Below are 57,671 nucleotides of genomic sequence, written 5' to 3' on the forward strand. Positions count from 1 at the left end.
AGCTATTTTCGATTTTTAATTTAGATATATTTTCCCCAAATTTGTTGCCCTTCAATGGTGAAGCGGAGCATCTATAATTCTTTCTTGTAACCTATTATAAATGAATTCAGAGGCCAAAGCAGTATGGGACGAGTGTTTGCGTATCATCCAAGAACACGTAAACGAACAAAGCTTTTCCACTTGGTTTAAACCCATAAACCCGGTGAGATTGGACGGTTCTGTACTTACCATTCAGGTACCCAGCCAATTTTTCTATGAGTGGCTGGAGGATAATTATGTACAGGTGTTAAAGCTTGCCATCAAAAATATCCTAGGCCCAAATGGCAAGCTGGAATACGCTGTGGTAGTGGACAGGGGAAACTCCCAAAACCAACCTTACGTGGTCAGCTATCCACAAGGCAATATCAATCCTAACAAGAAGAAAAACGAAAAACAGGTAAAGGAAGAGCGGAGAAGTCCTTTTGAAATGCAATCACTGGACGCCCAAGCGCTCCTAAACTCTAACCTTAACCCGAACTACTCCTTCAACTCTTACATCGAAGGAGACTGTAACCGTTTGGCGCGCTCTGCTGGCTATGCCGTAGCCACCAAGCCCGGAGTGACCTCCTTCAACCCGCTAATGATCTATGGCGGTGTCGGACTTGGCAAAACGCATTTGATCCAAGCTATTGGCAACGAAATCAAAAATGGACCCGAGGACAAATTTGTGCTCTATGTCTCTTCTGAAAAGTTCGTCAATCAGTTCATGGATTCCATAAAGGATGGAAATGTAAAGAGCTTTACCAATTTTTACATGCAGGTGGACGTATTGATCATCGATGACATCCAGTTTTTGGCGGGCAAGGACAGGACACAGGAAATGTTCTTCCATATCTTCAACCACCTCCACCAAAGCAAAAAGCAGATCATCATGACTTCAGACTGTCCGCCTAGGGACCTCAAAGGTCTTGAGGAGCGATTGCTTTCCCGTTTTAAATGGGGACTGACAGCGGATCTGCATATGCCGGATTTTGAAACCAGGGTGGCCATTATCAAAAGGAAGATGCAGACAGAGGGCATTTATATCCCTGATGATGTCATCGAATACTTGGCCTACACCGTGGACACCAATATCCGTGAACTGGAAGGCGTATTGATCTCGTTGATTGCCCACGCCTCGCTTAACCGGGTAGAAATTGACTTGGGACTGGCAAAGACGATCATGAAAAACATCGTCAAGGACATTGAAACAGAGGTAGGTATTGACTTTATCCAAAAAACGGTATCGGACTATTACGGCATCAAGCTAGATGACCTAAAAGCCAAAACCCGTAAAAAGGAAATTGTGGTGGCAAGGCAAGTAGCCATGTACTTTTCCAAAGAATTTACCAACCACTCCCTAAAGTCAATTGGCTATCATTTTGGAGGACGGGACCACAGTACGGTCATCCACGCTGTCCAGACGGTCAATGACCTGATGGAAACGGATACTTCCTTTCGAAACGCCATCAATGAGCAGCGTAAAAAATTTAAAATGAGGTCTTACTAATGGGTAAGACCTTTCTTTTTCATGGGCGACCAAACCAGCCCATCCACTTCCTTCAATGGGAAACGTAGCTCGGTCAAGCCCAAGGAGTAAGGGCCTATTTCATAACTATTGTACACCATAACGAATTCATCGCCCTCATACCCCATTGCTACAGGTAAAAAAAACTCCCCATCATCAAGAAAAAACCTACCGTCTTCTTTTAAGCTCACTTGAGCATCCACTTCATGGAATTCCCTGAACGCTATTCTCGCTTTTTCCAGCAGTGCTGATTCATTCAACACCAGATCTTCATTTTTCAGCAGACGAAGTCCTTCAAGGTCAATGTTCATGAACAAAACCGAATAATTGGGATGTGCACCTCCCGTAAAACTGCTATTGGTGAACATCAAGGACATCACTTTGCTGCTTTCAAAAACCACCTCTCCTGCTGTATTCAAAAACCAAGACAGGGATGTTTCTGGAAAATCATGCGCCATTTCTTTATACTCCCCCAAAAACATCTCCGCGGCTACCTCCACACTATCGGTTTGGGGTGAGGCTTCACCCCACTGCAGATACATCAACAACTGCTCTTTCACATGAAGATTAAGCCAAGTTGTCAATTGCTGGTCATCCCCTGAAAACCGCGGGTAGTTTATCTTTACTTCCGCGCAGGCACTGTCCTTACCTACGCATGCTTGGCGTTGGACACTAGCTTGGCTGTAGGCAAGGTCATCCTCTTTATGGCGTCCATTACTTTTGTCATTGCAGCTTACAAGGATCGCTAGTCCGATCATCAGAAAATACTTAACCATATTAACTGCTTTTTGATGATAGTTTCTTAAAGAACTCCTCTACCAATTTCCTTGCCACATTGGCCGGCGAAGCTTCTGCCTGCTTCACTTCAGCTACGGCCTTTGCCATTTGTTCCTTTACCGCTGGATTATGATAAAATTTCTGCTCCAAAATCCGTTGGACATGGGCATAAAACCAATAGGTGCGCTGGTTCAGCCGGTTTTGCTCTAAAAATCCTGATTGCTGAATAGTGGTAAAATAGTCTTCCGTGACTTTCCATATATCACCAAAACCACTTCCCTCCAAACTGGACGCCAACATCACCTTACCCTGGCCATGGATTGCTTCTTGGTGTAAAAGATGAAGGGCACCCTCCAGTTCTTTTTGTGTTTGCTTGGCCTTCTCCAAGTTAGAACGGTCAGCTTTATTGACGACAATGGCATCCACCATTTCCATAATCCCTCTCTTTACTCCTTGAAGCTCATCGCCGGATTCCGGCTGCACCAATAGCATAAAAAAATCCACCATTTCCTTCACCTGCACTTCAGACTGCCCCACGCCAATGGTCTCTACAATGACCACCTCATAGCCAGCCGCTTCGCATAGCAGCATTGCCTCCCTGGTAAAAGCCGAAACCCCTCCTTGATGGCCACTTCCTGGAGAGGGGCGGATAAAGGCCTTTTCAGTTTTGGAAAGCTGCTCCATTCGGGTCTTGTCCCCCAAGATACTTCCTCCTGACTTGGCACTGGAAGGATCCACACTCAATACGGCCAGTCGAAGCCCTTTTTTTATTACCTCTTTGCCAAGCTGCTCTATAAAAGTGCTCTTGCCGACTCCTGGTGCTCCAGTTATCCCAATCCGCTTGGATCTACCTGTATGGGAAATTAGCATGTTGATGACTTGGTCGGCTATTGCTCGATCTGACTCTAACCTGCTTTCTACCAAGGTAATCGCCCTACTGAGCATGGCAAGGTCACCGGACAAGACCCCATCCGCATAATCAACTGCCTTCCACCTATTTCGTTCATTTTTAGACATTACCGCAAACAGCCCTTTTGATTACCTAAATGGATACTTTTTGAAGTACTCCTCTCCCATTGCCTTTTTTTCATACTTTCCAATGCAATCAGGATACCGTGCAGGGTCAAAATAAGGCTCCTCACCGTTGATATCTTCAGGTGCTTGTGTATTTTCCATAAAAAAATACACCTGCGTCTTTCCATATTTAGTGTGGGGCATCAGCTTGCCATACTGCTCCAATTCATGCCAAACCGTATCGGACACCTCCACCGCATAGATTCGCCTAATGGGCCCGGTATTATTCTCATTTCTGTAAGCGGACACTTCCCGAAATGTGGTATGTAAATCCTTGACACCAGGCTGAGTGAACGTATCGTTTACCATCCAAACCAGTAGCACCAGCACCAGTATCCCAATCAAATAATAAAGCTTTTTGGTGTTTTTCATAGTTAACGCTTATTCGTTGTCAAAAATCATTTGACATATCATTTTTTATTAGCCATTCTCTTAAACCCGGAATCAATGCCGTTTAGTTAGTATGTACCTGGAAATATTGGTTCTATTGTTTTTCTGCTAAATTCCAAGATGGTTTTCATCTCTTTACCTTTGTCACTTTTTTGCTTCAGGTAAAAGAAGTGACCAAAAAACCCCGCCGCTACGCCACGGCGCACAGGTGTGCAGCTATTGGCCTAAAATTAAAACCTTCCCTCATGCAGGCAAACTCCTCCTTTTCTAGCAGTCAACATTCTTTTTGGCTAGTATTTCGTCAAACAAGCCTGCCTTCTTGCCCACCCGCTTTTTAATTTCTTAACGCCCAATACCTGCAAGGCGGATCCATTTTGTACATATTTTAAAAGGCCATGGATTAAAATTTAGTTTTCATTATCAAATATTGAAATCGCTAGTCATTTACTAAAGTCCTATTGTGTTTCTCTTTGCTCCAAAATACCCCCACCTAACCTCCCCTAAAACGGGAGGATCAAGTCTCACTTCTCACATTTCAATACTTTTTTACATTCCCCTTTCCACTTCCTTAGTTAACCCTTAATTTAGGGGAAAAATTTGGATATGGGGTTCGAATATCTCAAAGCACTGCATATAATCTTTATAGTCACCTGGTTTGCTGGTTTGTTTTACATTGTAAGGCTTTTCATTTACCAAACCGAGGCGATGGAGAAATCTCCCGAGGAGCAAAAAATCCTCAAACCCCAATTGGACATCATGGCCAAGAGGCTCTGGCTGGGCATCACTTGGCCATCTGCTATTTTAACGTTGATTTTTGGAACCTGGACGCTTACTTATCGTTTGGGTTATTTGGAACTTGGCTTTATGCATGCCAAACTGGGATTCGTAGTTCTGCTGTACATTTATCATTTTATCTGCCATCGCATCTACAAAAACCTCCAAAACGGCATCGTCAAATGGAGCTCTACCAAACTGCGGATATGGAATGAAGTAGCGACAGTATTACTCTTCGCCATTGTCTTCCTGATCGTCCTCAAAAACCTCCTGAACATGCTATGGGGTCTAATAGGACTAATTGGACTGAGTATCCTCCTAATGCTCGCCATCAAATGGTACAAGAAAAAGCGACATCAACAATAAAATAAAGGAATCAACACCATGGTCAAACACAACCTTTTCATATTTATCCTCCTATCCAGTATTCTGACGGTTTGGAACTGCACTTCAAAATCTGATGGCCAAAAAAAACTCCCATATCTGGGTTTCAAACAAGCTGAAGAAAAAACCGTCAATGGCAAAACCGTTACCGACACCCTGTACCACACCATCGCCCCTTTTTCTTTTACGGACCAGGATGGAAATACCATAACCAATAGTGATGTTAAAGGGAAAGTTTACGTGGCTGACTTTTTCTTCACCAGTTGTCCCACCATTTGTCCTATCATGAAAACCCAGATGCTAAGGGTATATGATGCATTCAAGGACAATCCTGACTTCCAGATCTTGAGCCACTCCATAGACCCTACCCATGACACGGTAGCAGTGCTAAAAGACTATTCGGTAAAATTGGGCATAGAAGACGCCTCCACTTGGCACTTTCTTACTGGAGAGCAGGAAAAGATTTTTGAAATTGGCCAGACCAGTTACCTGGCCACGGCAATGGAGGACAAAAATGAACCCGGAGGTTTTCTGCATAGCGGTGCATTTATCCTAATTGATCGTGCGGGCCATATCCGAGGTGTCTATGACGGCACCAAAGAAGACCAAGTCGATGAATTGATGAAGGACATCCCTAAAATACTGCATAATGGTAAGGAACACTCTTAAATGGATCTTGGCTTGGTGTTTTGCCCTCTTCTTCGTGACGGTCGCTTGCAAATCGGATAATAAAAATGATGACGGGCTAATTTCCCTAAATGAAATCGAAGACATCAAAACCCGCCAATACGCCATCGAAGGGCAATTGCTGTACGCCAAATACTGTGCAAACTGCCATCAAAAAGAAGGCAATGGGCTGGGAAAGCTCATTCCCCCTTTAATTAATGCTGACTTCATGCTAAATGACACAGGCAGGACCATCCGACTTATCAAACACGGCATCCAAGGCGAAATCACTGTAAATGGTATCAACTATAACCAACCCATGCCTGGGAATCCCCAGTTGACCAACTTGGAAATTGCTGAAATAGCCACTTATATTTATACGGTCTTTGGAAACCAGGAAAAACGGGTTGAAGTCAGTCAGGTGAAAAAATACTTAAAAGTCGATTGAGGCCTCTACAAATCCTTTTTCCTAACGGAACAACCTACCTGAACCAAATCCTGTCTGATCGATCAGAAGGACCTTGCTTCTTCCAATGCTTCTGTAATATCTTCATTTACTTTGACCACTTTATTTTTCTGGTCCTCAAGGTAAGCAATTACCTGCTCCGTCTCCATCCCTTCAAAATCCACTTTGTACTGCCGCATCCATACAAACATTCCCTCGTAAGCATCCTCTAGCTTTTTGGCCACTTTGCGCATCTCATCGGCCTTAGCTTTGTTTTTAGCCGAATCAGCAGCCATTATCTTTCCTGAGGCTGCCATTAGTCGCTTTTGTTCTTCCTTAATCTTTCCCATGAGCGGCATCACTTCATCATGGATCCCCAAAACTTCTCCCTTAAGTTTATCCACTTCCTTTTGGTGACCATTACACGAGACCAGTATTCCCGTAACAAAAACCAATACAATTATTTTCCAATATATCTTCATAACCTGCATTTGTAGCTTTATAATTTGGCTATTCAAAAATCACACCAACCCATCTTAAAACACAAAAGTCACATTTTTTATTTAAAAACCAACATAAAACCACAAACACTTTCATTGGAATTATGTGCTGTTTCATCTTTTCGGCTTTATACTACTCCTAGATCAATAAATGACTATTCTTAAAAGAATACCTCCTTTAGTAGTAAAAACATAACCGTAACCCTTATTTTTACGGGGCGTGTCCATCGCCATATCCTATGGCCCTATGAACACGACAATTTCAGGAAAAACCATCAATGCTAACAAAGAATTTATGAAGCCATTTTGTTTTGCCGGGGACAATATCGTTGACAGCGAGAAAGCAAGTCTCCACCCACTGGACATTGGACTGATCAGAGGTTATGCGGTTTTTGATTTTTTCAGAACAGTTGATTACGTTCCATTATTTTTGGAAGACTACCTGGATCGCTTTGTCCAATCGGCAGCCAAGGCCCACCTACACCTCCCGTTTGACGAAAACCAATTAAAGCGCATTGTTTTGGAACTGATAGAAAAGAACGACCTCAAGCAGGGGGGGATTAGAATGATCCTGTCCGGAGGTGTGGCTGAAAATCATTTTTCTCCAGACCATGGAAGTCTATTCATATTCTGTGAGGAGCTGCTAATGCCGTCCAATGAAAAATACAGCAAAGGTGTCCATCTTTTGACCGCTGAATATATCCGGCCGATCCCTGAAATCAAAACGACCAATTACGCTCTTCCTGTCTATCTCAGTGCCAACTGGAAAGCCAATGGTGCAGAAGATGTTTTGTACTACGCCAATGGGGTGGTATCCGAAAGTTCCAGAAGCAATGTCTTCATCGTGAAAAAGGATGTTATCAGCACACCCCAGTCCAATATCCTTAAGGGGATCACCCGAAAAAACATCTTGGAACTCGCCCCACACACTCAGATCCGGGACATCACACTGGAGGAGGTCATGGCGGCAGATGAAGTGTTCATGAGTAGTACCACAAAGCGGATTTTACCCATCACCAAAATCGATCACAAACCTATTGGTACCGGAGAGGTGGGTAAGCACACCCTGCGATTAATGGACCTCTTCAAAAATATGGAAAACGAAAAAGCCCTCTGAGAGGGCCTTTTCTTTTACATTACCAACTCGGCATCGGTCAATATGTACATTAATTTTTCCGGGTCTTTGGCATTTAGCTTCAATGTGCCCTTTACTTTGACACGCTTGGAAGTATATTCGATGGGATCCGCCATCATCACCTCCATGACCGTTTCTGGCCCACCTGAACCACAAAAAAAGCACTCGGCCAAAGGCAAAGAGGATAAAATGATGTGCTCAGGCTTAAACATCCCCTCGAATGGTATGATATAACCTTCCGCTGAAACTTCCTCACCTTCCAGCTCCTGAATATCCTCGCTAAAGACGGGAAGGTAAAGCTCCCCATACTCATCTTCCCCAACCTCATAGGTTACTCCTGTCAATGTCTTCCATACATTGTCATCCTGCGCCTTGCTGACTCCGCAAATAGCCATCAGCCCTACTGCAATTACGCTAATTTTTAATCTCATGGTATTGTATTAATCTCTATGTTATTTCGTCAGTTGCTTGGCAATATCCGTATGATACGCGCCCGTGGCGGGTATCAATGAAGCGGCGACCCCAACGGCCACGGCATATACGACGATCCAAACTTCATCCTGTAGGAATACCCAAGCAGAAATATTGCTCAAAGCTCCCTGTTCTTGACCTATAACCAAGAACGACAGAAAAAGGTGCCCTATCAGGATCCCGGTCAAGGCTCCCAAGAATGTCAAAATCACTCCCTCTAGGACAATATGGACAAATAATTGTCCCTTGGAAGCACCGATCGTACGCATGACGGCCAAATCGTACTTCCGCTCTTTCAAGGAATTGTACAGTGCAATAAAGATGCCCAAGCCAGCGATGAAAATAATGATAAAGGCCAAACCTTTGATCAACTTAATCCCAACGCCCAATAATTCAAACAAGCGTGCGATCTCAAACGAGGGGGAAGCAGCCTGCAAAGAACTCCGGCTATTGATAAACCTGGGGAGCTTTACAGCGGCCATTGGACTTCTGTATTGGATCAAAAGAGTCGTCACTTCTCGCTCTTTCTCCGTATCGGGAAAACCATGTTTCGCCACTTTCTTTTCCATGGCAGCATGATCATGCTCCTCTCCTTCATCATGGGTAAACCACACCGACTCCAGAGCGGTAAGGATTAACTTGTCCACCACTTTACCAGATGGGGCCAAAATCCCCTTCACGACATAGTGATGATGGTCATGCTCATGACTGCCGGTTTCGATTCCATGCGAACCCAAAAACTCATCTCCTACTTTCAAGTCAAGTTTTTTGGCTACCTCACTGCCCAATACGACATCAAATGGACGTTCCCATCCCTTCCCATTGGCAAATGCTGTCTGGTACAGTTCCAAGTAATCATAATTGGTCCCTACGATCCTATATCCCTGATAATTATCTCCCAACCCCAGCGGAATTGCATTCTTTATCAGCCGGTTTCGAGAGACTCCCTTGGCTTCTTTTAAATCAATATTGCCCGTAGGAAAATCAATGTGATAGACACTGGACAAAATCAACTGTAACGGACTGCCCTTGGCTCCGACCACCAAGTCAATGCCCTTGGCATCCTTACTCATTTGATTCTCGAACTGGTCCTGCATCAGCAGTAAAACCGTAATAATCGCCAGTCCTAAAGCAAGTAGCAAAACATTAAGTCCTGTATTGAGCGGTTTGGAAACCAGGTATTTCCAGCTTATTTTCAGCATATTCATCGTTTTCCTCCCATCATGATTTGGTTTGGTACATGTTCTTTCACGCGGTGGTCATGTGTCACGATAATCAGTGCCGAATGCATTTTCTTTGCTTGTTCCTTTAATAAATTCACAACTATTTCTGCATTTTCATCGTCCAAACTGGCAGTAGGTTCATCCGCCAATACCACTTTGGGATTGTTTACCAATGCCCGGGCGATGGACACCCGCTGGGCCTCGCCTTCGCTGAGTGCTGTTACTTTTGATCCTGCCTTGTGCGAAATGCCCAGATCCTGCAAGAGCCTATCAATTAGCCCATGATCGTAACTTCCCGAAAAATACTGTGCCAACCGAAGATTTTCCTTGACGCTCAGCGGGGCAAGGATATGGGGCTTTTGAAAGACCATTCCGATATTAGCTCCTCGGAACTTGTCCAAACGGGCTCCTTTCAAGTCGTATATCCGCGTATTGTCGATCTGCACCACCCCGCTGATTGGCCTTAGCAAGCCTCCCAAAATATTAAGCACAGTAGTCTTTCCACTTCCGGACGCCCCTAGCACCAATAGTTCTTCTCCCTCTTGAAGTGTTATATCAGGAATGGGAAGGGTATGTCCCTTTTCATAATAAAACGAAATATCCTTGGCAAGAATCATATCAATTGATTGGAATGTTGACAGTAAATATAGAGCCTTTCCCTGCCTTGCTTTCGACAGTGATCTCTCCTTTTAGTACTTCTACGCATTTCTTTACGATCGATAGCCCTAGGCCAGATCCTTCTGTGATCCCTACATTTTTTGCCCTAAAAAAACGATCGAACAGTTGGGATTGTTCCTTTTCCGGAATCCCAATACCATCATCCTCGATCTTGGCGGTCATAATATCATCTTTAACAGCCACGCTAAACATTACTTTGCCCTTGTTTTTGGAATATTTCACTGCATTGCTAAGCAAGTTTTCAAAGACCTGATAGAGCAAATCGGTATCTGATTTAAGCGTTTTGGGAACATCCGTAAAAGAAGTCTCCATGGTCACATCCTTATCGTTATTGGCCTTGACCACATCGATGACCTCATTAAAGAAAGCTGCTGTAAAAAACCGGGAAGGCTTATAATCGATCTTATTGGCATCAGCCTTACCGAAAAACAGGACTGAAGTAAGCAGATTGTTCAGGTTCCGAACGGAATTTTCGATCTTCCGCGAGTGCTTCATCAGCTTCCCCTTCATCGGATGGTCTTTTTCTGAATATATCTGGAGCAGCTGCGCAGAGCTAAGGATAGAAGTCAAGGGGGTCTTAAATCCATGCGACACATTCTGAACTATCTTTGATTTCAACTCCCCTATTTCACGTTCTTTTTCCAGTGCTTTTTTCAGTTCCTTGTTTGCCTCATTGAGATCAGCAGTGCGCTGGCGTACCTTTTCCTCTAGCTCATTATTAAGTTTTTGGAGTTCTTTTTCCTTTTTATCCTTGAAGATCGCAAGTTCGATCATCATATTGAGCTCCCGGATATTAAAAGGCTTTATTACATAGGCACTGGGATTGGTACCGGCTATTTTCTGGAGGGTATCTTCATCAGAACTGGCCGTAAGGTACACGACGGGGATATCAAATTTCTCATTGATGATTTCCGTGGTTTTGATCCCATCCAGTTCTCCTCCTAGATTAATGTCCATCATCACCAGCTCCACATACACTTCTTCCATGATATCCAATGCCTCCTCACCAGTGGCTGCGATCCCCATGATTTCATGGTGGTTCTTTTCCAGGGCTTTCTTCAGCAACAGGGCAGAAACATTATCATCTTCTACTATCAGGATTTTAAGTGCGAGCATAACTTTCCGTTTGAGTCAAAAAAAGATCACGTATTTTTTTACAATAATAAGCATATTTTAATTGACAGGAAGAATCACCAAGACGGTAGTTCCTGCATTTTTCTTACTCTTTATTTCAATGGATCCACCAAGTAGTCCCACCAAGCTCTTGGTAATGGACAATCCCAGCCCCGTGCCTTCGAACTGACGGTCATATCCCGCACTCTCCTGTTCGAATGGTGCATAAATTTTATGGATAAACTCCTCACTCATCCCGATGCCATTGTCGCTGACCTCAAGGTGGATTTTATCATCTGCTTTTTTCAGTCTCACCTTGATAAGCCCCTCATCAGAGTACTTGATCGCATTCCCGACGATATTGTTGACGATCATTTCAAAATACCGCTTATCCACTTTTGCCACAAACGGCTTGGTCGCAAACCGAGCCGTCAGTAAAAGGTTCTTTTTCATCGCCAACGTCTTCAATGGAATCAACAAATGGGACAGAAAATCATTGATATTGATCTCTTCATAATCCACCTCCATTTTATTGGCTTCGATCTTGGCCATGCTGAGAATACTATTTATCGTGTGCAATAAGCGCTCCCCACTTTCCATAATTATTTCTAATTGCCCGACCAAAGAGTGGTTGTCCTTATTTTGGAATATGATATTCTCCGTGCTGCCCAAAATCCCATTGAGCGGCGTCCTGATCTCATGGCTCATATTGGACAGGAAATTGGTTTTTATCCGGTTGGCTTCCTCTGCACGTTCCTTGGCTTCCTTTAGTCCTTCCTCATAGATTTTCTTATCAGTGACATCCCGAAACACCATCAACACAATATCATCACTTTTTTCAGGGTTTACTTTGGTTACAAAAAGATCAATATTTTTATAACCACTGTGAAAAGGCATATACGCTTCCATAGAACCGCTTACACTTTTGGAAATAAGCTGAAGAATTAAATCCTTGTGCTCATAATAATACTCTGGTTTTTTAAAAAACTCCTTAATATGCCTTCCGGTAAACTGCCTATACGCCTCTACTCCGGCCATTTTGGTCATGGATGGATTTACCGCCAATACATCCCCTTTTAAATTAAGAAGCATGAACCCATCCTGTGAACTCTCCCAAACATTTTTGAACTGGTCCTCTGCCGTTTTGATCTCCTGATTCTTCTCATCGATGCTTTTCTGAAGCACCCCTTGCTCCTTAAACTGCGTAATCAGTACGTTCAGGCCAAAGCCCAGCATTAACAGAAAAAGTATTACGACCCCTATAAACCAAGACTGCAAATAAGTGGGTTTGATGATCGAAAACTGCTCGGAGCTGGCAATACCTGAAGAAAACTGCCCTCCCAGACTGGCCTTCACCTTTAACTGGTAATCCCCCGGGGGCAGGTTATTAAAATGAAGTTTGTTGGTTCTCGGATTTTGAATATACTGCCAGTCATCATGAAATCCTTCCAATTTATAACTGACCGTAAAATTTGCTAATTGCAAGAAACTTATCGCACTAAACTCAAACTCTACATTATTAAGTTCATATGGAATTTTATCTCTTGAGATCTTTCTATCATCCTCCACTCCTAGGATATTGACTTTCCCTACGGCAACCTTAGGTTCAACAAAAAACACCTCATCCTCCTCAGGAATAAACACGGACAACCCATTTTGAGTACCTATATGCACTCTTCCCTGTTCATCCACCGTAAACGCGCCCCTATTTACTTCATTCCCGACCAGGCCACTATGTTCATTAAAGTAGCGAATCGTCCCATTGCCAATGATGGCAACTCCCTCGTCTGTCCCTGCCCAAATATTTTCTTTTTTATCTTCCAGAATGGAATAAACGGGACGATCGACTTTTTGCCCATTTACCATGTAATGTTTTAGGCTATGACCATCATAGTACTTCAATCCGTCGTTCGTCGCCAACAGAAACCCCTGCTCATGGTGCTTCCAATCGAATCCAGAGAAAGCCATGACAGCATCATTATCGTAAACTGTATCTTGAAGTGCTCCCCAGTCTCCTGCCATAACAATGAGCTTACCTGCATTCGTAAAGCCTACTTTGCGGATATCATTTGGAGGCATTCCCAATAGTTCATCAAATAACTCTTGGGAAATCTCATTACTAAAATGATTTCTTCCTTTATTGTGAATAGTGCTGAGATAAACATGCCTTTCTGCTACAATAAACAAACTATCTCCCTTTGGAAGGGCATGCATCACAAAGGATTCTTCTGGCTCCTGAACAAAGCTCAACCGATAAGTGGAAGGATCATACCTTCCCAGTCCCCTGATGGCTGAAGAAATCCAAACGATCCCGTTTTTATCTTGATGGAAGGTTGTAACGCGGTTTTTTGGTTCGCCTGTCCCCCCTTCTGCCTTGGATTCAAAAACCACTTTGCCATCCTTCCAATGCTGAATACCGTTGTTAAAACCATATAAAGTACCTTGCTCATTTAAAGTCAGCACGGCTGAAACCTCATGCTCCAATAAGCCTTTCCATTTGTTATAGTTTTGAAAACGTAAGGTGGGAAGATTTACCACTCCTCGCTCCGTGCCGATCCAAATGATATTTTCACGATCAACAAAACACGTATTGATATAGAAGGATTTAAGCACATCATAGGTAGAAATCTCAATTATCTGCCCATTAGCTAAGTTGTATTTGTACAATTGGGAATTAAAGAAGTAATATACTGCTCCGTCCTTCACTTGCAACCCATACTGCCGCTCTGAGAAGTAATCTATCTGAGAAAATCCTTGATCAATAATGGTATCAATTTTGTATAAACGCTCACCGCTGGCAAGGAAGTCATTTCCCAAAAAATAGTACCGGTTATCGGCATCACTGTACCGCACCGTCCAAACAGGGCTTGGTAGTGACTCCTCATTGAATTCGAAAGGGGCTATTTTTCCTTTTAAAAAGCGGGCAGTCTTTTTCCCAAACAAGAAAAGCACCTCATCAGTGGTGCAGCAAAACACCGATCTCAATTTACCCCACTCATCTTCGTCGTAGTAATGGCCCTTCCAATCATTTGAATCTTCATAAGTGCTTGCCAGCACCCCTTTTTCTGAAAGCACCAATAGTTTGCCATCTTTGCCTCCTGAAACGAAAAAACCCATTTTCTCTCCGCTAAAAAGCGCCTTAACCCTATCCGCTATTTTGTAATTTTTCCACTCTCCTTCTACTAACTTAAACACCTGTGGCTTTCCTCTTTTGGCATACACCCACACTTCTCCGTCCTCGTCAATTTTAAAGGAAGCCGTACCTTCCATACTGGCTGTCAATTCATCTGGCAAACCATAAGTATTGATCCCATCTGAATAGAAAACACCCTTAGTCGTCGCAAACCATATCCTGCCGGATTTGTCCTGGTTTATGGAAGACACAACCTGTGAAGGCAAATCCAATCCCTTGATTTGCTTGTTCATCTGAAAGGACTGAGCCATTACAGCTCCATTCAGAAAAAATAGGAGGTAAAGGAAAATTATATTTTTAGGCATAGTTCGGTTCTAAGATAGAAAAAGAATTGTTTCAGATAAATTAAATTTGACATTGTTTCTTTTTTCTTTTTGTACTAGCCCTTAATCTTTTATTTTTGTATCCAAACTTTAAAAATCGCATCATGAGTGTTTTAGTAAATAAAAATTCTAAAGTAATCGTTCAGGGCTTCACAGGGTCTGAAGGTTCATTCCACGCGCAGCAGATGATTGAATATGGCACCAATGTCGTTGGAGGAGTCACTCCAGGCAAAGGGGGCTCGACTCATCTTGGAAAACCTGTATTCAACTCCGTATCAGAAGCTGTAAAGACCACTGAAGCAGACACTTCCATTATTTTTGTACCACCTGCTTTTGCCGCTGACGCCATCATGGAAGCTGCTGATGCTGGCATTAAAGTGATCATCGCTATTACAGAAGGCATCCCTGTCAAGGATATGATGATAGCCAAGCCATATATCAAGGAGAGAGGTGCTACCCTAATTGGCCCTAACTGCCCAGGTGTCATCACCCCAGGCGAGGCAAAAGTAGGAATCATGCCGGGTTTTGTATTCAAAAAAGGCCGTGTAGGCATCGTCTCTAAGTCAGGAACCCTTACCTATGAAGCTGCTGACCAAATCGCCAAAGCTGGATTGGGAGTTTCTACTGCCATCGGTATCGGCGGCGACCCTATCATTGGAAGCTCTACCAAAGACGCCGTTCAGCTCTTAATGGAAGACAGCGAAACAGATGCCATCGTAATGATCGGTGAAATCGGCGGTAACTATGAAGCAGAAGCTGCCAGATGGATCAATGCTGACGGAAACAAGAAACCTGTTGTAGGCTTTATTGCTGGACAGACAGCTCCTCCAGGCAGAAGAATGGGACACGCAGGTGCCATCATTGGCGGTGCCGATGATACCGCAGAAGCGAAAATGAGAATCATGAAAGAAAACGGCATTCACGTAGCCGAATCCCCTGCCGAAATCGGTGAGGTAATGGCAAAAGCGTTGAATGTAAACGCATAAACCTCCTCCTACGAGGAAAAGGCGTCCATCAAAATGGACGCCTTTTTTTTACCCAAACCTATGCTGTGCTTACTATCATAAAGGACCAAGCAATGTTTTTGGAGGAGATCAATTTCTATATCTATCGCAACAATATAATGCCACCTAGGCATAAAACAATGATAGGTTCCTTTCAGTCCAGGTGACAACATTCACCTGATGCCTTTTGGGTATTGTGACAATTCTTTTTTCTATCCTTTCATCATAAAGAAAACTGTCTGCCCCCAATTTTTACACTTGGCTCGACATAAACCACTACGGTCACTAATACTCAATATCCCTAAACCATCCTGTAATGCTGATCCGCTCTCTTCTGGTCGGCAATACCTCATGGGGAATTTCCCCACTTAAAAACACCACCAGGCGACCTCCTTTGGGGTAAATATCCGTATTGCTCTCTTCGCCATTTTCACCAGGGAAGTACATTCTCACCGCACCGCCGTCTCCTTCATCCCATTCCTCATTCAAATAGAGAATGGCGGTGACTACCCGGTACTTGACATCTTGGAACTGATCCAAATGCCGAAGGTAAAATGACCCGGGAGGATACATCGCGAAATGCGCTTCAAAAGACCTCAGCCCCAAAAAACATCGCTGGTTAATCGCCATGCGCAATTCCTCCATCGCGGCCCAATATTTGGACTGAAGTGGTGTAAGCAGACGATGATCCATCCAACTTACCTTATCGCTACGGATTTCAGGCTTGATTTTAAAGTCATCCCCCTTGCCAATCCCTGCATGCCGAAACTGTCCATGGTCAAGGATTTCCTGCTGCTCTTTCAATAACGCCATTCTGAAATCCTCCCCAATAAAATCATCAACTATGCACCACCCCTGCTCATAAAGTGCATTCGCTATAGCTTCATTTTTCATCCCTTTTGTTTTTAGCCACAAATGTAGATGAATTAATATCAAGAAAACCATAATTTTGCATGGAAATGCGTGACTATTTTATCACCCAATTAGGTAATTCCAAAGAAAATATAACATGTTACTCAAATCTGACGATATAAAGCGAATCGAAGTTGATTTTGACTCGGGAATGATCCCGCCCCCTTTTAGCCATGTATTCAAATTGAAAATAAGTTTTGAAAGAGGTTTTATCAATACACAGTTTACCATCCATTATACTGACAGGGACGAACTGACGGAGGAGGATATTTTTGCAGAAGGGTTTACATCAGAAGACGACTATAACTTTTTCGGCGAGGTCCCCACTGCCTGGGAACAACCTTTCAAGTCTCTCTATGCACAGACCAAATGGTCAAACAAACGCGAGCTTGATGAAAATGGAGGTGTAAAGGTTTTTGCAAAAGACATCCATGGAAAAATATCCAGAAGCATCCCCATCAACCAAGAAGAATGGCATATGCTGGGCCAGGAGTTTATCCAAGCAATCTATGAGGTCAACAAAAAGGAAGCTCCCCTCACAGTTCGCTACAGATCCATTTCAAAAGAAACTGTGGATGAATATACACTAACAGTGAAATTTTCGGTACGAAAAGTAATCGTAGAAAAAAATGGTCAAATCAAAGAATGGAACTGGGATGATAGCCGACAGCTGCTTTCTAACATTTACCTGCCAGACTATGACTATGAAGTAGCCAGTGATAGCACACCTAAAAAACGCGGCCAATATATTGATTGTGGCGACGGGTTTTGGCACAAATTTGGCAAAGGGGTTAATAACCTCGACGAATCGTTTGATGCAATTTCAAAAATTCATGAGGGATTTGAAAAATTAAATCAACTATAAAAACTTTTACAATGAAAACTTTAAAATCAGTACTGGCAATCGTATTGAGTGCAACAGTATTGTTTAGTTGTGCTGACTGGAGTAAAACCGGAAAAGGAGCCGCCATTGGCGCTGGTGCAGGAGGGGCACTCGGTGGACTTATTGGAAACCAAAAAGGCAATACGGCTGCTGGCGCAGTAATCGGAGCTGCTGTAGGTGGGGCCGCAGGTGCAGCAATCGGCAAGTACATGGACAAGCAAGCCAAAGAAATGGAAGAAATCGAAAATGCAGAAGTAGAACGTGTGGGAGAAGGCATCCAAGTCACTTTTGACTCAGGTATTCTATTTGGTTTTGATTCTTATGAACTTACCCCGCAAGCCCAAGAAAACGTCATGGAAATGGCCCGTATCCTCAACGAGTACCCGGACACCAATATCATGATCGATGGACACACGGACAGCAAAGGAAGTGAACAATACAACCAAAAGCTCTCTGAACAACGGGCCGGATCCGTAGCCAACTACCTTAAAATGCAAGGAATAGACAGCTCTAGGCTTACCACCGTCGGGCACGGAGAATCCCTACCGGTTGCCTCTAACGATACCGATGCAGGAAGAGCCGAAAACAGACGAGTAGAAGTAGCCATTACTGCCAATGAAGAACTGGTGGAAAAAGCAGAAAGCGGAGAACTGGACAACATGTAATCCCTTCTCTCATTCCCCTAAACGAAAAAAAACCATCCGCAAATGCGGATGGTTTTTTTTTCGTTTCATCATCATTAACGCCCCACGCGAGATTGCATCTCAGGAATAAACCCTTCATACTTTCGCAATATACGGTCCCACTCCCTGAATGCTTCGTCGGTTTTTACCGAAGTACCTGGATGATTGGTGTATTCACTGACCAGCTTCACCTTATACTCCAATGGACTGGTGTTTCCCAACTTCACAATACAACGAGTCCTCACTACCGAACCGTTAAAGTTTTGTGCTACCCAAGCTGTCCTCAGGTACCCCGTCTCTCGGTCTGTGGTTTCGATCACGTCAAAATATGAGGTCACGATCCTTGACACCAATTGCCAAGCCTCCAACTCATCCTTTGAAGGCTTAAGGCTGATATCTACATTGGCAATATCCGAGCTCGATGAAGCCGTGTAGGCTTCGTCCACTGCCAGCTTTATGTACTCGCTCTTATTCGGCTTTGGTTGGTTTTTTTGGTCACAAAATGTACGCTCTTCCACCACAAACCCTACTTTCTCCACACGCACGTTAATACATGTACGTTTTTCGATTTTCAGCTCTACACTTCCTGTTCCAGCTAACTGACCATCCACATAAATATTGGCATCCGGTTCAGATGCGGATATTTTGACTTTCTTGTCAAAAGCCATGACAATAGAGGAGGTCAAAATAAATAATGTCAGTAAAGTAGATAGTTTCTTCATAATAATTTGATTGATTTTGATAGTAAAATATTTTGTTCGGCCATATCACAACCTTATAAATTGTAATATTAAAACAAGTTGAAGTATAAAACAATACTCTAAAAACAGTATATTTTACTTTTTAAATAAAAAAATATATTTTATTAATATAATTCAATTTGATTTACCTAAAACAGCGGAAAAACAATTTGTATCCAAAAATAAGCAAATTATCTACAATTATAAATCAGTTGCTCCAAATCCTCCCTACCAAAATAAAAAACCGCGATCCATATAAAGTCTTCCAAAAATAGGGTAAACTTTATACAAATCGCGGATTCAAATACTTTCGCACCGAATCAGGTTTTCAAGCTATCACTTAGCGTAGTTGACAGCTCGCATTTCTCTGATCACCGTTACTTTTATTTGCCCAGGATACTGCATTTCCTTTTCGATCTTTTGGGAGATGTCAAAGGAAAGCTTTCCTGCTGTAGTATCATCTACATTTTCAGCATCCACTAACACCCTCAACTCACGCCCTGCTTGCATCGCAAAACACTTGTTCACCCCATCAAAACTCAATGCCAAATCTTCCAAGTCTTTCAAGCGCTTGATATAGCTGTCCATAATTTCCCTTCTGGCACCTGGCCGAGAACCGGAAATAGCATCGGAAGCCTGCACAATAGGAGAGATCATGGAAGTCATCTCGATCTCATCGTGGTGAGCACCAATGGCATTACATACTTCTGGATTTTCCTTGTATTTTTTAGCAAGCTCCATGCCCAAGATGGCGTGAGGAAGCTCGGCCTCTTCTGGATATACCTTCCCAATATCGTGAAGCAACCCTGCTCTTTTGGCAAGTTTGGCATTGAGCCCCATCTCTGCAGCCATAGTAGCACATAGTTTGGCCACTTCCCTGGAGTGCTGCAGTAGATTCTGTCCATATGAAGAGCGGAAACGCATCCTACCGACCATCCTGATCAATTCCGGATGAAGGCCATGCACACCAAGATCGATACAAGTCCGTTCACCGATCTCCACAATCTCTTCCTCGATATTCTTTTCGGTCTTCGCTACGACTTCCTCGATACGGGCAGGGTGGATCCTTCCATCCTGAACAAGCCTATGCAGTGACAACCGCGCAATCTCTCTTCTCACCGGATCAAAACCAGAAATAATGATGGCCTCGGGTGTGTCATCGACTACGATTTCCACGCCAGTGGCCGATTCCAGTGCCCGGATATTCCGTCCCTCTCTACCAATGATTTTTCCTTTGATATCGTCACTTTCGATATTAAAGACAGACACACAGTTTTCGACGGCATGCTCAGTCGCTGTCCGCTGGATCGTGTCCAGAACAATTTTCTTGGCCTGCTTGGTAGCGGAAAGTTTCGCTTGGTCGAGGATATCCTTGATATGCGAGGAAGCCTTGGTATGCGCTTCATCTTTTAGCATCACCACCAACTGATCACGCGCCTCTTCCTTGGTCAATAGTGCCACTTTTTCTAAGTCAGCGATGCGCTGGTTAGTTACCCTATCCAGTTCATCCTTCTTGACCTGTACAGCATGTAGCTGGGCACTGAGATTTTCTTTTTTGCTATCAAGCTCAGCTTCTTTCCGCTTGATCTGTTCCATCTCCTTGGAGAGGATCTGCTCGCGCTGCTTGAGCTTACCTTCATTGGTGATAAGAATGTTCTTCTTCTTATTCACTTCCTCCTCAAAATCTGCTTTGAGCTTAAGGTATTTCTCCTTGGCTTCCAGCATTCGATCCTTTTTGAGGGATTCTGCGTTCAGCTCAGCTTCCCTGAGAATACTTTTCGCTTTCTCTTGCGCATCTTGTTCTACTTTCTGGTTGTTCTTTTTGAGAAAAAAACCAACCACTACTGCCCCTAATGCCAGGCCGACTATGCCGGCAATTATTGTGTATATTACCATAGGTATTTTAGGTTAATAAAAGACCTACCGGTAGCTGAAAAACCTTGTCCGGAGTACGAAGAATAAAATAATTACAATACGGATTTCAGTTGGTTGTTGATACTTGATAGTGCGGCCGTGATCTGTTCACTGTCCTCTGTATTCACCTCATTGACTTCCATGGCCTCTACCATGCAGTCAAAGGCCACCATCGCCAAGAGGTCTTGCCTGTCATCTAAACCAAACTCTTCTCTATATCTTTTTAATTTATCATTAATCAATTTACCTGCACGTCTGATTTTCGCTTCATCTTCCGCCTTCACCTTCATAGGGTATTCCCTATCTCCTATTTTTATTCTTATCGAAAGCGTATCCATAACTATTCAGACAGGTGGGTAATGATCTTATCGATCTCTTTTATATAATTATCTATTCTATTTCGCAATTCAGCAGACGCTATGTTTTCTACCGGTATGTTGTTTACAATTTTACTAATTTTAATTTGATTTTTAAAATGGTCCAATGAAGTCTCCTTTTCCTGCAATTTCTGTTGCAAGTGATCCACTTGTGCTTCCAGTGATTGCTTGTCCAGCTCTAGCTGTTCAAGCTTCTTGGTCACCTTGTTGGTAAGTTGCTGCAGCTGTTGGAGTTCTTCGTGAATCATCTTATCATTTTCTAATCAACGCCCCAATTTCCTTTTCAAAAGACTTCATCAATCGGCCCATGGACTGATCAATGATCTTATCGGTGAGTGTCTTGGTATTATCCTGAAGATAAAAACTCAGCGCATAGGCTTTTTTACCTGCCTCAATTTTATCTCCCTGATAAACATCAAACACCCCTATGTGCTTCAAAAGCTTTCCTCCTGCTTTCTCAGCCACTTTTCTTACCGCATCAAATGACACAGACTTATCAATTACCAATGATAAATCCCTACGGACTTCCGGAAACTTAGAGATCTCCGCATATTGCTTCAGGCCACTTGCTTTCTTCAACAAATAATCCCAACGCAATTCTGCAAAAAGCACTTCTTGCTTTACATCAGCCAATTTGGTGATTTCCGATGACAATAACCCCACTTTGCCAATTTCCTTTTCGCCAATTTTAAGCTTAAGGGCATAATCAAAAGGTGCATCATGGATGATTTCCACCGCTGGCACACGAACATTCAGCTTATCCAATAGCCGCTCCACCACCGTATAAAGATCCGGGAAAGCCACTTCCTTGGAAGGCTCAAGCCAACTTTCCGCAGCTTTTTTGCCCGTCAGAAACATGGACAGGTGTTTTTCTTCACGGTATCCCTCTTGCTCCTTAAAGTAGGCCGTGCCGAATTCGAAGAATTTCAGATCTGTCTGCCGACGGTTGATATTATGTGCCAATACCTCCAGTCCGGTGAACAGCAAACTCTGTCTCATGACACCAAGGTCCTCACTTAGCTTATTGTAGATCTCTACATTCTCCGCTGTATTAAGAAAACCCGATTTCTCTGAATAACCTGGCTTGGTCAGTGAATTGGTCATTATCTCAAAATACCCCATCCCGGTCAGCAATTCAGAAACCCTGTATTGCAATTTATTGGTATCCTTGGCCGGATGTTCGGCCAAGAAGCTGGATTGATAGGTATCCGAAAGCAGGACATTTTCGAAACCATAAATCCTCAGGATCTCTTCAATGATGTCTGCTTCACGTGTCACATCCACACGATAAGGCTTTACAATCGCCGTAAAACCTTTTTCATCAGGATTTGTCACGTCAATATCAAGGCTTTTCAAGATGCTATGCACGTGCTCCTTTGGGATATGCTTTCCTATCAAACGGTCGATATGGGCATACTTTACGCTCACCTCAAAATCCGCGATGGGCGATGGATAAAGATCGGTTATTGCTGAAGTGATCTCCCCTCCTGCAATTTCCTTGATGAGCAATGCGGCTTTCTTAAGCGCAAGAACGGGCATATTGGGATCAGTACCTCTTTCAAAGCGGAAAGAGGCATCCGTTTTCAGCCCATGTACCAGGCTACCCCTTCTGATCACATCAGGAGAGAAATAGGCACTCTCAAGGAATATAGCGGTAGTTCCGTCACTGACTCCAGAGCCAAGACCGCCAAACACCCCAGCGATGCACAATCCACCATCTTCGTCACAGATCATCAACTCTTCCCCCGTCAGCTTGCGCTCTTTCTCATCCAATGTGGTAAAGGAAGTACCCTTGGGAAGTTTTTTGACTATTATTTTATCGCCCTTCACCTTGTCCAAATCAAACGCATGCAACGGCTGACCTAAGTCATGCAAAATGAAATTGGTAGCATCCACTACATTATTGATAGGCTCAAGGCCAATGGCTTTTAAGTAGTTTTGAAGCCACTCAGGCGAAGGTCCCACCTTGATATTGGAAATGGTCAATCCCGCATAGCGCGGACAATCGGTGGCATCTTCCACCACCACTTCTACCGGTCTTGAAGTATTGTCCACCTTAAACCCACTGACATCAGGCATCTCCAGGTCTCGGGCCAACAAGGCTTTTAGATCACGGGCCACCCCTAGATGGGAAGCGGCATCCGCTCGGTTTGGGGTCAAGCCTATTTCCACTACATCAGTGGTGGTCACTTTAAAATATTCACCAGCAGGAGTTCCGTTTGGCAGCTCCGTGTCCAGCACCATGATACCATCATGATCCTGACCAAGGCCAAGTTCATCCTCGGCACAGATCATACCTTGCGAAACTTCTCCACGGATTTTCGCCTTTTTTATGACAAAAACATCCCCGTCTGGTGTGGACAGCGCTGCCCCTACAGTAGCGACCACTACTTTTTGTCCTTTGGCGACATTTGGTGCACCACAAACGATCGGAACCACTTCCGGGCCCACGTCCACGGTAGTTTTTTTCAGTCGGTCTGCATTTGGGTGAGCTTCACAGGTAAGTACCTCTCCGATCACCACTCCACGCAGTCCACCAGCAATGGATTCAAAGCGCTCCACTCCTTCTACTTCCAGTCCAGACTGGGTAAGGAGCTCAGCAATCCTCTCCGTGGTTTCTTCAAATGGTATATAGTCTTTTAATCTATTGACAGAAATTTTCATGTATTCGGAATGATTTCTCTAAATTAAAGAGCAAATTTAAGATAATTGCCAATGGCAGAAAGCTTATTTCAAGTAATTTTTCTCCCCTGCTTTGATTGGAAGATCCAAAATATTCTCTTTTGGAGGAATGGGGCAAGCAAAATCGGGATTATAAGCACAATAAGGGTTATATGCCAAGTTAAAGTCAATGGTAATACTGTTCATTCCATCCTGCCGAAGATTTAAATATCTCCCCCCGCCATAGGTGAGTTCTCCACTGGTCTCGTCGGCAAACGGCAAGAAAAAATTCTTTTTGTCTGGCTCATCAGCCGCCTGCAAAAGCAATAACCTGCACGACTTGCCCTCCAATTCAAAATCCACATAACTGTGCTTCACATAGGTCTCCATCGACCCGTCTGTCATCGGGATTTCCAAGAGTTGCTTTTGCTGAAGCGGTACCATTCGGGCACGGACGCTGTACTTTTCATCCACCGGAAAACAAACCAAGCTATCAAAAGCCAGCTTTTGTTTGTCCGTAAGGGGCGATTCATCGTTATACCTTAAAAATTTATACTGCCGCTCCCGCTCGTCCAAGATCTTCTGCCGGTAGTCTTCGCTATTTTGTCCTCCAAAAAACATATAACCCACTGCCGCCAAGACGACTACTCCCACTATTCCCAATAAAACCTGCTGCTGCTTCATTTATTTTTAGATCATTGATTCATCTGCGAAGCTAAAATAACCAACATCTGTGAAAATCAAATGATCTATAATGGGCAACTCCATTTTTCCACCCAAATCCACCAGTCTTTTGGTCAGTCTCTCATCCGCTTCCGAGGGCTTCCGTGTACCGGAGGGATGGTTATGCACAAGTACAACTGACGAAGCCCCATGTTCCAGTGCCGCCTTAAACACCAGCTTGGGATCCACGACTGTTCCACTTGTCCCCCCCTTACTGATCAGCGCTTTCCGGATAACGCCATTTGCCCGGTCCAGGAGCAACGCATAAAAATACTCCACTGATTCGTCAAGAAGCTCGGGCCTCATCAGTTCATACACGTCCTTTGAGCAAGTGATTTTTGGCTTTTTGGGAATTTCAAGCAGCTTCCGTCGCCTGCCCAGCTCCAAAGCACTCACAATTGCAATGGCCTTTGCCTCGCCGATCCCTTTAAACTTCTTCAGGTCGTTGACAGAGAGTCGCGCCAATGCCGCAAGGTTATTTTCCACACTTGCCAAAATATGTTTGGACAGGTCCACTGCACTTACAGACGCCGTCCCCGAACCTATCAAGATCGCGATAAGTTCTGCATCGGTCAATACCGCCTTCCCTTTTAACTGAAGCTTCTCCCTAGGCCGGTCTTCTTCTGCCAAGGAAGATATTTTTATAGACTGGTAAATTTCCATCATTAAAAAATCTGGTGAAACAAATCTCTGGTCAATGGCCAGTTAATTTATTCAAAAAAAACACGGATGACCAAAGGTATTGTCATTATCCATACTCCCTTACCAAAAAATGGCAAAATAGTCTCAAAATCGGTTGTTTATAACACCACTAGCGGTAGTGAATAAACATGGATCAAGCGTAAAAGTTGGGAGCTGACAGTTTTCTTAATGGCAAAACCACCGATACATAAAAACGCCATAGAAGTCCCAAAGGCACCAAGCGCATGTTGAACTTACATTGTAAGATTACACTCAAAAGCTAGCCCCAGAGGGGTATATAGTTATAACCAAGGGTGAAGCATATGGTAAATTGCCCATCCTACGTTTTCGGTTTTAGCCGCATTTCTTTCCTATTCCCCATGAATTCCCGCTAAAACCCATTCGTGCGGATGGAGGAAGCCCATTGTTTTAACGGTATGAAATTTTCTTTGATAAGACCATGGCAACATTCGTCCCCCCAGAAATATTGCTTGATCCATAAACATGTAGAAATTCACGGCCCTAGAAACAAAAAAGCCTTGCCGCTTAGCGACAAGGCTTTAATAAAAGTCTTATATCCACACTATTAACCTAGCGCATTAACAAGTTTTGCCAAACTTGATTTTTTGTTGGCTGCATTATTTTTATGGATAATGTTTTTCTTAGCAAGCTTATCGATCATAGAAGAAACTTTCTTGAACAACTCCTGAGCTTCCACCTTGTCAGTAGTATGTCTCAATTTCTTAATGAAAGTTCTCGTAGTCTTCGCTTGATATTTGTTTCTCAAACGCTTGGCTTCGTTTGCACGAATTCTCTTAAGAGCTGATTTGTGATTTGCCATATCTTATTTTTACTTAAATTTCTTTGATTTCGCCACTATCCATTAATAGGAGTGCAAAGTTAACTGTTTTATTTATAATCACAAAAGGATTAATCAACTATACATCAGAAAGTTTTCAAACAATCCGAATATTACTCCCAAATCCTTCCTATTCAGCTGCAAATGTAATCATTTTCGTTTTTCAATTCTCCATATTTTTTACTATTTTTCTTTATGAAACGAATTATACTTTTTGTTTTTTTGCTACTGTTTGCACTTCAGGCTTTTGGATTTTGGGGATTTTACGCCCACAAAAAGATCAATCGCCTTGCCGTTTTTTCCCTCCCCCTCGAAATGATCGGCTTCTATAAGGAAAATATCGTGTACATTACTGAAAATGCCGTCAACCCAGACAAAAGACGCTATGCGGTAAAAGGAGAGGCAGAAAAGCACTATGTCGATGCAGACGTTTATGGAGACAGTGCCGTCTATACTTTGCCGCGATACTGGGACGAAGCAGTGGAGCAATACGGTGAAGACAGTTTAAGAAAATACGGTATTGCGCCATGGAACGTCCAATTTGTACAAAGCCGTCTCACCAAAGCCTTCAAAGACAAGAATGCCAAAGCAATCCTCAGGCTATCCGCTGATTTGGGTCACTATATTGGTGACATCAATGTCCCACTACACACCACCGTAAATTACAATGGACAGCTTACCGGACAAGAAGGCATCCACGGATTTTGGGAAAGCAGGATACCTGAGCTGCTTTCGGCCGACTTCGACCTTTTTATCGGAAGAGCAGAATACATCCAAAACACACAGCTTGCTGCTTGGGAGGCCGTCATCCAAGCCCATGAAGCGATGGACAGCGTATTGCATTTCGAAAAAAAACTGAGCAAAAAATTCAGTGATGACAAAAAATATAGTTTTGAGGAACGTGGAACCATAAACACCAAGGTGTATTCCAAACCCTTTACCATTGCTTATGACCAGATGCTGGATGGCCAAGTAGAAAGACAAATGAAACGTTCTATCAAAATGATAGCCGACTTTTGGTACACTGCATGGGTGGACGCTGGACAGCCTGACCTGACACCGCTACTAAACCAAAAAATCCCTGAAGCAACATGGCAAAAATCTTCTCAGGAGAACAAGGTCAAAGCCCGCAACCATGAATTTTAGGCTTTTCACAAAATAAGGCACAAGCTCTGCTTCATTGGCCCATGCCTGTACCTTATTATTGCCATTAGCAGCTAATTTTGAGGTTCATTATCACAGCTCTTAAGCAGAGTTCAGGTAAAAACGGATGCTATTGGCGATCCGGGTAAATGTATCCCTAAACTTATCTTCGTCTTCTTCCAATAACGTCACCCGAAAACCCCTAAGGCTAGAACAAAATGAACTTACAGGCACCACGCAGATTCCTTCAGACGCCAGAAGGTTATATACAAATCGTTTATCATGTGGCATATCATCCTCATTGAGCCATTGTGCCAAATATCCCTTTACACGTACATCCTCCACAGGAAGGTACTGTCGCTCATTGAGCATGGATTCATCAAAGACGATGGTGTTATAAAACGCCCCCTTGGTCTTATTGAATTTGATCCCTGGGACACCTGAGAGCACCTCTTCCATGATCTGGCTCCTTTTGCCAATTCGGTCATTGGCATTTTTGCGGTAAGGCAGGTATTCGGGATGGCTCATGATCTTGGGAATCGCCAGCTGGGGCAGCATGGTAGAGCACACCTCTATCATTTTGGCATTTTCCAATGTAGTGCAGAGCTTATTAAACTCCTCTGAGGCATTCTTATTATAGAATTCCATCCAGCCACACCGCGACCCTGGCCAAGGAAATTCCTTTGAAATCCCCTTGAGGGATATTCCTGGCAGGTCCCCGATTACCTCGGACAGGGTAATGGCCTCATGGCCATTATAAGTAATATTTTGGTAAATTTCATCGGCAATCAGCAAAAGGTTAAACTCACGGGCAATGGCCACAAAGCGCTCCAGCACCTCTCTTGGATAGACCATACCAGTGGGATTGTCAGGATTAATGATCAAAAGGCCTACGATATTGGGATTGTATTTTACTTTATTGTACAAATCGTCCATATCAGGATACCAACTTTTGTCGGGATCCAACCTGTAGGTTATGGGAAAGGTATTGGCATGTGCAGCTTCAGCAGAGCTATGGGTAGAGTAAGCTGGAGAAGGCCCTATGATCCTGGCAGTAGGGATCAGAAACTGGTACAACTTGGCAATGGCGTCTCCGAGACCATTAAAAAACAAAATATCATCCGCGGAAATCTGAACTCCGCTACGCTTATTGTTCAGCCCTGCAAGGTACTGCCGAGTATTCAACATCCCTTTGGAGTCTGAATAACCATAGGTCTTGTCATCACTGACTAGATCCTTTACGATATCCTTCATCCATGCCGGAATAGTATTGCTCTTCTGGATGGGATCACCGATATTTTCCCAAGTGATCTCAAATCCCAAACCTTCTATAATCTTTGCTTTTTTTACGATTCCCCTGATTTCGTAGTTCAGTTCATCGGCCCCTGGGGCCAGCAAAATCTGTCTGATCATAACACTCCCAATCAATAATGCATTTTAAAATTTCCGCCAAAGGTAGGGAAAATTAATTCCCCGACCTCCTCGTAGCGGCAATAAAATTTGGCACACACACCCTTTCACAAACTTTACCTGGGCTTGATCATTTTAGCTTCTTGTATTTAATTCTCTTGGGATCCACATCGCCCAGTCGTTTTCTTTTGTTCTCCTCATAATCTGTAAAATTCCCTTCAAACCAATACACTTGAGAATCCCCTTCGAATGCCAGAATGTGAGTACAAATCCTATCCAAGAACCACCGGTCGTGGGAAATCACCACCGCGCAGCCACCAAAGTTTTCCAACGCTTCCTCCAGTGACCTCAGTGTATTGACATCCAAGTCATTGGTAGGCTCATCGAGCAGGAGCAAATTACCATTTTCCTTTAGGGTCAGAGCCAAATGAACCCGGTTTCTTTCCCCTCCGGAAAGTATGCCTACTTTTTTCTCCTGATCCGATCCGGAGAAATTAAACTTACTGACATAAGCCCTGGCGTTCATTTCTTTATTGCCCAGCTTGATATTTTCGTTTCCCTCAGAGATCGTTTGGTAAACACTTTTATTGGCATCCAACAGGTCATGCTCTTGATCCACATATGCCAATTGGACAGTTTCCCCTACCTCAAAGCTACCGGCATCGGGTTGTTCATTTCCAGTAATCAGCTTGAACAAGGTCGATTTACCGGCACCGTTTGGCCCGATGATACCTACAATTCCCCCTTGGGGAAGAGCAAATGTCAAATCTTCAAAAAGCAACTTGTCCCCGTAGGACTTCGAAACACCGTTCACCTCGATCACCTTCGACCCCAATCTCGGCCCAGGCGGGATGTACAGCTCCAGCTTGGATTCATGCTCCTTGGCATCCTCTCCCACCAATTTTTCATAAGCATTCAGACGGGCTTTCCCTTTGGCTTGCTTGGCCTTGGGAGTCATCTTGATCCATTCCAGCTCCCTTTCAAGTGTCTTCTGGCGTTTGGATTCAGATTTCTCTTCTTGTGCCAGTCGTTTTTGTTTTTGATCCAACCAGCTACTGTAGTTGCCTTTCCATGGGATCCCCTCTCCCCTGTCCAGCTCGAGGATCCAACCGGCGACATTATCCAAGAAATAACGGTCGTGGGTAACGGCAATCACAGTACCCTTATACTGCTTTAAGTGCTGTTCTAACCAGTGCACTGACTCCGCATCCAAGTGGTTGGTAGGTTCATCCAGGAGGAGTACATCCGGTTCCTGCAGCAATAATCGGCAAAGTGCCACCCTCCGTTTCTCTCCACCAGAAAGATTGCCGATTAGGGCATCACTCGGTGGAAGCCTTAGCGCATCCATGGCCTTGTCAAGTACCACATCAAGCTCCCAGGCATTGGCCGCATCCAGTTTTTCCTGGACTTCTCCCTGTTTTTCGATCAGCTTATTCATGGCATCAGGATCCTCCATGACGGCAGGATCCATGAATTTTTCGTTGATTTCCTCAAACTCTTTGAGCAGGGCGACCGTATCTGACACGGCCTCTTCCACCACTTCTTTGACGGTTTTTTCAGGATCCAAATCAGGCTCTTGCTCCAGCATCCCTACGGAATACCCAGCAGACCAAGCGACTTCTCCCTGGTACTCCGTGTCCACCCCGGCTATAATTTTAAGCAAAGAACTCTTTCCAGACCCATTCAGGCCCAAAACACCAATTTTAGCCCCATAAAAAAAAGACAGGTAAATATCTTTCAACACCTTCTTTTGGGGAGGGTAGATTTTTGACACCCCGGCCATTGAAAATATAATTTTCTCGTCACTCATATTTATTTATTTTACCTTATGGTTATATTTATGTTGTAACAAATATGGCAAATAATCGCCTTCTTTAGGATAAATGCATCTTAATTAATTAATTTGCACAAAACAAGCATTAGCCAACTTACCACCAACCTATTAAATCGAGATGGAGCATCCATACGGATACATTAAAGACGACAAAGTTTATTTAAAAGGTTTTTTGAATCAGGAGGACAGAGTGATTGGAGAGGTCAAGGAAAGCGAAGCCTCCACTATCAAGTACTTTGAAGATCGGTTTGAACTAGCGAAGAAGAAAGTCGCTGACCTGAAGAAAGACATCGAAGAAAATCAGAACAAGGGTTCCTTTCTAATGAAGCTTATTCATTTGAGGGAATCATTGATGCAGTACGATGCCCTTGGGGATTTTGTACCCTTGATCGATGAACTAAACGAACAGGAAGGATACCTAAATGAGATCATCCAAGCCAATCGTGAACGTAACTTGGAAATCAAGCGGGGCCTAATCGAGGAAGCCCGTGAGATCATGAATGATACCGACTGGAAGGAGACATCTGAAAAATTCAGGGACCTAAAGCTTCGATGGATCAAAACAGGGCCTGTATCGCCTGATCTAAAGGATGAGATTGAAGCAGCTTTCAAGGAAACCACGGACACTTTTTTTGAAAATCGCAAAAATTATTTTGACGGCCTTGCCCTTCAGGCAGAAGAAAACATCAAAGTGTATGAATCCCTCGTGGAACAGGCCAGAGAAGCATTTAACATGCAGGATGTAAAGCAAGCCTTCGAGATCAGTAAGCGAATCCAAAAGCAGTGGAAGGAATCTGGAAAAGTACCCGCAGAAAAAAGACAGCCGCTCTGGGACGAGTTTTCAAGACTCAACAACAAGATCTTTGGTCGTTTCAAACGTACCATGCAAAACCGGCCACGTCAGGGCGGTGGCTATAGCAGCCATCCTCCTCGTTTGCGACCATATGAAGTGGTCAAAAAAATAGAAAAACTCGCGGAGTCCATGAGGGACCTCTCGCTAGGGGACACTACACCTGAGAAAATTTCCAAAGCAAAAAGACTACAAGCTGAATGGAAGTCCTTGCCTCCTAAAAAACCTAGGGAAGCACAACAATATTCAAGATTGTTCGTCTTCTTTACTGATATTGTATTTGAAAAATCTTTTTTGCATAAACTTGCAAGATCCAAATATGATAACTACTATGACATGGATGAGCAAGAACAAAGAAAAGTCAAAATCAGCATCATGAAAGACCTGGTCTCCAGAGACGAAAAAGAACTGGAAACAGTCAAAGAAAACTCAGAGAACTTCAGATCACATGAACCTGATTTCGAAACCATGTTGTATAGAAAAATCAGTGCGTACAAACGGAAGCTTGATGTAAAAAATCACATCATTAAGGAACTTTCAAACAAATAATAAGTTAGGCTTAAAAAAAATAAAAGATTTTATATTTTTGCTTCCCCGTGTACAACGGAAACACTTAAAATGTAGACACTATGTATTGGACGTTAGAATTAGCATCTTACTTGGAAGATGCACCATGGCCAGCTACTAAAGATGAATTGATCGATTATGCTATTCGGACAGGTACTCCTCTAGAAGTAGTGGAAAACCTACAGGAACTTGAAGATGATGGTGAACCGTATGAAAACATCGAAGAAATCTGGCCGGATTATCCAACAAAAGATGACTTCTTCTTCAATGAAGATGAATATTAAAAAAAGCCCTTAACAGGGCTTTTCCTTTTTATACCCCTAGGACGCTCTTCAGCTTACCCATACCACTACGGCTCACAGGGATCGCCCCGCCCTTCCTAAGACGAAGTACGTTTCCTTCTTTCTCGTAAGGCTCCACACTGGTAATCTCTGAGATCTTGACGATATAAGATCGATGCACCCGGACAAAATCCTGCGGATCGAGCACTGACTCAAAAAACTTCAAAGTCCTGTTCTTCATATATTTTTTTCCTTTGCTATGGACATTGACGAAATCATCATTGGCCTCTAGGTATTCCACGTCTTTTACCTGGACCACTTTGATCTCCCCTTTTTCCTTAAGCACTATTCTGCTTGCAAAGTCTTCTTTGGCCACCACCTCCTTAGACGCCAATAATTTCTGTACCATATCTCCATTTTCCCGCAGTGAAAATTTCTTGATCGATTCATCAAAGCGGGATTGGGAAAAAGGTTTCAGCAAATAATCTATAGCATGACTATCGAACGCCTTTACTGCATATTCATCAAATGCGGTAGTAAAAATCACCGCAGGGGGACACTCTATAAGTTCCAGCATCTCAAAACCATTTATCCTGGGCATTTGCACATCCAAGAATATGAGATCGGGCTCATACCGCTGGATGGCCTTTAGCCCCTCAAAACCGTCGTGACAAACCGCCACCACTTCAAAATCGGAAAAAGCCTCCAAGTACTCCTCTACAAGCTGTCCCGCCAATGGCTCATCATCAATGATTATGGTCCTGATCATAGTTACTTTGTTATGGGTATGTTTAAATTTACGGTAAACAATGATGGTGTTTTTTCCACGCGAAGCAAATCATGACGGCCAAACAAAAGGTACATCCTTCTTTTTACAGACTCAAGCCCAAAACCCTTGCCATTGGAATTGACCGCCTCTGGATCATATGGATTGCTGATCATGACATTCAAATAGCTGCCGAGCTTGGTGATGACCAGCTTAACAAGCACTTTATCCGTCCTCCCATAAACCCCATGCTTGACGGCATTTTCTAACAGCGGCTGGATCAGCAATGAGGGCAATGGAGAGGCTTCCGCTTCTTCACTTACCACAAAATCCACCTCCAGACGATGACCAAACCTTACCATTTCTATCTCAACGAAAAGCCTTAGCGACTTCATTTCTTCCCTTACACTTACCCATTCCAGTTGATCTTTACGAATCGTCCCCCTCAAAAACGCTGACAACTGCAAAACCATTTCCCGGGCTTTATCAGGCTGGCGCTTCACTAGGGCACTGATGGAATTCAGGCTGTTAAACAGGAAATGGGGCTGTAGTTGCTGGCGGAGATGGTAAAGCTCCGCTTCCTTTGACAGCTTATCGATCATCTCAGCCCGCTTTCTGGCTTCAAGCTGATCCTCCAGCAAACCTCCAATGACCAACAGACCGGTATATGCCCCAAAAAGCAATAACACAAATGCTCCCCGCACCAAGCGTACATCCTGGAGGAACATCAAATACTCCGTTTTTGACTTCATCAGCTGCTCTAGCGCCATCTCCCCAAAAAACACCACCATTCCTCCAAGCATCAGTGGTACGGCTATCCACAACCATGAATTGGCTTTTTTAGGCTGATAAAACCTGAATATGTTCTCCAGCAGCATTACCCCTGAAAACGACAACAGGACCACCACAAAACTATCGAGAATGCTCACACTAAAATCGATACCATAGACCATCAGCAGGAAGGCGTTTAGAGCACCCAACAAAGCCAATATAACGATCAACTTTAGCCAACCATACGACGTTTTCAACAGCCTACTGACCATACCTTTACCCTAATAGGATTTGATCTCCAGCCCACCAAACAACACCGTCCCTGTGATCGTCAGGACCTTATTCGATTCACCCGTAGCCTGGGGATACATCCGCTTATCCTCTACCCCGGCAAAGATATTGGTCACCCCCATCTTCAAGTCCCAGTGGGGTGGCATCAAAAGCTTTACTCCTCCAAAGGCTACCTCTACGCTTAAGACGGCATTTTCGGACAAGTCAGCTTGTGTAAGGTCTATTTCTGTACCGCCAAAGATCGCAGAGACTTTGCCGCCCTTAAAATTCTTGGAAAGAATCCTCTTTTGAATACCACAAAAAAGTGCTTGGGAATTGACCATGTCAGATTGCTCGGAAGTAAATGCTTGTGAACTGCCGAAGGATCCCTCATCGGATGTAAAAGAAGATCCTTTCCCCGTATTTCCTCCAGGGTAGATTTTCTGCCCCCCCTGCCAATTACCAAAGTCATTGAAAACCTTCCTGTTTTTGGTCGCCAATAAAAACAAGCCCAGTAAAATCAGCCCCCCGGGCACAAGATACCTCTCGATATCAAAAGGAATGTCAAGTTCGTTCTTAAGGAGAAAAAAGCCCCCAAAAAGAATCATAAAAAAGCCAAAGCCACTCTGAAAGTTGTGCTTGGACAAGGTAATAAGTCCGACCGCCACAAAGATCATAGGCCAACTGAATATCCATCCCGGAACCATTACGCCCAATTGCCGCACCAACAGGAACATCCCTACTGCAAGCACGATCAATCCAGTGGTTACCCTTCCTCCGTCTCCACGTCCAAATGTTTTTTTCATAGTTATAGTAAATTAGTTCAAAATTCAACGTTGTACTAAAATTACTTTAACTTATAAAAACATCAGCCACCTTTTAGGCAGTAAGTACCAAAAACTCGGTAAACGGGTGGATTTTTAAGGTAAACAAATCAGCACCCCCCTTTCCAGTATCCATAAAGTTACGATATCCCTACCTTACTTAACCGGTCATTCTCCCCCATTCCTTTGGAGTAAAAACTGGGCGTACTCCATATCCTCTGGAGTAGTGATCTTAATATTCTCGGGATTTCCGGCGATGAGGTGCACTTGCCACCCCTGATGCTCATATACGGTCGCATCATCTGTAAAATGATGCAATTCTGTCACATCAAAGGCTTGTTTGATCATTTTCAAGTCAAACGTCTGCGGGGTCTGTACCAACCGGAAATATTGCCTTTCCTGATAAAAGGACTTATTCTCATCAGTGAGCTTACGGATGGAATCCTTAAGAGGAACAACGGCTATAGCACTTCCATGCTCTTGGGCTTTCTCGAAACTCAAACTCACCACCTCTGGTGAGACAAAAGGACGAACGCCGTCGTGAATAGCCACCAAGCCTTCCTCCCATTCCAGACTGTCCAGTCCATTTTTTACGGACTGAAAGCGGGACTTCCCCCCAGCCACTACTTCATGGGAAACCTTAAACTCAAATTTTTGGCATAGCTCTTCCCAAAATGAAAAATCCACTGCTGGTATTACCAGTATAATTTTCATGGACGGATCCAATTGATAAAAAACTTCCAAGGTATGCATCAAAACAGGCTTGCCACCTATCTCCAAATACTGTTTCGGGATGGGTGACCCCATACGTGTCCCTCTTCCTCCTGCTACGATAATCGCTGCTTTATTCATAAAACTCGTTTAGCTTTCGCCCGCAAAAGTAGTTTATTCTTAAAAAAACGGCATTTACAAAGTGTTATCCTTTGATGAAGAATACATCAACTAAAAAGGCGCCTTATCAGCGCCTTTTTATTTTTACAATATCAACATGGCATCTCCATAGGAAAAGAACCTGTATTTTTCCTTTACCGCTTCTTTATATGCCTTCATGATCAGATCATAGCCGCCAAATGCTGCCGTAGTCATCAGCAATGTTGATTCCGGCAAATGGAAATTAGTGATCAACGCATTGGCAATCTTGAATTCATAAGGGGGAATGATAAACTTATCCGTCCAACCGCTTGAAGGCTTGAGCCTATTGCTGGCGGTCACGGAAGACTCCACAGTCTTCAAAGAGGTAGTCCCTACCGCTACGACCCGTTTTTTAGTGTCAATGGCCTCGTTTACCAGATCTACCGTTTTTTCGGGAATGTCATAGTTTTCAGAATCCATTTTGTGCTTGGTAAGATCCTCCACATCCACTTGGCGGAAGGTCCCCAATCCAATATGCAGGGTAATCGGTGATACCTCCACTCCCTTAATTTCTAACCTTTTCAGCAAGTGGGGCGTAAAATGCAGCCCGGCCGTAGGTGCTGCCACCGCTCCTACGTGCTCTGCATAGATCGTCTGATAGCGTTCCCTATCTTCTTCCTCCACTTTCCTATCAATGAAATCCTTCAAAATAGGCGTCTCTCCCAGTGTATCGATGGTCTTATAAAATTCCTCATCTGTACCATCAAACAAAAACCGTATGGTACGGCCTCTGGAGGTAGTATTGTCAATCACCTCTGCGACCAAATCGCTGTCACCAAAATAAAGTTTATTGCCTACACGGATTTTTCTGGCTGGATCGACCAAAACATCCCAAAGCCTCAACTCCTGGTTTAATTCTCGCAGCAGGAAAACCTCGATTTTCGCTCCTGTCTTCTCTTTGTTTCCGTAAAGGCGAGCAGGAAAGACCTTCGTATTATTGGTCACAAAGACATCCCCCTCATCAAAATATTCAATAATGTCCTTGAAAATCCTGTGCTCTATCTTGCCAGTGTCTCTGTGCACTACCATCAGTCGGGATTCGTCCCTGTTGTCCGATGGGTATAAAGAAATGAGTTTTTTAGGAACTTCGAATTTGAAATCTGATAATTTCATATGTATTTTTAAGAGAAATATGATGAATATTTTGATTTACGAATAGATCGTAAAAACCGCAAAGTTAATAAGAATTATAGCGAAATCTACCTATATTGTCAAATAGTTTTTAAACAAAATTTTATCGGGTGATCATTTTCAAACTTATTTGGGAGAGTTTCCGGTTTGCATTGCAAGCTTTACGGTCCAACTTGACACGGACAGTATTGTCGCTTTTGGGCGTAACAATCGGGATATTTGCCATTATTGCAGTTTTTACTTTAGTAGATTCCTTAGAGAAAAACATTAAATCCAGCTTTTCGTTCCTTGGCACCAATGTTTTAAGGGTAGATCGCTTCCCTTTTTCATCCGGACCTGGCGAATATCCATGGTGGAGGTACTTCCGAAGGCCCCCCGCCAACTATAGCGAGTTTGTCTTCCTAAAAGACCGGTTGCAAAACGCTGAAGCCATCACCATCTCCGCATCAGCCTCAGCCACCCTTAAACGAGGCAGCAGCTCCTTTGAAGGGGCCAATCTGGAAGGCGTGGTGTTTGACCACAAAGAAGTATATGACGTACCAGTGGTCGATGGACGCTTTTTTACCGAGCTGGAAATCACCGCTGCCAGAAATGTCACCGTGCTCGGTGCCAAAATAGCCGATGCCCTCTTTCCAGAAGGTGACGCTGTCGGCAAAGAAATGAAAATCAAAGGCCAAAAATTCGTAGTCATCGGCCTCTTGGAAGAAGAAGGCGAAGGGCTCTTTGACCTCCCCTCCAAGGACGATGCATGCCTGATTCCTTTTGGCTCTTTCGGAAAAATGTACTACTTGGGCAGATGGGGTGTGGAACCGACCATCGCTGCCAAGGGAATGGATAGCGACGATGGATTGATCGCCCTGGAAAATGAGATGACAGGGTTGCTCCGCGGCAAAAGAGGCCTAAAGCCGACGGAAGAAGATAATTTTGCTTTAAACAAATCTGAATTTATCCAAAATGCCATTGGCGCCATCTTCGATGTTATCAGCATCGCGGGAGCAGTAATTGGAGGCTTTTCCATCTTGGTAGGTGGATTTGGGATCGCAAATATTATGTTCGTTTCCGTCCGCGAGCGAACCAATATTATCGGCATTCAAAAGTCCCTAGGAGCCAAAAATTATTTCATCCTGCTACAATTCCTCTTTGAATCCACCTTTTTGAGTCTCTTTGGCGGGTTGGCAGGCCTAGTGCTGGTATTTGCCATCACCTTCGTACCCCTTGGCTCATTGGAAATATTCATGTCCGCCAAAAACATGATCTTAGGCATCGGCCTTTCCATGGTCATAGGCATGCTTTCGGGGGTTGTTCCCGCAGGAATTGCCGCAAGAATGGATCCTGTAGAAGCGATCAGAACAAATTGATAAAGGCCTGAAAATAGAAGTACGGAAACGGCAGTATCAAACCGATGCCCTATCCTGACAAACTTGGCGTTTTTTCCGCACTTCTTGACCAAGACATCCCATACACCAAGCCCAGACTCCACCCTTTGGGGAGCCTGGGCATCCAATCCTGTTGAGATCAAAAACGCTACTAAGAAAAGTGCATTTATTTAAATTAGAACTTCATCTATTCCTCTTCACAGTCGTAACGCTACTCCAAGTATAGTCCTAAGATACCCCGACCCAGTCATCAAGTCCAGATCACTGTACAAACTTATCTCAGGGAATTGGTAACTCGCTCTGACCATCACCCCGAAATCCGGAGCGCTTCCTCCGTATTCCATACTATTTTCATCACTTTATCACATACTGTTTTCATTCAACCAGCTGTGTAACGCCAGGGATCATTCCCACTTGACTTCCTACTTTAAAAAGGAAAAAGGACACCTTAACAATTTAAGGTGTCCTTTTTTACAGTAAATCAATAATTACGTTAATGGCTATTCCTTCACGGGCTCTTCCTCCACTTCACCACCGAGGCCCGCTTTTGCTTTGATCTTGACCTCAAGCTCCTCCATCAGCTCTGGATTGTCCAGTAGGAGATTTTTGACGGCATCTCGCCCTTGGCCCAGCTTGTTACCATCATAGGAGAACCAAGATCCTGCCTTCTTCACGATATCAAACTCCACTCCAAGATCGATGATCTCGCCCACTTTGGAAATCCCTTGACCATACATGATGTCAAATTCCACTACTTTAAATGGAGGTGCCACTTTGTTTTTGACCACCTTTACTTTGGTACGATTACCGAGGACATTGTCTGCACTCTCTTTGATCTGGCCGATCCTTCTGATGTCCAGCCTAACAGAAGCATAGAATTTCAGTGCATTACCACCGGTAGTGGTTTCGGGGCTACCGAACATCACACCGATTTTGTCCCTTAGCTGGTTGATGAAGATGCAGGCGCAACCAGTCTTATTAATAGCGCCCGTCAGTTTTCGAAGTGCCTGGGACATCAACCTCGCTTGAAGTCCCATTTTGCTATCCCCCATCTCTCCTTCCAGCTCGCCCTTTGGCACCAAAGCTGCCACAGAGTCGATCACGATAATGTCCAAGGCTCCTGAACGGATCAGGTGTTCGGCAATTTCCAACGCCTGTTCTCCATTGTCAGGCTGGGAAATAAGCAGGTTTTCAGTATCGATCCCCAGTTTTTCTGCATAAGATTTATCAAAGGCATGCTCAGCATCAATGATTGCTGCCATTCCGCCTTTTTTTTGCGCCTCTGCGATGCAATGCATGGCCAGTGTAGTCTTACCGGAAGATTCCGGACCATAGACCTCTATGACCCTTCCCCTGGGGATACCACCTACACCCAATGCCATATCCAACCCGAGTGAACCTGTAGAAATGGTTGGAACATCGACTACCGAATTATCACTCAACTTCATGACCGTACCTTTTCCGTAGGTCTTTTCCAACTTATCCATTGTAAGCTGAAGCGCTTTTAATTTTTCTGTATTTTCACTCATATACTCAAAGAATCGAAGGTGTATTAAAATATTATGTGAAAGTAAACATTCGCTATCTGAATATCAACTTTCATCACAACCATTGTTTTGTTATGCCGTTTTATTAAATTAGGATTTTGTATTATACGGTGACAGTAGATTTGGTATAACTTTTGAATTTAGACTTAAAAAGTAACATTTCATTTATGCCCTTGATCATAAGATTATTTTTAATTCCCTTCTTTATTGTTGCCATTTACACCAACACGCACGGCCAACAATTCACCAAACCCTACAAAGAAGGCGAAAAGCTTACTTTTAAGGTAAAGTATCTTTTTTTCAATGCAGCGGAGGCCAAAATGATAATAGATGACAACATCCATACTATAAATGGCCGTCCTGCATATAAGATCGATGTTTACGGCAAAACGCTAAGTATTTTTAGCATATTTAAAGTAAAGGATAATTGGGGCACCATGATGGACACGGCCCAAAACATCCCCTATCGCTCATATAGGCATATTGAGGAAGGGGGATACCGCAAGCATGAAGTCATCGACTTTGACCATCAGGAAGGCACTGCAACGGTAAAAGAGTACGACAAGGAAAACAGAAGGATAAAATCAACCAAAGAGTTTGACATTCAGTCCGGAATCCAGGATATCGTCAGCGGATTTTATTATATGCGCCATCTTGATTACAGACTGTACAAAAAAGGTGACGTCATTGATATCAAAGGATTCTTTGACGAAAAAACCTATGACATGAAGATGGTCTATGAAGGCAGGGATCGGGTATCCACCAAAATCGGGGAATTTGATACTATTGTCATCTCGCCAGTGATGCCCAGCAACAAACTGTTCAGCGGTGAAAACCCCATAAAAATGTGGATCACCAATGACAAAAACAGGATCCCGATCAAAGTAGAAGCGGAACTGGTCGTCGGATCTCTTAACATGGAAATAACACAAGCCAGTGGTTTACGTAACAAGTAGATAATACTCACTTAATATTAAATTAACAACATCAAGTTTCAGCAAAACATTCTATTGGACAACAAGCCTTTTTCCCTAAATAAAGTTATTTCTTTTGATAGTTTTTCTAAATTAGCAGTGCTTTAAAGAACATTAAACAGGCAAAGTCAAATGAGTGACAAACCAAAAATCAAAGTTCTGGTAGTAGATGACGAACCAGATATTATTGAAATTTTAACTTATAACCTTGAAAAGGAAGGTTACGAAGTGGCCTCGGCAAGTGACGGGGTAAAAGCTGTACAAACTGCTGGTAAATTCAAGCCTGACGTCATCCTTCTGGACATCATGATGCCGAACCAAGACGGAGTCGAAACCTGCCGGCAAATAAGGGACATGGAGGAACTCAAAAACACCTTTATCATATTCCTCACTGCCCGCTCTGAAGAATATTCTGAAGTCGCTGCTTTTGATGTAGGGGCCGATGATTATATCACCAAGCCCATCAAACCAAGGGCATTGGTCAGTAGAATAGCGGCACTCTTCAGGAGGGAATCAAAAAAAGAACAGGAAGTTTCCCAAATCAAGATAAAAGACCTCACCATAGACAGGAGCAGTTTTACGATCGATCAAGACGGCAAGACCATTACCCTTCCCAAGAAGGAATTTGAGCTGCTTTATTTTCTGGCCAAAAATCCCAACATGGTTTTTAGCAGGGACGAATTGCTCCAGAACATCTGGGGAGCGGATGTTTTTGTATTGGCAAGGACAGTGGATGTCCACATCCGTAAAGTAAGGGAAAAAATAGGAGACCACTATATCACCACGGTAAAGGGTGTTGGTTATAAGTTTGACAACAACTAAATATGCTTACCACATCTAGAGGAATATCGCTTGTACTGGCTTTCGCCATATCAGCCTTTACTGTTGCCTTCCTCTCATTGCTGGACGATGCCACCCCGATGCTATTGACCGTAGCTTGGGGGCTGACCATCGCCATTTCTTACCTTTTGATTAACCTCACCCTTGAATTCCTGATTTTTAAGGAAATCAGCAACATATACAGCGCACTAGAGAAAATCCAAAAAAAGGACCTCTCTGGAATAGCCGACAAGCCCCGAAAAACCTCCATCTCCCCCCTTAGAAAAATCAATAGTACGATAAATTCGTACGCTATTGCCAAAAATAAGGAAATCGAAACACTACAGCGCAATGCTGCTTTCAGGAGGGAGTTTGTGGCGGACATATCCCATGAACTGAAAACCCCGATTTTCGCTGCACAGGGATATGTCCATACGCTGCTGGACGGCGCCGTGGAAGATGTCAATGTGCGGGACAAATTCCTAAAACGTGCTGCCAAAAGCCTCAACAACCTTGACAACCTTGTCCAGGACCTTCTTACCTTAAACCAAATGGAAAGCGGAGTGGTCAAATTCAACCATGAAGTTTTTAATATGATCCCACTGATCGAAGAAGTGTTGGAGCAGCTTGAAAATAAAGCGGAGAAAAGGCACGTCAATATCCGCTTTAAATACAATCCAGAGAAATCCTACTTCACCAAAGCGGACAAAGACAAAATCTACCGCGTCTGCCAAAACCTCATCTCCAATGCCATAAAATACAACCATGAAGGTGGCGAGGCTATAATTCATGTAAAATCCACCAAAAACCATATCAAGATAGATATCAAGGACAATGGGCTTGGCATTCCACCGGAAGACATCAAACGCATTTTCGAACGGTTTTACAGGGTGGACAAGAGCCGTTCTCGGGAAATGGGCGGTACAGGCCTAGGGCTGGCTATTGTAAAACACATCCTCGAAGGCCACAAGAGCAAAATCTCGGTAACCTCCACCTTGGGCAAGGGATCCAATTTTAGTTTTACCTTACCATCGGAAAAGAAAGCCTCTGCCACAGAAGAGTAATCCTTTTTGCAAAACGGTGACAGGAACCTTTCCCGTTTGGTAACCAAACATTATTTTGGCTAACATTTTTTCCGTTCAGTAATTTTAGCTAATTTTGCACCTTAAATTTGAAAGGTGTTAGCCCGGCTGTATGAAGAAGTTAGATTTCGAAGATCTTATTCTGTTTCAAAATGATGACTATATCGTCATCAATAAGCCTCCATACTTATCGACCTTAGACGATAGGCATGAAAGACAAAACATCCTTCACTTGGCCAAAGATTACATTTCAGATGCCCAAATGTGTCACCGATTGGACAAGGAAACTTCAGGATGTTTGGTTATTGCAAAGAATCCGGATGCATACCGTAATATTGCGATCCAATTTGAACACAGAAAAGTCGAAAAAATCTATCATGCCGTGGCAGAGGGAATCCATGAATATGACCACAAGCTCGTGGACAGAAACTTGGTCGCGACCAATAAAGGCATAGCCAAGATAAGTATCAAAGGAAAACCCGCCACGACCTACTTCAGCACGCTAAAAACCTATGCCATGCATTCACTGATCGAATGCAGGCCGGTTTCGGGAAGACTACACCAGATCAGGGTTCACCTGGCTTATCTGGGAGCACCTATCTGTGGCGATGAAATGTACGGCGGTAAGCCGCTATACCTTTCAGGACTTAAGAAAAAATTTAACCTGAAGAAGGGAACAGAAGAACGACCGATCATGCAACGCGTTTCACTGCATGCTTATTCCATCTCCTTTGAAGGGACGGACGGACAGCCCATAGAGGTAAACGCCCCGTACCCCAAGGATTTTGCGGTCTTGGTAAAACAGCTGGAAAAGAAATAGCCGACAGGCCATTCCACTCCTGACTGACCATAACCGACAAAGGATTTTCACGATAAAATGGACAGAAAAAATCGCTATCCATGTGAAAATTAGGCAGTAAAGGCAAAGATATTTTGCATATAATCGGAATTCCTTCTATCTTTGTGTCCCTTTTTGAGGGCGAAATGTATTTAACAAGCTAATAATTAAACATTTACACAGTGGATACTTTAAGCTATAAAACCGTATCAGCAAACAGTGCTACCGTACAAAAAGACTGGGTGATAGTGGATGCCTCAGCCATGGTACTTGGTAGATTTGCAAGTGAGGTAGCGAAAATCTTAAGAGGAAAAAACAAGCCTAGCTTCACTCCTCACGTTGACTGCGGAGACAATGTCATTGTCATCAACGCAGACAAAATCAGATTGACCGGAAAGAAGTGGGACGATAAGGTTTACGTTCGTCACACGGGCTACCCAGGTGGTCAGAGAATCTCTACCCCAAGGATCCTTAAAAGCAAGTCTTCTGCAATCCTTGTAGAGAAAGCCGTAAGAGGAATGCTTCCCAAAAACAGATTGGGAAGAAAGTTGTACACCAACCTTTATGTATATGAAGGCACAGAACATCCTCACGAAGCTCAACAACCAAAAGCAGTTAAACTTTAATCTGATCATTCCATGGAAGTTATCAATACAATCGGTAGAAGAAAGACATCTGTAGCGAGGATCTATATGAAGCCTGGCAAAGGTGAAATCATTGTTAATAACAGAAGCATTGAAGCATATTTCCCTTTTGACCTTCACCAGATCGTCGTAAGACAGCCGCTTACACTTGTAAACGAAGCTGAAGGATTCGACATCAAAATCACCGTAGACGGTGGTGGTATCAAAGGACAGGCGGAAGCTGCCAGAATGGCGATCGCCAGAGCCCTATGCGAAATCAATGAGGAGCACAGAAGCCCATTGAAGAAAGAAGGATTCCTTACCAGAGACCCAAGAATGGTTGAACGTAAGAAACCAGGACGCAGAAAAGCAAGAAGAAGATTCCAGTTCTCCAAGCGTTAATCTGGAAATTACTAAAGTACTTTATAAAACATACATATTTAAATGGCTAAAATCGAATATAAAGACTTACTGGATGCTGGTGTTCACTTTGGACACTTAACAAGAAAGTGGGATCCTAGAATGGCACCGTATATCTTCATGGAGAAGAACGGTATCCATATCATTGATCTGAACAAAACGCTCGTGTGCCTTGATGAAGCATCCAACGCACTCAAGCAAATCGTACGCTCCGGCAAAAAAGTGATGTTCGTGGCGACCAAAAAACAAGCTAAGGACCTGGTAGCTGAAGAAGCAGCAAGACTTAAAATGCCTTTCGTGACCGAAAGATGGTTAGGTGGTATGATGACCAACTTTGCCACTATCCGTAAGTCACTTAAAAAGATGTCTTCCATTGACAAGTTGATGAAAGAAGAGTCTTATACCAACTTGGCGAAAAAGGAACGCTTGATGATCACCAGACAGCGAGAAAAACTTGAAAACGTACTTGGCGGTATTGCCGACCTTACACGTCTTCCTGCAGCGCTATTTGTAGTGGACATCAAAAGAGAACACATTGCGATTGCCGAAGCCAAAAAGCTTGGTATCCCTGTTTTCGCTTTGGTAGATACTAACTCCAATCCTGGAGAAGCGGATTTTCCAATCCCTGCCAATGACGATGCATTCAAATCCATTTCATTGTTGGTAAAAGCGGTCGGTTCTGCTATCGAAGAAGGACTTTCTGAAAGGAAGAAAGACAAAGAAGAAGCAAAACTTTCTGAAGAGGAAGAAGCCAAGAAAGCTGCTGACGCCGAAACCAAAGAATAATCCACTATGATTTAATGATAACAGAAAATTGAACATACGGTAAACTACCTATGTTCAATTTTTTTGTTATTGCCTACTCGTTTAAACCTTACCCGAGAGGAAAAACGATCATTTTATATAAGTCATCATCACTATTAAAAATATCAAACAATGGCTATTACTGCACAAGATGTAAACAAACTAAGACAAATGACTGGTGCCGGTATGATGGACTGTAAAAAAGCCCTTACCGAAGCTGAAGGAGATTTTGATAAAGCGGTTGATATCTTAAGAAAAAAAGGACAAAAGGTATCCGCTTCCAGAGCAGACCGTGAAACTAAAGAAGGTGTAGTAGTTACTAGTGTAAGTGCCGACAAATCAGAAGGGGTGCTATTGACACTTACTTGTGAAACGGACTTCGTGGCCAAAAATGAAGAGTTCGTAGCTTTTGCGAACGCAATTCTAGAATTGGCTGTGGAAAAAGGAGCTTCAACTAAAGAAGAGATCCTTGCCCTTCCTTTCGAAAATATCACTGTAGGTGAAAAAATCATCGAAATGACCGGTAAGATCGGTGAGAAAATCGAAATTAGCGACTACGTGGTCGTCAAAGGTGAAGCCGTAGTACCTTATATCCACTCCAATGGCAAACTAGGTGTACTGGTAGCACTGAAAAACGTGGGTGGTGCTGAGGTAGAGGAAGCAGGCAAAGACGTAGCCATGCAAATCGCCGCCATGAATCCGGTAGCCGTGGATAAAGACGGTGTAGATTCTGCAGTAGTAGAAAGAGAAATTGCTGTAGGTAAAGAGCAAGCTCAAGCGGAAGGCAAGCCTGAAGCAATGATCGAAAAGATCGCCATGGGCAAACTGAACAAGTTCTATAAAGAAAACACCTTGCTGAGCCAGTCTTTCGTAAAAGACAGCAGCAAATCCGTTACCCAGTACCTGGACGGCGTAAACAAAGGCCTAACAGTCGTGGACTTCAAAAGAGTAGCTATCGGGTAACTCATGCTCGAAACAGTATAAAACAAGAACCGCAGGCTTAAAAGCTTGCGGTTTTTTTTTAGACAATCAGAACTTATATTCAAAGGTCTTTCTCACCATTCATCAGCCCCTCTATCGCTTCCACTTCGATCGGGATCTCGGCCATCAAGTCCGTATTTCCTTCCTCACCGATTTCATAATTATTTTCCAACCTTATGCCTATCGACTCCTCACGGATATAGATTCCGGGCTCTATGGTAAAGACCATCCCTGTCTTTACGGGCGCATAGACCGATCCCACATCATGCACATCCAAGCCAAGAGGATGCGATGTACCATGCATAAAGTATTTCCGGTAGAGCGGGTTGGAGGGATCCTGCTTGCGTACATCGTGCTTGTCCAGCAGGTCCAGTCCGATCAACTCAGACTCCATTAACCTGCCCACTTCCTTTTGATACTCTTGGAGCAGCACTCCCGGCCTGAGAATTTTTTCTGCCTCCCTCATAACGCGGAGCACCGCATCATATACTGCACGTTGCCTTGGTGTGAACCGGCCATTTACAGGAATCGTGCGGGTCATGTCGGCGTTATAATTCCCATATTCTGCTCCTACGTCCATCAGAATCAAGTCACCCGATTGGCATACCTGATCATTCTCTAGGTAATGCAGTACACAGGAATTGGGGCCAGAACCGACAATGGGCTCATAGCCAAATCCCTTACTGCCACGACATACAAATTCATGCAGGTATTCTGCTTCAATCTCATATTCCTTTACTCCTGGCCTCACGAACTCCAGCACCCTTCTAAACCCCTTCTCTGTAATATCACAAGCCCTCTGCAGTTGGGTGATTTCATCCGGTGCCTTGACCGACCGCAGCTCCCCCATCAATGGTGCCAGTCGCTCATACTGGTGAAGCGGATATGCTCCCTTTAGTCGCTTCATAAACCGAGCATCTCTTGATTCCACTTCATTTGAAGCTCCACGGTGTTCATTTGTATTGAGGTAAATATGGTCCACATGAGTCAAAACACTCCGCAACACCTGGTCAAACTCGGAAGTCCAGCGTACCGTTTTCACACCAGACAGCCCACTTGCTTCTTTCTTGCTCAGCTTATTCCCTTCCCAAACGGCAATTTCCGCATTCGTTTCCCGTACAAACAGGACCTCCCGCATCATCTCATTGGGAAAATCAGGGCAAATCAACAGGATCGTTTCTTCCTGATCGATACCACTGAGGTAAAATAAATCATTATTTTGCCTGAACTTCATCGTACCATCGGCATTGGTAGGCATTAGATCATTGGCATTTAAAATGGCAACGGAGTTTGGCTTCATCTTCCCGGCCAACTTGAAGCGGGTTGCAATATAAAAAGTATTGCTTAGTGGTTGATATCTCATTGCTTTGTGTTTTTATATCGTTTAGCACACCATAATTGGTGCGAAAAAGCCCCTAAAATCATATTGGATATTGGCCTGTCCTCTCTTCAAGGCTTCTTTACCAACCCATCCGTACACACATATTTCTTGGCCGCCATGTTCTCATTCATGATCTGCAGGTTTTCCTCTTGGTCGGTCCAGCTTTCTTTGTGATGCAAATGATATTGGACAGCCAAATTCCTCACCGAGCCCAATTGATACCCCAGCCCTTTAAATCGCCAGAGGAGATCGGCATCTTCCCCGACTGCTGGGCGTGTATAAGCTTCATCGAATCCATTAATGGCATAAATCGCATCCCTGTGAAAGGACATATTACAGCCTTTCAAATGTCTCATCTTCCGTGTGCCCATTACCATTCCCAAAAGCCCTTTAGGGTCAATGAAAAATCCCTCTTCCACAAACTCGCCTCCGCTGTTTTTGATTTTTTTAAAATGCTTCCGCAAATAAGCATTCATTTGATTTGGTCTGACGGATCCCTCCAGCAACAACTTTGTCGTTTCGGGGTCAAGCTTAATCCGTTTTCCGGCAAGGATGGTAGTTGGACTGGAATTTTTGACATGAAACTCCATAAACCTAGGATGGAGCACACAGTCCCCATCAATAAACACCAGCCAATTGGTATTGGCCGCCCTGATAGCTTCATTAAGCGCCTGGTTTTTCTGCCAACCGCTATCCTCCCTGGTCAGATGCTGAACAGGATGCTGAAAGGAATAGTGATGCACAAACCCCTTCATTTCATCCGAATCACCATCCTCAGAGATTATCACTTCAAACCGATTGTCAGTTTGGCCCACCAGTGAATCCAGTACGGCCTTTAGGAAAGTAGTGTTTTTATAAACCGATATAATTAAAGTAGCCTTTAACTCGTCTTTTGCGGGATGCATATTGTTTGTTTGATCCATAACCAGGGACTGTTCCCCATTATTATATCCTTAAAACTAACATATTAAAGACGATGAAAAAAATATCCTGATAAAGTACATTATTTTTGTAATTTCAAGTTTGAAAGTAAACAAAACATGTCATACAACATCAAAGCGTTGCCAAATGGTATCCGCATTGTTCACCAGGAAGTGACACACACCAGATTGGTCCATTGTGGATTTATCTTGGATATCGGCAGCAGGGACGAGGCGAAAGAACAGGCTGGGCTTGCCCATTTTTGGGAGCACATGGCTTTTAAAGGTACCCAAAAGCGAAAGTCCTTTCATATTTTGAATCGATTGGAGTCGGTAGGTGGCGAGCTAAACGCTTACACGACCAAGGAAAAAATTTGCTTCTATTCATCCATATTAAAAGAGCATTTCAACAAAGCAGCCGAGCTGCTGTTTGACATTACATTCCACAGTACCTTTCCTGTAAAGCAAATCGAGAAAGAACGTCAGGTCATCTTGGAGGAAATGGCCATGTATCGGGATTCTCCTGATGATGCCATCCAAGATGAATTTGATGAAGTCGTTTTCCAAAACCATTCCTTAGGAAGAAATATTTTGGGTACGGAAGAGACAGTAGCGAGTTTTTGCCAAAACGATTTCTTTGATTTTATCTCCACCAGAATGGACACCTCAAAAATCGTCTTTTCGGTAGTAGGCAATATCTCTTTCCAAAAAGTACTCCGACAACTGGAACCAAAGCTAAACGAGATACCTACAAAAAAAAGCCTGTACAGAAGAAGTGATTTTGCGCATTATCAGCCAAAACGCGAAGAAGTCCATAAAGAAATCAGCCAAGCCCATTGCGCTATCGGAAAGCCGGCCTATTCACTCTACCATCCCGACCGCTACAAACTTTACCTGCTGAACAATATTCTTGGAGGTCCCAGCATGAATTCCCGTTTAAACCTTGCCTTAAGGGAAAAATATGGATACGTTTATAGTGTAGAATCTGCCTACCAAGTGTATAAAGACACGGGTTTTATTGGTATATTTTATGGTACTGAGGAAAAAACGTTTAAAAAAGCCCAAAAACTGGTATTGCGTGAGCTCAAACGACTGAGAGAAAAAAAACTGGGCACGCTGCAACTCCACATGGCCAAGGAACAGACCATCGGGCAGATGGCCATGGCCGAGGAAAATCACGCCGCGCTCATGCTTGTGTTTGGCAAAAGCCTTCTGGACAAAGGCCGTATCGATTCTCTGGACCACATTTTCAATATCATACGAAGCACCACCTCTGAAGAACTCCTGCAGATAGCCAATGAAATTTTCAGAGAGGATGAGCTTAGTTTTCTCACTTATTTACCCCACTAGAAAATGGAATTTATTAGCGAGGACCTTTTACATTATTGCCAAGAACACACGACTGCTGAAGATAAACTGCTTCAACAGATCTCTCGTGACACCCACGCGAAAGTAATGATGCCACGGATGCTGTCCGGCCACCTTCAAGGCAAGACGTTAGAGCTTTTCACCAAAATGCAGCGTCCCAAAACCATACTTGAGATAGGAACTTACACGGGCTACTCGGCCATTTGCATGGCAAGGGGCCTGGACAATGGGGGGAAAATCATCACCATTGACAAAAATGATGAACTGGAGGAAATGGTAAGGGCCTACTTTAAAGCTTCTGGACTGGATAGCCAAATACAGTACCTACTGGGTGATGCGATGAAACTCATCCCTGCAATTGATAAAATGTTTGACATGGTATTTATTGATGCTGACAAAAGGAATTATTCCAATTATTATAATATGATCATCGATAAGGTAAATCCCGGGGGGTTGATTCTTGCAGACAATGTCCTTTGGTCCGGAAAAGTAATTCAAGATCATGCTGGAAAAGCCGATAAATCCACACAGGCCATTTTGGATTTCAATAAAATGATCCAAAATGACGACCGGGTAGAAAACGTGCTTTTCCCGATCAGGGATGGCATCATGATGGCCAGAAAGCGATAGTTTTCAGTAGCCACTTCGCATATCAAAACGGAGTTTCCGATCGTTTAAATTAAACAGGTAATCAATACTACGCAAACTATTGGCATGTTTCATAGACCAACCAAGACTATTTACAGTGGACTGATCTTTTTCATTTTTGCTGCTCTAAACCTTGCCTATGCACAGGCACCTCGGGTACCTCAAACTATCCGTTTTGCCGACATGACCCTCCAGCTCAACAATCAGGCCCAACGGGACATTCAGCTGGATGTGGATGCCCTTCACCGTAACCCCTCCTACTTTAAAACTAAAATGGAAAGGGTCGATCTCTATATGCCCATAATCGAACGGGTCTTACGAGAGCAAGGTGTACCTGACGACCTGAAATACCTGGTCATTCAGGAAAGCGGCCTGATTGCAGATGCAGTATCTTCCTCAAATGCAGTAGGCTTTTGGCAGTTTAAAAAAGGGACTGCCCACGAAGTATTTTTACAAGTGGACAATCAAATCGATGAACGAAAAAACATTGTCGCATCAACAAAAGGAGCTGCCATATATCTAAAAAAGAACAACAGTCGGTTTGACAATTGGGTTTGTGCAATGGTAGCTTATCAAATGGGCCTTGGAGGTGCCCAAAATTACTTTGGCAGCCAATATAATGGCCAAAAGACCATGAAGATCACCCGTAACACCCATTGGTACTTCAAAAAATATCTCGCCCATAAAATTGCATTTGAAAGCCAATTGGGAAAGTTTGTCAGCAATCAGCACTTAGAAGTGGTCGAGGTACAGGGACCTGTCTCGCTCCCACAGCTCGCAAAAAACCTTAATGTAAGCACATCCCATCTAGAAGCCTATAATAAATGGGTCAGTAGAAAAAAAATCCCAGGCGGCAAAACCTATAGCCTTACTTATCTGCCAACAGGCGCACCTTCCTATAAGCCAGTGCTCACATCATCTGGTGACCCAACGACAACCACCAGTATCCCCAATGTCGCCGGAACCAATCGTGCCGGCTATCCCAAAATCACGGGGAAACAGTCACTACCTTTCGAAAAAAACCAGATCAAAATCAATGGCATAAAGGGGATCATTGCTGCTGTCAACACCACTTCTGAAGATTTTGCAGAACGTATCGGCATACGCGACGGTAAATTCAGAAGGGTAAATGACTTGTCCAAATCAGACCCCGTCGTAAAAGGTCAATATTATTACACGAAAAGAAAAAAGGGGAAAGCCAAAACGCCGTATCATGTAGTCCGAAAAGGAGAAACACTATGGAAAATCTCCCAAGCCTATGGAATCCGGCTACACTCACTAAAGGCAAAAAACAGGCTGTACAAAGACGAAGACCTTAGGGAAGGAATGGTGTTAAAATTGCAAAAATACCGGAGAAGAAATGAGCCCTTTGAATACCAACAAGTAAAACCTTCTTTTACTAAAAAGTCTGCCGACAAACCAATCCCCTCACCTACACCCACAGAAACGGTTGAAAAAGCGCCCATGGAACAAACTCCCCAAAAAACACTTACACACAAAGTCGTAAAAGGGGAGACGCTTTATGCGATTGCAAGAAAATATGGCGTCACGGTTTCGCAAATCCAACAGTGGAATAACATCACCAACCAATCAGTGATCCATGTGGACCAGGAACTAATCATTCGCCGTGATTGAGGCATATCGAGAAAGAAAATTATATTTGTAGTCTATACAATAAAAACCAAAGAATGATCCGGTACCTCTCCTGCTTTCTTTTTTTACTGTTGGTAAGCATACGATGGGCTTCCGCTCAGGACAAAATAACAGACATTGTCCCGGATACCGTCCTAATCAACGGCGACACCTTGGTCATGCTAGGAGACAGTCTGATCATAAAAGAAGAAGTCAGGCCTACTTTCTGGAAAACGGGAGGCAATTATAACCTTAGTGTACAACAGGTAAGTCTATCAAACTGGGCTGCCGGTGGCGCCAGTTCCTTTGCACTAAACACAGGGGTAAACCTATTTGCCAACTATAAGAAAAACAACAAAATATGGGAGACTTCCTTGTCGGTCAATTTTGGTTTTAACCGACAATCTGATCGATCTTACAAAACCCGAAAAACCAATGATAACTTTAAGTTTGTCAGTAAATATGGACGTGAATTAGCCAAAGGATTTTACTTGTCCACCCAGTTGGAGGCCAGGACCCAACTACTGGAAGGATATAAGTATTTCAAAGAAAGTGGATCAGAAATAGAATCCAGAAATTTAATTTCCGATTTCCTCAGCCCCGGCTATGTTCAGTCCTCTACCGGTTTGAACTACCAAAAAGAAAAAGATGGCTTTAAGTTTTCTTCCATTCTTTCCCCATTTACGGGCCGTTTTACGATTGTCCTAAACGACTCATTAAGCCAAGCCGGTGCCTTTGGCATCATTCCAGGTGACAAGGTCAAACCGGAAGCGGGAGCCTCGCTGGGTACTTCCATCGACATGAAAGTAATGGAGAACATCAACTGGAAAGCTGACCTCAATCTTTTCTCCAACTACGGGAAATTCGGTAATATGGTGGTCAACTTCAACTCAACCATCAGCATGAAAGTCAACAAGTACATCAGCACAAGGGTTGAAACCATTCTGATCTACGATGAAAATGTCTTTATAGAAATGGATGATGGAAGTAAAGCCCAAGCCATACAGCTCCAAAACCTCATCAACTTTGGTCTCGGAATTGACTTTTAGAAATCAGTCTCTAGCCCAAACCGCTTTTGCAGCTCTTTAAGTGCTGGTGACTTTTTGGTCAGATAGGCCAATTTATCCGTGGACGTATAGAGCTTGGACTCCTCACTGACTGCATCCTCTTTGATTTCGAAATTGATTTCCACAAAGTCATTTTCCAATTTCTTCCTAAAAATACCGATCAATTCTGGTCGCAACTGCGAAAAACGATGTTCCTGTAGCTCTCCATTCAAGAAAAACTTCACGGAATTTTCATTTACCTCAAACGGCTGCTTAAGCAAGGTGCTCTCGATAAGCCTCTTCTGTTGCTTGTAGCCAGCAATAACATCCTCCAAGACAGCCCCAAGCTTTCCTTTATCGAAAGGCGTTCTTTGGACTTCACTTTGATCGATAGGGTGTTTCTGTTCTTCCTTTTTGGGCGCTTGCCTGCTTTCTTCCGCTTCGTTCTTCACCTGACTTTTCACTTCAGAAAGACTGGCAGGAATTGTCATCGTCTTCTTTACTTCTGCTTTTGGAGCAGAGGCTGTCGCAGAGGGTTTATCTTGCTGTTTAACGGATGAAGACTTCTGCTTAGCTAGTCTTTTTTTTTTGCCTCCTCCCTCGCCACAGCTGCCAGCGATATGGCTTGTGGGAGTTTTGCGAGTTTCATCAAAGCCAGCTCCACATGGAGCCGCTGATTTTTACTTCCTTTATAGTGGATATCGCATTGGTTGCAAATATTCAAGGCCGAAAGTAAAAACGATAGATTGGAACTGGCTGACTGCTCAATATAGCGCTCTTGGGCACTTTCAGAGACTTGCAGGAGTTCGACGGTAGCCGCATCTTTACAAACCATTAAATTCCTAAAGTGCTCACTCAAGCCAACGATAAAATTATGGCCATCAAATCCCTTTTTAAGGATTTCATCAAAAATCAACAATACATTGGAAACACTTTCTGCCAACAGTGCATCCGTAACCTTAAAATAATAATCATAATCGAGTATATGGAGATTATTAATGGTCTCCGAATACGTCAACATATTACCTGCCGAGTAGGTAACGATAAGGTCAAATATGGAAAGTGCATCCCTTAATGCTCCGTCCGCTTTCGCAGCAATCAACCGCAAAGCCTCATCTTCATAAGAGATGTTTTCTTCGGAGGCTATATATTTCAGATGTTCGGCAATGTCCTTGATCTGTATTCGGTTAAAATCAAATATCTGACAACGGGAAAGGATTGTCGGAATGATTTTATGCTTTTCGGTAGTGGCCAGGATAAAAATGGCGTACTTGGGTGGCTCCTCCAAGGTTTTCAAAAAAGCATTGAAAGCCTGTGTAGAGAGCATGTGCACCTCATCAATGATATAGATTTTATAACTTCCCTTTTGAGGCGCATACCTCACTTGATCCACCAAATTCCTGATATCGTCCACCGAGTTATTGGAGGCGGCATCCAGTTCATGGACATTAAAGGAACTATTGGTATTAAATGCTTTACAAGACTCACATTCATTACACGCTTCGAAGTCCCCGGATAGGTTTTCGCAGTTGATGGTTTTTGCAAGAATTCTCGCACAGGTGGTCTTCCCTACCCCACGCGGCCCACAAAACAGGAAGGCTTGTGCCAAATGGTTGTTTTTAATGGCATTCTTTAGTGTAGTGGTTATATGTTGTTGTCCGACCACACTTTTGAAATTGGAAGGTCTATATTTTCTTGCTGAGACTACAAAGTTTTCCATCACCGCAAGATATAAAATTCCTAGAATTTAGAAGGGCTAAAATCCCAAAATCCACACCAAAACAAACCAACTTCCTGAAAAACAACACCATCAATTCAACCGATCCAATACATTGTACCGAGAGGTGTTGCTGACATATTCTGGCACTATCTGCTTGATGTGCCTGACGATGTCTGTACTGGAATTCAATATCAGCAAACGCTCGAAAAATTCAATCTGATAGTTGACCCTATTAAATGGGATATTGCTCATTTTTACCAACCTAATTTTAGGATGATGAGTGATCAGTAGCTTTTCTGAATGGCATATCAGCTCTTCATGTAGTTTTTCACCTTCCCGAAGACCTGTAAAGACAATATTGATATCTTTCCCAACCTTTTTGTCGCTTAACTGAATCATTTTCTTGGCTAGATCAAGGATCTTTACGGGCTCTCCCATATCAAAAATAAAAATCTCGCTACCTTTTGACATTGCACCAGCTTCTAGTATGAGCTGACACGCCTCACTGATCGTCATAAAATACCTGGATATATCGGGATCTGTCACCATTACGGGACCGCCCTGTTCGATCTGCTTCTTAAACAAAGGTATAACCGAACCATTTGAGCCCAACACATTTCCAAACCTTGTAATGGCAAACTTGGTAACTTGGCCTTTTTCTACGTCCAGGTATCCGCTCAATGCCTGGATATAGATTTCTGCGATACGCTTTGACGCTCCCATTACATTGGAAGGGTTTACCGCCTTGTCCGTGCTGACAAAAACAAACTGTTTCACATTATGTAAAACGGAAAGATCTGCTAGGTTTTTAGTAGCCAAAACATTACTGGTTACGGCCTCCTCCGGATAATTCTCCATCATAGGAACGTGCTTGTAGGCGGCTGCGTGATAAACCATATCCGGCTTGTGTTCATGGAATATCCGATCCATTTTTCTTGTATCTCGAATATCCGCCAATACGGGTTTGATCGGACTTTTCCAATGCCCTCCTTTAAACTCCTGTTCGACATCATAAAGGGCTGACTCAGCCTTATCAACCATAATCAACAACGATGGCTTATGGGAAATGATCTTGCGGCACAATTCGCTACCGATAGAACCTGCCGCCCCAGTCACCATGATCACCCTATCGGAAATTTGACTGAATACCGCTGGATTATCAAGCGATATCTCTGGACGGGACAATAGGTCTTCAATCCTAATTTGTCGAATTTTACCAACACTAAATCCCCCCTTCACCCATTCATCAATCGATGGTACCACACTTACCTTGATCCCTAGCCGTAAACATTCTTCGATAATGTCCTTTTTCCTTTTGGGAGAAATGCACATTATCGAAATCAATAAGTCCGTGATCCCATGTTCCTGCTGAAGAGACATCAGGTGGTCTAGTCCCCAATAAACAGGAATCCCCCCAATATTATCACCCTCTTTTTGAACATCATCATCCAAAAATGCATGAATTTTCTGATTGGATCCGGCTTGACTCCTCAAAACAGTTTTGGATAACCTACCAGCCTCGCCTGCACCAAATATAACGATATGCTTTGTTGGCTGCTTTTTCTTTAGATACATGCCATAAAACTCCTTTATGAACAGCCTATAAAGCGTCATGCTAAAAAATGCCAACAGTGTGGCCATAATAAGTACGGAAATGGGTATATACGCAGCATGCAACACCAATTTTTCCAATGCAAGACAAACCAAGGCCATCAGCATCATTGATGTCATGACAATATACGCCACGATAGAAATGTTACTTATCCGCGATCTACCTCCAAACCACCTCACCTTTTCCAAGTAAAGCATTACTCCTGTTCCCAAAAGTGTGAAAAGCAACGCACTATCCATAACAGGATAACGATGTATAACCTCCCACTCAAAATTAAACCTTAAAAAATACGCTAGGATGATGGAATGAAATAGAATCACCGAATCAATTGAACGTGTGATCCACTTTATCATTATTACTATGTTTGCTTAAAAATGTTACAATTATTGGTGAAAATCAACAATCCAACAATAAAAAAGATCCTATTATAAGATCAAACAAACTCTTTAGTACAATGTAAAATAAATAAAACACATAAAAAATATTTTGAAAAACACTTTTCGGTATTGATAACCAGAAATAGGCGATTATTGAACTTCCAGCTTTATCCAAAAATAATCATTCTACTAAAGTACACTTATTTCTAGTGGTGACCTCGGAATGGAGACACATGTTCTTCATCATTATAGATACCACTTTCATCAAATGGTTTTGATAACGACTGAATAAAAATGTTTAAATCTTGTTTAAATGTCACCTTGCTAACATACTCTATGTCATACGCAAACTTTTCTCTCCAACTAATTGCATTTCTGCCGCTGACTTGGGCAAGCCCGGTAATCCCTGGCTTGACAGCATGTCTCCTGGCTTCTTTTTTAGTATATAAGGGTAAGTATTCTACCAATAAGGGACGGGGGCCTATTAAACTCATATGACCTAAAGCAACATTCAAAAACTGCGGAAGTTCATCCAATGAAGTTTTCCTCAGCCACCTACCCAAAAACGTCAATCGCACATGATCAGGAAGCAGAACTCCATATTGATTTACATCA

Annotated in this window: 56 protein-coding genes (1 of these 56 running past the window's edge); 24 read left to right on the forward strand and 32 right to left on the reverse strand. The window is 43.3% G+C overall.

The features are described from left to right. The first annotated feature begins 100 nt into the window (after nucleotides 1-100). Entirely contained in the window at nucleotides 101-1,528 is a 1,428-nt protein-coding gene (dnaA, locus tag FDP09_RS00005) for a chromosomal replication initiator protein DnaA (RefSeq protein ID WP_137400712.1), read from the forward strand. Here dnaA and FDP09_RS00010 read toward each other — a convergent pair. The 3 genes from FDP09_RS00010 to FDP09_RS00020 are packed head-to-tail and all read right to left on the reverse strand — an operon-like array spanning nucleotide 1,525 to nucleotide 3,769. Beyond that, nucleotides 1,525-2,322: a DUF3298 and DUF4163 domain-containing protein gene (locus tag FDP09_RS00010; protein ID WP_137400713.1), complete on the reverse strand. Its 798-nt coding sequence runs from the start codon at nucleotides 2,320-2,322 to the stop codon at nucleotides 1,525-1,527. The genes dnaA and FDP09_RS00010 overlap by 4 nt on opposite strands. Before the next feature lies 1 nt (nucleotide 2,323). Then, entirely contained in the window at nucleotides 2,324-3,340 is a 1,017-nt protein-coding gene (gene meaB / locus FDP09_RS00015) for a methylmalonyl Co-A mutase-associated GTPase MeaB (RefSeq protein WP_137400714.1), read from the reverse strand. A gap of 21 nt (nucleotides 3,341-3,361) precedes the next feature. Next, entirely contained in the window at nucleotides 3,362-3,769 is a 408-nt protein-coding gene (locus tag FDP09_RS00020; RefSeq protein WP_137400715.1) for a hypothetical protein, read from the reverse strand. A 621-nt stretch (nucleotides 3,770-4,390) separates the two neighbouring features. On the opposite strand from FDP09_RS00020, the gene FDP09_RS00025 reads away from it, so the two are divergent. Genes FDP09_RS00025 through FDP09_RS00035 form a run of 3 tightly spaced genes read left to right on the forward strand, consistent with a single transcriptional unit; the run spans nucleotide 4,391 to nucleotide 6,059 of the window. After that, entirely contained in the window at nucleotides 4,391-4,927 is a 537-nt protein-coding gene (locus FDP09_RS00025; RefSeq protein ID WP_137400716.1) for a CopD family protein, read from the forward strand. An 18-nt stretch (nucleotides 4,928-4,945) separates the two neighbouring features. Beyond that, nucleotides 4,946-5,614, forward strand: a complete 669-nt coding sequence (locus FDP09_RS00030) for an SCO family protein (protein ID WP_137400717.1) — start codon at nucleotides 4,946-4,948, stop codon at nucleotides 5,612-5,614. After that, nucleotides 5,595-6,059, forward strand: a complete 465-nt coding sequence (locus FDP09_RS00035) for a c-type cytochrome (protein WP_137400718.1) — start codon at nucleotides 5,595-5,597, stop codon at nucleotides 6,057-6,059. The genes FDP09_RS00030 and FDP09_RS00035 overlap by 20 nt, the downstream gene beginning before the upstream one ends. Before the next feature lie 62 nt (nucleotides 6,060-6,121). On the opposite strand, the gene FDP09_RS00040 is transcribed toward FDP09_RS00035, so the two are convergent. Next, nucleotides 6,122-6,538 carry a hypothetical protein gene (locus FDP09_RS00040; RefSeq protein ID WP_229683471.1) on the reverse strand — a complete coding sequence of 139 codons (417 nt, stop codon included), beginning with the start codon at nucleotides 6,536-6,538 and terminating at the stop codon, nucleotides 6,122-6,124. A 265-nt stretch (nucleotides 6,539-6,803) separates the two neighbouring features. On the opposite strand from FDP09_RS00040, the gene FDP09_RS00045 reads away from it, so the two are divergent. After that, entirely contained in the window at nucleotides 6,804-7,673 is an 870-nt protein-coding gene (locus tag FDP09_RS00045; protein ID WP_308421158.1) for an aminotransferase class IV, read from the forward strand. Between the two features lie 14 nt (nucleotides 7,674-7,687). Here the strand turns inward: FDP09_RS00045 and FDP09_RS00050 are convergent, their stop codons facing one another. The 5 genes from FDP09_RS00050 to FDP09_RS00070 are packed head-to-tail and all read right to left on the reverse strand — an operon-like array spanning nucleotide 7,688 to nucleotide 14,674. Further along, nucleotides 7,688-8,122 (reverse strand): hypothetical protein, encoded by a 435-nt coding sequence (locus FDP09_RS00050; protein ID WP_137400719.1) that lies wholly within the window; start codon nucleotides 8,120-8,122, stop codon nucleotides 7,688-7,690. Nucleotides 8,123-8,143: 21 nt separating this feature from the next. Beyond that, the gene (locus FDP09_RS00055) at nucleotides 8,144-9,370 is read right to left on the reverse strand and encodes an ABC transporter permease (protein ID WP_137400720.1); all 1,227 of its coding nucleotides are present in this window, start codon (nucleotides 9,368-9,370) and stop codon (nucleotides 8,144-8,146) included. Beyond that, complete coding sequence (locus FDP09_RS00060; protein WP_137400721.1) at nucleotides 9,367-10,002, reverse strand: ABC transporter ATP-binding protein; 636 nt, start codon at nucleotides 10,000-10,002, stop codon at nucleotides 9,367-9,369. Before FDP09_RS00060 ends, FDP09_RS00055 begins: the two co-directional genes overlap by 4 nt. 1 nt (nucleotide 10,003) lies before the next feature. Continuing rightward, complete coding sequence (locus tag FDP09_RS00065) at nucleotides 10,004-11,179, reverse strand: hybrid sensor histidine kinase/response regulator (protein WP_137400722.1); 1,176 nt, start codon at nucleotides 11,177-11,179, stop codon at nucleotides 10,004-10,006. Nucleotides 11,180-11,236: 57 nt separating this feature from the next. Continuing rightward, the gene (locus FDP09_RS00070) at nucleotides 11,237-14,674 is read right to left on the reverse strand and encodes a sensor histidine kinase (RefSeq protein WP_137400723.1); all 3,438 of its coding nucleotides are present in this window, start codon (nucleotides 14,672-14,674) and stop codon (nucleotides 11,237-11,239) included. Between the two features lie 122 nt (nucleotides 14,675-14,796). Here FDP09_RS00070 and sucD point away from each other — a divergent pair, with 122 nt between their 5' ends. Next, entirely contained in the window at nucleotides 14,797-15,678 is an 882-nt protein-coding gene (gene sucD / locus FDP09_RS00075) for a succinate--CoA ligase subunit alpha (RefSeq protein ID WP_137400724.1), read from the forward strand. A 303-nt stretch (nucleotides 15,679-15,981) separates the two neighbouring features. Here the strand turns inward: sucD and FDP09_RS00080 are convergent, their stop codons facing one another. Beyond that, the gene (locus tag FDP09_RS00080; RefSeq protein ID WP_137400725.1) at nucleotides 15,982-16,590 is read right to left on the reverse strand and encodes a 2OG-Fe(II) oxygenase; all 609 of its coding nucleotides are present in this window, start codon (nucleotides 16,588-16,590) and stop codon (nucleotides 15,982-15,984) included. A gap of 115 nt (nucleotides 16,591-16,705) precedes the next feature. On the opposite strand from FDP09_RS00080, the gene FDP09_RS00085 reads away from it, so the two are divergent. Then, nucleotides 16,706-17,473, forward strand: coding sequence for a hypothetical protein (locus FDP09_RS00085; RefSeq protein WP_137400726.1), 768 nt, complete (start codon nucleotides 16,706-16,708; stop codon nucleotides 17,471-17,473). Between the two features lie 11 nt (nucleotides 17,474-17,484). Continuing rightward, nucleotides 17,485-18,156, forward strand: coding sequence for an OmpA family protein (locus FDP09_RS00090; protein WP_137400727.1), 672 nt, complete (start codon nucleotides 17,485-17,487; stop codon nucleotides 18,154-18,156). 74 nt (nucleotides 18,157-18,230) lie between these two features. On the opposite strand, the gene FDP09_RS00095 is transcribed toward FDP09_RS00090, so the two are convergent. The 8 genes from FDP09_RS00095 to rpsT form a co-directional block, all read right to left on the reverse strand. Then, nucleotides 18,231-18,896: a hypothetical protein gene (locus FDP09_RS00095; protein WP_137400728.1), complete on the reverse strand. Its 666-nt coding sequence runs from the start codon at nucleotides 18,894-18,896 to the stop codon at nucleotides 18,231-18,233. A 354-nt stretch (nucleotides 18,897-19,250) separates the two neighbouring features. Next, nucleotides 19,251-20,810: a ribonuclease Y gene (gene rny, locus FDP09_RS00100; RefSeq protein WP_373289269.1), complete on the reverse strand. Its 1,560-nt coding sequence runs from the start codon at nucleotides 20,808-20,810 to the stop codon at nucleotides 19,251-19,253. A 71-nt stretch (nucleotides 20,811-20,881) separates the two neighbouring features. Then, nucleotides 20,882-21,166 (reverse strand): cell division protein ZapA, encoded by a 285-nt coding sequence (locus FDP09_RS00105; protein WP_137400730.1) that lies wholly within the window; start codon nucleotides 21,164-21,166, stop codon nucleotides 20,882-20,884. A gap of 2 nt (nucleotides 21,167-21,168) precedes the next feature. Beyond that, nucleotides 21,169-21,453 carry a hypothetical protein gene (locus tag FDP09_RS00110; RefSeq protein ID WP_137400731.1) on the reverse strand — a complete coding sequence of 95 codons (285 nt, stop codon included), beginning with the start codon at nucleotides 21,451-21,453 and terminating at the stop codon, nucleotides 21,169-21,171. Nucleotides 21,454-21,457: 4 nt separating this feature from the next. Next, nucleotides 21,458-23,869, reverse strand: a complete 2,412-nt coding sequence (pheT, locus tag FDP09_RS00115; protein WP_137400732.1) for a phenylalanine--tRNA ligase subunit beta — start codon at nucleotides 23,867-23,869, stop codon at nucleotides 21,458-21,460. A 63-nt stretch (nucleotides 23,870-23,932) separates the two neighbouring features. Continuing rightward, nucleotides 23,933-24,550, reverse strand: coding sequence for a DUF1684 domain-containing protein (locus tag FDP09_RS00120; protein ID WP_137400733.1), 618 nt, complete (start codon nucleotides 24,548-24,550; stop codon nucleotides 23,933-23,935). Between the two features lie 6 nt (nucleotides 24,551-24,556). Further along, nucleotides 24,557-25,252: a RadC family protein gene (gene radC / locus FDP09_RS00125; RefSeq protein ID WP_137404899.1), complete on the reverse strand. Its 696-nt coding sequence runs from the start codon at nucleotides 25,250-25,252 to the stop codon at nucleotides 24,557-24,559. 604 nt (nucleotides 25,253-25,856) lie between these two features. Continuing rightward, nucleotides 25,857-26,111, reverse strand: coding sequence for a 30S ribosomal protein S20 (gene rpsT, locus FDP09_RS00130; protein WP_137400734.1), 255 nt, complete (start codon nucleotides 26,109-26,111; stop codon nucleotides 25,857-25,859). A 213-nt stretch (nucleotides 26,112-26,324) separates the two neighbouring features. On the opposite strand from rpsT, the gene FDP09_RS00135 reads away from it, so the two are divergent. Beyond that, a complete protein-coding gene (locus FDP09_RS00135; RefSeq protein ID WP_137400735.1) occupies nucleotides 26,325-27,275 on the forward strand; it encodes a zinc dependent phospholipase C family protein in 951 nt (316 codons plus the stop codon). Nucleotides 27,276-27,374: 99 nt separating this feature from the next. Here the strand turns inward: FDP09_RS00135 and FDP09_RS00140 are convergent, their stop codons facing one another. Then, nucleotides 27,375-28,682: a pyridoxal phosphate-dependent aminotransferase gene (locus tag FDP09_RS00140; protein ID WP_137404900.1), complete on the reverse strand. Its 1,308-nt coding sequence runs from the start codon at nucleotides 28,680-28,682 to the stop codon at nucleotides 27,375-27,377. Between the two features lie 130 nt (nucleotides 28,683-28,812). Continuing rightward, nucleotides 28,813-30,492, reverse strand: coding sequence for an energy-dependent translational throttle protein EttA (ettA, locus tag FDP09_RS00145; RefSeq protein ID WP_137400736.1), 1,680 nt, complete (start codon nucleotides 30,490-30,492; stop codon nucleotides 28,813-28,815). A 142-nt stretch (nucleotides 30,493-30,634) separates the two neighbouring features. On the opposite strand from ettA, the gene FDP09_RS00150 reads away from it, so the two are divergent. Together FDP09_RS00150 and FDP09_RS00155 are read left to right on the forward strand one after the other, a co-directional pair. Then, entirely contained in the window at nucleotides 30,635-31,915 is a 1,281-nt protein-coding gene (locus FDP09_RS00150; protein ID WP_137400737.1) for a DUF349 domain-containing protein, read from the forward strand. Nucleotides 31,916-31,995: 80 nt separating this feature from the next. Beyond that, nucleotides 31,996-32,217, forward strand: a complete 222-nt coding sequence (locus FDP09_RS00155; protein ID WP_015263907.1) for a DUF2795 domain-containing protein — start codon at nucleotides 31,996-31,998, stop codon at nucleotides 32,215-32,217. 28 nt (nucleotides 32,218-32,245) lie between these two features. On the opposite strand, the gene FDP09_RS00160 is transcribed toward FDP09_RS00155, so the two are convergent. From FDP09_RS00160 to queA, 5 genes are all read right to left on the reverse strand, one after another. Next, nucleotides 32,246-32,983: a LytR/AlgR family response regulator transcription factor gene (locus tag FDP09_RS00160; RefSeq protein ID WP_137400738.1), complete on the reverse strand. Its 738-nt coding sequence runs from the start codon at nucleotides 32,981-32,983 to the stop codon at nucleotides 32,246-32,248. Between the two features lie 2 nt (nucleotides 32,984-32,985). Continuing rightward, nucleotides 32,986-34,023: a sensor histidine kinase gene (locus FDP09_RS00165; protein WP_137400739.1), complete on the reverse strand. Its 1,038-nt coding sequence runs from the start codon at nucleotides 34,021-34,023 to the stop codon at nucleotides 32,986-32,988. A gap of 9 nt (nucleotides 34,024-34,032) precedes the next feature. After that, nucleotides 34,033-34,827 (reverse strand): LiaF transmembrane domain-containing protein, encoded by a 795-nt coding sequence (locus FDP09_RS00170; protein WP_137400740.1) that lies wholly within the window; start codon nucleotides 34,825-34,827, stop codon nucleotides 34,033-34,035. 186 nt (nucleotides 34,828-35,013) lie between these two features. Further along, a complete protein-coding gene (locus FDP09_RS00175; RefSeq protein ID WP_137400741.1) occupies nucleotides 35,014-35,697 on the reverse strand; it encodes a 2-C-methyl-D-erythritol 4-phosphate cytidylyltransferase in 684 nt (227 codons plus the stop codon). Nucleotides 35,698-35,820: 123 nt separating this feature from the next. Then, nucleotides 35,821-36,870 carry a tRNA preQ1(34) S-adenosylmethionine ribosyltransferase-isomerase QueA gene (gene queA / locus FDP09_RS00180; RefSeq protein WP_137400742.1) on the reverse strand — a complete coding sequence of 350 codons (1,050 nt, stop codon included), beginning with the start codon at nucleotides 36,868-36,870 and terminating at the stop codon, nucleotides 35,821-35,823. Between the two features lie 128 nt (nucleotides 36,871-36,998). On the opposite strand from queA, the gene FDP09_RS00185 reads away from it, so the two are divergent. Continuing rightward, nucleotides 36,999-38,246 (forward strand): ABC transporter permease, encoded by a 1,248-nt coding sequence (locus FDP09_RS00185; RefSeq protein WP_137400743.1) that lies wholly within the window; start codon nucleotides 36,999-37,001, stop codon nucleotides 38,244-38,246. A 518-nt stretch (nucleotides 38,247-38,764) separates the two neighbouring features. Here the strand turns inward: FDP09_RS00185 and recA are convergent. Next, entirely contained in the window at nucleotides 38,765-39,793 is a 1,029-nt protein-coding gene (recA, locus tag FDP09_RS00190) for a recombinase RecA (protein ID WP_137400744.1), read from the reverse strand. Nucleotides 39,794-39,978: 185 nt separating this feature from the next. Between recA and FDP09_RS00195 the strand changes: the two genes are divergently transcribed. The 8 genes from FDP09_RS00195 to tsf all read left to right on the forward strand — a co-directional run bounded on the left by FDP09_RS00195 (nucleotide 39,979) and on the right by tsf (nucleotide 46,334). Then, nucleotides 39,979-40,767 carry a DUF3108 domain-containing protein gene (locus FDP09_RS00195; RefSeq protein WP_137400745.1) on the forward strand — a complete coding sequence of 263 codons (789 nt, stop codon included), beginning with the start codon at nucleotides 39,979-39,981 and terminating at the stop codon, nucleotides 40,765-40,767. Nucleotides 40,768-40,917: 150 nt separating this feature from the next. Continuing rightward, nucleotides 40,918-41,607: a response regulator transcription factor gene (locus FDP09_RS00200; RefSeq protein WP_137400746.1), complete on the forward strand. Its 690-nt coding sequence runs from the start codon at nucleotides 40,918-40,920 to the stop codon at nucleotides 41,605-41,607. 2 nt (nucleotides 41,608-41,609) lie between these two features. Beyond that, nucleotides 41,610-42,668, forward strand: coding sequence for a sensor histidine kinase (locus tag FDP09_RS00205; protein ID WP_137400747.1), 1,059 nt, complete (start codon nucleotides 41,610-41,612; stop codon nucleotides 42,666-42,668). A 130-nt stretch (nucleotides 42,669-42,798) separates the two neighbouring features. Then, the gene (locus tag FDP09_RS00210) at nucleotides 42,799-43,506 is read left to right on the forward strand and encodes an RluA family pseudouridine synthase (RefSeq protein ID WP_137400748.1); all 708 of its coding nucleotides are present in this window, start codon (nucleotides 42,799-42,801) and stop codon (nucleotides 43,504-43,506) included. Between the two features lie 200 nt (nucleotides 43,507-43,706). Continuing rightward, nucleotides 43,707-44,150, forward strand: coding sequence for a 50S ribosomal protein L13 (gene rplM / locus FDP09_RS00215; protein ID WP_137400749.1), 444 nt, complete (start codon nucleotides 43,707-43,709; stop codon nucleotides 44,148-44,150). A gap of 12 nt (nucleotides 44,151-44,162) precedes the next feature. Beyond that, nucleotides 44,163-44,549 (forward strand): 30S ribosomal protein S9, encoded by a 387-nt coding sequence (rpsI, locus tag FDP09_RS00220; protein WP_137400750.1) that lies wholly within the window; start codon nucleotides 44,163-44,165, stop codon nucleotides 44,547-44,549. 42 nt (nucleotides 44,550-44,591) lie between these two features. Beyond that, a complete protein-coding gene (gene rpsB, locus FDP09_RS00225; protein ID WP_137400751.1) occupies nucleotides 44,592-45,353 on the forward strand; it encodes a 30S ribosomal protein S2 in 762 nt (253 codons plus the stop codon). 150 nt (nucleotides 45,354-45,503) lie between these two features. After that, nucleotides 45,504-46,334, forward strand: a complete 831-nt coding sequence (tsf, locus tag FDP09_RS00230; protein WP_137400752.1) for a translation elongation factor Ts — start codon at nucleotides 45,504-45,506, stop codon at nucleotides 46,332-46,334. A 79-nt stretch (nucleotides 46,335-46,413) separates the two neighbouring features. On the opposite strand, the gene FDP09_RS00235 is transcribed toward tsf, so the two are convergent. Beyond that, complete coding sequence (locus FDP09_RS00235; RefSeq protein WP_137400753.1) at nucleotides 46,414-47,715, reverse strand: aminopeptidase P N-terminal domain-containing protein; 1,302 nt, start codon at nucleotides 47,713-47,715, stop codon at nucleotides 46,414-46,416. 86 nt (nucleotides 47,716-47,801) lie between these two features. Further along, the gene (locus FDP09_RS00240) at nucleotides 47,802-48,656 is read right to left on the reverse strand and encodes a glycosyltransferase (protein ID WP_229683470.1); all 855 of its coding nucleotides are present in this window, start codon (nucleotides 48,654-48,656) and stop codon (nucleotides 47,802-47,804) included. Nucleotides 48,657-48,773: 117 nt separating this feature from the next. Between FDP09_RS00240 and FDP09_RS00245 the strand changes: the two genes are divergently transcribed. From FDP09_RS00245 to FDP09_RS00260, 4 genes are all read left to right on the forward strand, one after another. After that, on the forward strand, nucleotides 48,774-50,003 hold the full coding sequence (locus tag FDP09_RS00245) for a M16 family metallopeptidase (RefSeq protein ID WP_137400754.1): 1,230 nt from the start codon (nucleotides 48,774-48,776) through the stop codon (nucleotides 50,001-50,003). A 3-nt stretch (nucleotides 50,004-50,006) separates the two neighbouring features. Then, nucleotides 50,007-50,651: an O-methyltransferase gene (locus FDP09_RS00250; protein ID WP_137400755.1), complete on the forward strand. Its 645-nt coding sequence runs from the start codon at nucleotides 50,007-50,009 to the stop codon at nucleotides 50,649-50,651. An 84-nt stretch (nucleotides 50,652-50,735) separates the two neighbouring features. Continuing rightward, complete coding sequence (locus FDP09_RS00255; RefSeq protein WP_137400756.1) at nucleotides 50,736-52,304, forward strand: lytic transglycosylase domain-containing protein; 1,569 nt, start codon at nucleotides 50,736-50,738, stop codon at nucleotides 52,302-52,304. 53 nt (nucleotides 52,305-52,357) lie between these two features. Continuing rightward, nucleotides 52,358-53,350, forward strand: a complete 993-nt coding sequence (locus tag FDP09_RS00260) for a DUF3078 domain-containing protein (protein ID WP_137400757.1) — start codon at nucleotides 52,358-52,360, stop codon at nucleotides 53,348-53,350. Here FDP09_RS00260 and FDP09_RS00265 read toward each other — a convergent pair. The 4 genes from FDP09_RS00265 to FDP09_RS00280 form a co-directional block, all read right to left on the reverse strand. Beyond that, entirely contained in the window at nucleotides 53,347-53,838 is a 492-nt protein-coding gene (locus FDP09_RS00265) for a DNA polymerase III subunit gamma/tau (RefSeq protein WP_137400758.1), read from the reverse strand. The two genes, FDP09_RS00260 and FDP09_RS00265, sit on opposite strands and share 4 nt — an antisense overlap. An 83-nt stretch (nucleotides 53,839-53,921) precedes the next feature. After that, nucleotides 53,922-55,067, reverse strand: coding sequence for a DNA polymerase III subunit gamma/tau (locus FDP09_RS00270; protein WP_137400759.1), 1,146 nt, complete (start codon nucleotides 55,065-55,067; stop codon nucleotides 53,922-53,924). A gap of 90 nt (nucleotides 55,068-55,157) precedes the next feature. After that, nucleotides 55,158-56,918 carry a polysaccharide biosynthesis protein gene (locus FDP09_RS00275; protein ID WP_229683469.1) on the reverse strand — a complete coding sequence of 587 codons (1,761 nt, stop codon included), beginning with the start codon at nucleotides 56,916-56,918 and terminating at the stop codon, nucleotides 55,158-55,160. A 344-nt stretch (nucleotides 56,919-57,262) separates the two neighbouring features. Then, on the reverse strand, nucleotides 57,263-57,671 hold the 3' portion of the coding sequence (locus FDP09_RS00280; protein WP_137400761.1) for a sugar transferase. The gene runs 194 nt beyond the window's last position; the window shows 409 of its 603 coding nt (coding positions 195-603); its start codon lies off the right edge, out of view — the gene reads right to left on this strand; it ends in the stop codon at nucleotides 57,263-57,265.

The sequence above is a fragment of the Echinicola rosea genome (genome assembly GCF_005281475.1).
GTDB classification, from domain to species: domain Bacteria; phylum Bacteroidota; class Bacteroidia; order Cytophagales; family Cyclobacteriaceae; genus Echinicola; species Echinicola rosea.

Excerpts from the sequence above, each read along its gene's own strand:
- FDP09_RS00045 (WP_308421158.1), top strand. The coding sequence starts at position 6,804 with ATGAACACGACAATTTCAGGAAAAACCATCAATGCTAACAAAGAATTT.
- FDP09_RS00060 (WP_137400721.1), bottom strand. The coding sequence starts at position 10,002 with ATGATTCTTGCCAAGGATATTTCGTTTTATTATGAAAAGGGACATACC.
- FDP09_RS00090 (WP_137400727.1), top strand. The coding sequence starts at position 17,485 with ATGAAAACTTTAAAATCAGTACTGGCAATCGTATTGAGTGCAACAGTA.
- FDP09_RS00050 (WP_137400719.1), bottom strand. The coding sequence starts at position 8,122 with ATGAGATTAAAAATTAGCGTAATTGCAGTAGGGCTGATGGCTATTTGC.
- ettA (WP_137400736.1), bottom strand. The coding sequence starts at position 30,492 with ATGAGTGACGAGAAAATTATATTTTCAATGGCCGGGGTGTCAAAAATC.
- FDP09_RS00080 (WP_137400725.1), bottom strand. The coding sequence starts at position 16,590 with ATGAAAAATGAAGCTATAGCGAATGCACTTTATGAGCAGGGGTGGTGC.
- FDP09_RS00240 (WP_229683470.1), bottom strand. The coding sequence starts at position 48,656 with ATGGATCAAACAAACAATATGCATCCCGCAAAAGACGAGTTAAAGGCT.
- FDP09_RS00095 (WP_137400728.1), bottom strand. The coding sequence starts at position 18,896 with ATGAAGAAACTATCTACTTTACTGACATTATTTATTTTGACCTCCTCT.
- FDP09_RS00235 (WP_137400753.1), bottom strand. The coding sequence starts at position 47,715 with ATGAGATATCAACCACTAAGCAATACTTTTTATATTGCAACCCGCTTC.
- rpsB (WP_137400751.1), top strand. The coding sequence starts at position 44,592 with ATGGCTAAAATCGAATATAAAGACTTACTGGATGCTGGTGTTCACTTT.
- FDP09_RS00175 (WP_137400741.1), bottom strand. The coding sequence starts at position 35,697 with ATGAATAAAGCAGCGATTATCGTAGCAGGAGGAAGAGGGACACGTATG.
- FDP09_RS00210 (WP_137400748.1), top strand. The coding sequence starts at position 42,799 with ATGAAGAAGTTAGATTTCGAAGATCTTATTCTGTTTCAAAATGATGAC.
- FDP09_RS00250 (WP_137400755.1), top strand. The coding sequence starts at position 50,007 with ATGGAATTTATTAGCGAGGACCTTTTACATTATTGCCAAGAACACACG.
- meaB (WP_137400714.1), bottom strand. The coding sequence starts at position 3,340 with ATGTCTAAAAATGAACGAAATAGGTGGAAGGCAGTTGATTATGCGGAT.
- FDP09_RS00150 (WP_137400737.1), top strand. The coding sequence starts at position 30,635 with ATGGAGCATCCATACGGATACATTAAAGACGACAAAGTTTATTTAAAA.
- FDP09_RS00245 (WP_137400754.1), top strand. The coding sequence starts at position 48,774 with ATGTCATACAACATCAAAGCGTTGCCAAATGGTATCCGCATTGTTCAC.
- FDP09_RS00030 (WP_137400717.1), top strand. The coding sequence starts at position 4,946 with ATGGTCAAACACAACCTTTTCATATTTATCCTCCTATCCAGTATTCTG.
- queA (WP_137400742.1), bottom strand. The coding sequence starts at position 36,870 with ATGAAATTATCAGATTTCAAATTCGAAGTTCCTAAAAAACTCATTTCT.
- rny (WP_373289269.1), bottom strand. The coding sequence starts at position 20,810 with ATGGTAATATACACAATAATTGCCGGCATAGTCGGCCTGGCATTAGGG.
- rpsT (WP_137400734.1), bottom strand. The coding sequence starts at position 26,111 with ATGGCAAATCACAAATCAGCTCTTAAGAGAATTCGTGCAAACGAAGCC.
- FDP09_RS00195 (WP_137400745.1), top strand. The coding sequence starts at position 39,979 with ATGCCCTTGATCATAAGATTATTTTTAATTCCCTTCTTTATTGTTGCC.
- dnaA (WP_137400712.1), top strand. The coding sequence starts at position 101 with ATGAATTCAGAGGCCAAAGCAGTATGGGACGAGTGTTTGCGTATCATC.
- FDP09_RS00135 (WP_137400735.1), top strand. The coding sequence starts at position 26,325 with ATGAAACGAATTATACTTTTTGTTTTTTTGCTACTGTTTGCACTTCAG.
- pheT (WP_137400732.1), bottom strand. The coding sequence starts at position 23,869 with ATGAAAATTTCTGTCAATAGATTAAAAGACTATATACCATTTGAAGAA.
- radC (WP_137404899.1), bottom strand. The coding sequence starts at position 25,252 with ATGGAAATTTACCAGTCTATAAAAATATCTTCCTTGGCAGAAGAAGAC.
- FDP09_RS00160 (WP_137400738.1), bottom strand. The coding sequence starts at position 32,983 with ATGATCAGGACCATAATCATTGATGATGAGCCATTGGCGGGACAGCTT.
- FDP09_RS00270 (WP_137400759.1), bottom strand. The coding sequence starts at position 55,067 with ATGGAAAACTTTGTAGTCTCAGCAAGAAAATATAGACCTTCCAATTTC.
- FDP09_RS00205 (WP_137400747.1), top strand. The coding sequence starts at position 41,610 with ATGCTTACCACATCTAGAGGAATATCGCTTGTACTGGCTTTCGCCATA.
- FDP09_RS00155 (WP_015263907.1), top strand. The coding sequence starts at position 31,996 with ATGTATTGGACGTTAGAATTAGCATCTTACTTGGAAGATGCACCATGG.
- recA (WP_137400744.1), bottom strand. The coding sequence starts at position 39,793 with ATGAGTGAAAATACAGAAAAATTAAAAGCGCTTCAGCTTACAATGGAT.
- FDP09_RS00200 (WP_137400746.1), top strand. The coding sequence starts at position 40,918 with ATGAGTGACAAACCAAAAATCAAAGTTCTGGTAGTAGATGACGAACCA.
- FDP09_RS00065 (WP_137400722.1), bottom strand. The coding sequence starts at position 11,179 with ATGCTCGCACTTAAAATCCTGATAGTAGAAGATGATAATGTTTCTGCC.
- tsf (WP_137400752.1), top strand. The coding sequence starts at position 45,504 with ATGGCTATTACTGCACAAGATGTAAACAAACTAAGACAAATGACTGGT.
- FDP09_RS00265 (WP_137400758.1), bottom strand. The coding sequence starts at position 53,838 with ATGACAATTCCTGCCAGTCTTTCTGAAGTGAAAAGTCAGGTGAAGAAC.
- sucD (WP_137400724.1), top strand. The coding sequence starts at position 14,797 with ATGAGTGTTTTAGTAAATAAAAATTCTAAAGTAATCGTTCAGGGCTTC.
- FDP09_RS00255 (WP_137400756.1), top strand. The coding sequence starts at position 50,736 with ATGTTTCATAGACCAACCAAGACTATTTACAGTGGACTGATCTTTTTC.
- FDP09_RS00020 (WP_137400715.1), bottom strand. The coding sequence starts at position 3,769 with ATGAAAAACACCAAAAAGCTTTATTATTTGATTGGGATACTGGTGCTG.
- FDP09_RS00165 (WP_137400739.1), bottom strand. The coding sequence starts at position 34,023 with ATGGTCAGTAGGCTGTTGAAAACGTCGTATGGTTGGCTAAAGTTGATC.
- FDP09_RS00035 (WP_137400718.1), top strand. The coding sequence starts at position 5,595 with ATGGTAAGGAACACTCTTAAATGGATCTTGGCTTGGTGTTTTGCCCTC.
- FDP09_RS00170 (WP_137400740.1), bottom strand. The coding sequence starts at position 34,827 with ATGAAAAAAACATTTGGACGTGGAGACGGAGGAAGGGTAACCACTGGA.
- FDP09_RS00110 (WP_137400731.1), bottom strand. The coding sequence starts at position 21,453 with ATGATTCACGAAGAACTCCAACAGCTGCAGCAACTTACCAACAAGGTG.
- FDP09_RS00055 (WP_137400720.1), bottom strand. The coding sequence starts at position 9,370 with ATGAATATGCTGAAAATAAGCTGGAAATACCTGGTTTCCAAACCGCTC.
- FDP09_RS00260 (WP_137400757.1), top strand. The coding sequence starts at position 52,358 with ATGATCCGGTACCTCTCCTGCTTTCTTTTTTTACTGTTGGTAAGCATA.
- FDP09_RS00085 (WP_137400726.1), top strand. The coding sequence starts at position 16,706 with ATGTTACTCAAATCTGACGATATAAAGCGAATCGAAGTTGATTTTGAC.
- FDP09_RS00070 (WP_137400723.1), bottom strand. The coding sequence starts at position 14,674 with ATGCCTAAAAATATAATTTTCCTTTACCTCCTATTTTTTCTGAATGGA.
- FDP09_RS00275 (WP_229683469.1), bottom strand. The coding sequence starts at position 56,918 with ATGGATAGTGCGTTGCTTTTCACACTTTTGGGAACAGGAGTAATGCTT.
- FDP09_RS00025 (WP_137400716.1), top strand. The coding sequence starts at position 4,391 with ATGGGGTTCGAATATCTCAAAGCACTGCATATAATCTTTATAGTCACC.
- rpsI (WP_137400750.1), top strand. The coding sequence starts at position 44,163 with ATGGAAGTTATCAATACAATCGGTAGAAGAAAGACATCTGTAGCGAGG.
- FDP09_RS00120 (WP_137400733.1), bottom strand. The coding sequence starts at position 24,550 with ATGAAGCAGCAGCAGGTTTTATTGGGAATAGTGGGAGTAGTCGTCTTG.
- FDP09_RS00010 (WP_137400713.1), bottom strand. The coding sequence starts at position 2,322 with ATGGTTAAGTATTTTCTGATGATCGGACTAGCGATCCTTGTAAGCTGC.
- FDP09_RS00105 (WP_137400730.1), bottom strand. The coding sequence starts at position 21,166 with ATGGATACGCTTTCGATAAGAATAAAAATAGGAGATAGGGAATACCCT.
- FDP09_RS00040 (WP_229683471.1), bottom strand. The coding sequence starts at position 6,538 with ATGAAGATATATTGGAAAATAATTGTATTGGTTTTTGTTACGGGAATA.